48 protein-coding genes and 1 pseudogene are annotated in these 49,175 nt (G+C 46.3%); 24 read left to right on the forward strand and 25 right to left on the reverse strand.

The annotated features are described in order from the left end of the window. Nucleotides 1–99: 99 nt before the first annotated feature. Nucleotides 100–771, reverse strand: coding sequence for a transposase (locus K8S15_11065; protein MCD4776573.1), 672 nt, complete (start codon nucleotides 769–771; stop codon nucleotides 100–102). A gap of 200 nt (nucleotides 772–971) precedes the next feature. Between K8S15_11065 and K8S15_11070 the strand changes: the two genes are divergently transcribed. Further along, the gene (locus tag K8S15_11070) at nucleotides 972–1,739 is read left to right on the forward strand and encodes an ABC transporter ATP-binding protein (GenBank protein ID MCD4776574.1); all 768 of its coding nucleotides are present in this window, start codon (nucleotides 972–974) and stop codon (nucleotides 1,737–1,739) included. Further along, nucleotides 1,732–2,961: an ABC transporter permease subunit gene (locus K8S15_11075; protein ID MCD4776575.1), complete on the forward strand. Its 1,230-nt coding sequence runs from the start codon at nucleotides 1,732–1,734 to the stop codon at nucleotides 2,959–2,961. Before K8S15_11070 ends, K8S15_11075 begins: the two co-directional genes overlap by 8 nt. Before the next feature lie 59 nt (nucleotides 2,962–3,020). Here K8S15_11075 and K8S15_11080 read toward each other — a convergent pair whose 3' ends face one another. Continuing rightward, on the reverse strand, nucleotides 3,021–3,173 hold the full coding sequence (locus tag K8S15_11080; protein ID MCD4776576.1) for a hypothetical protein: 153 nt from the start codon (nucleotides 3,171–3,173) through the stop codon (nucleotides 3,021–3,023). A gap of 178 nt (nucleotides 3,174–3,351) precedes the next feature. Here K8S15_11080 and K8S15_11085 point away from each other — a divergent pair, with 178 nt between their 5' ends. Together K8S15_11085 and K8S15_11090 are read left to right on the forward strand one after the other, a co-directional pair. Then, nucleotides 3,352–5,346 carry a GHKL domain-containing protein gene (locus K8S15_11085; protein MCD4776577.1) on the forward strand — a complete coding sequence of 665 codons (1,995 nt, stop codon included), beginning with the start codon at nucleotides 3,352–3,354 and terminating at the stop codon, nucleotides 5,344–5,346. After that, nucleotides 5,343–6,698 (forward strand): sigma-54 dependent transcriptional regulator, encoded by a 1,356-nt coding sequence (locus K8S15_11090; protein ID MCD4776578.1) that lies wholly within the window; start codon nucleotides 5,343–5,345, stop codon nucleotides 6,696–6,698. Before K8S15_11085 ends, K8S15_11090 begins: the two co-directional genes overlap by 4 nt. 366 nt (nucleotides 6,699–7,064) lie before the next feature. On the opposite strand, the gene K8S15_11095 is transcribed toward K8S15_11090, so the two are convergent. Then, nucleotides 7,065–8,099 carry a hypothetical protein gene (locus tag K8S15_11095; protein ID MCD4776579.1) on the reverse strand — a complete coding sequence of 345 codons (1,035 nt, stop codon included), beginning with the start codon at nucleotides 8,097–8,099 and terminating at the stop codon, nucleotides 7,065–7,067. An 82-nt stretch (nucleotides 8,100–8,181) separates the two neighbouring features. Next, nucleotides 8,182–10,419 carry a T9SS type A sorting domain-containing protein gene (locus tag K8S15_11100; protein ID MCD4776580.1) on the reverse strand — a complete coding sequence of 746 codons (2,238 nt, stop codon included), beginning with the start codon at nucleotides 10,417–10,419 and terminating at the stop codon, nucleotides 8,182–8,184. A 179-nt stretch (nucleotides 10,420–10,598) separates the two neighbouring features. On the opposite strand from K8S15_11100, the gene K8S15_11105 reads away from it, so the two are divergent. Then, entirely contained in the window at nucleotides 10,599–12,251 is a 1,653-nt protein-coding gene (locus K8S15_11105) for a glycosyltransferase family 39 protein (protein ID MCD4776581.1), read from the forward strand. An 11-nt stretch (nucleotides 12,252–12,262) separates the two neighbouring features. Here the strand turns inward: K8S15_11105 and K8S15_11110 are convergent, their stop codons facing one another. After that, nucleotides 12,263–13,750, reverse strand: a complete 1,488-nt coding sequence (locus K8S15_11110; GenBank protein MCD4776582.1) for a C10 family peptidase — start codon at nucleotides 13,748–13,750, stop codon at nucleotides 12,263–12,265. 354 nt (nucleotides 13,751–14,104) lie between these two features. On the opposite strand from K8S15_11110, the gene K8S15_11115 reads away from it, so the two are divergent. The 4 genes from K8S15_11115 (at nucleotide 14,105) to K8S15_11130 (ending at nucleotide 18,419) form a co-directional block, all read left to right on the forward strand. Further along, nucleotides 14,105–15,439 carry a hypothetical protein gene (locus K8S15_11115; protein MCD4776583.1) on the forward strand — a complete coding sequence of 445 codons (1,335 nt, stop codon included), beginning with the start codon at nucleotides 14,105–14,107 and terminating at the stop codon, nucleotides 15,437–15,439. Between the two features lie 201 nt (nucleotides 15,440–15,640). Further along, nucleotides 15,641–16,219, forward strand: a complete 579-nt coding sequence (locus tag K8S15_11120; GenBank protein MCD4776584.1) for a CsgG/HfaB family protein — start codon at nucleotides 15,641–15,643, stop codon at nucleotides 16,217–16,219. 13 nt (nucleotides 16,220–16,232) lie between these two features. Beyond that, nucleotides 16,233–17,213, forward strand: coding sequence for a hypothetical protein (locus K8S15_11125; protein MCD4776585.1), 981 nt, complete (start codon nucleotides 16,233–16,235; stop codon nucleotides 17,211–17,213). A 12-nt stretch (nucleotides 17,214–17,225) separates the two neighbouring features. Continuing rightward, nucleotides 17,226–18,419 (forward strand): flagellar assembly protein T N-terminal domain-containing protein, encoded by a 1,194-nt coding sequence (locus K8S15_11130; protein ID MCD4776586.1) that lies wholly within the window; start codon nucleotides 17,226–17,228, stop codon nucleotides 18,417–18,419. A 210-nt stretch (nucleotides 18,420–18,629) separates the two neighbouring features. On the opposite strand, the gene K8S15_11135 is transcribed toward K8S15_11130, so the two are convergent. From K8S15_11135 to K8S15_11160, 6 genes are all read right to left on the reverse strand, one after another. Then, a complete protein-coding gene (locus K8S15_11135; protein ID MCD4776587.1) occupies nucleotides 18,630–19,040 on the reverse strand; it encodes a PIN domain-containing protein in 411 nt (136 codons plus the stop codon). Between the two features lie 368 nt (nucleotides 19,041–19,408). Then, on the reverse strand, nucleotides 19,409–20,377 hold the full coding sequence (locus K8S15_11140) for an esterase family protein (GenBank protein MCD4776588.1): 969 nt from the start codon (nucleotides 20,375–20,377) through the stop codon (nucleotides 19,409–19,411). Nucleotides 20,378–20,413: 36 nt separating this feature from the next. Continuing rightward, a complete protein-coding gene (locus K8S15_11145) occupies nucleotides 20,414–20,668 on the reverse strand; it encodes a type II toxin-antitoxin system RelE/ParE family toxin (protein MCD4776589.1) in 255 nt (84 codons plus the stop codon). Next, nucleotides 20,665–20,871 carry a hypothetical protein gene (locus tag K8S15_11150; protein MCD4776590.1) on the reverse strand — a complete coding sequence of 69 codons (207 nt, stop codon included), beginning with the start codon at nucleotides 20,869–20,871 and terminating at the stop codon, nucleotides 20,665–20,667. Before K8S15_11150 ends, K8S15_11145 begins: the two co-directional genes overlap by 4 nt. A gap of 311 nt (nucleotides 20,872–21,182) precedes the next feature. Continuing rightward, nucleotides 21,183–21,758, reverse strand: a complete 576-nt coding sequence (locus tag K8S15_11155) for a GNAT family N-acetyltransferase (GenBank protein MCD4776591.1) — start codon at nucleotides 21,756–21,758, stop codon at nucleotides 21,183–21,185. Between the two features lie 88 nt (nucleotides 21,759–21,846). After that, on the reverse strand, nucleotides 21,847–22,176 hold the full coding sequence (locus K8S15_11160; GenBank protein ID MCD4776592.1) for a type II toxin-antitoxin system HicB family antitoxin: 330 nt from the start codon (nucleotides 22,174–22,176) through the stop codon (nucleotides 21,847–21,849). A 495-nt stretch (nucleotides 22,177–22,671) separates the two neighbouring features. On the opposite strand from K8S15_11160, the gene K8S15_11165 reads away from it, so the two are divergent. Next, nucleotides 22,672–22,878: a phage integrase N-terminal SAM-like domain-containing protein gene (locus tag K8S15_11165; protein ID MCD4776593.1), complete on the forward strand. Its 207-nt coding sequence runs from the start codon at nucleotides 22,672–22,674 to the stop codon at nucleotides 22,876–22,878. On the opposite strand, the gene K8S15_11170 is transcribed toward K8S15_11165, so the two are convergent. The 6 genes from K8S15_11170 to K8S15_11195 all read right to left on the reverse strand — a co-directional run bounded on the left by K8S15_11170 (nucleotide 22,867) and on the right by K8S15_11195 (nucleotide 26,959). After that, nucleotides 22,867–23,049 (reverse strand): hypothetical protein, encoded by a 183-nt coding sequence (locus K8S15_11170; GenBank protein ID MCD4776594.1) that lies wholly within the window; start codon nucleotides 23,047–23,049, stop codon nucleotides 22,867–22,869. The two genes, K8S15_11165 and K8S15_11170, sit on opposite strands and share 12 nt — an antisense overlap. A 2-nt stretch (nucleotides 23,050–23,051) precedes the next feature. Continuing rightward, on the reverse strand, nucleotides 23,052–24,041 hold the full coding sequence (locus K8S15_11175) for a PQQ-binding-like beta-propeller repeat protein (GenBank protein MCD4776595.1): 990 nt from the start codon (nucleotides 24,039–24,041) through the stop codon (nucleotides 23,052–23,054). A 93-nt stretch (nucleotides 24,042–24,134) separates the two neighbouring features. Beyond that, the gene (locus K8S15_11180; protein ID MCD4776596.1) at nucleotides 24,135–24,299 is read right to left on the reverse strand and encodes a hypothetical protein; all 165 of its coding nucleotides are present in this window, start codon (nucleotides 24,297–24,299) and stop codon (nucleotides 24,135–24,137) included. 145 nt (nucleotides 24,300–24,444) lie between these two features. Beyond that, nucleotides 24,445–25,422, reverse strand: a complete 978-nt coding sequence (locus tag K8S15_11185) for an NAD(P)-dependent alcohol dehydrogenase (protein ID MCD4776597.1) — start codon at nucleotides 25,420–25,422, stop codon at nucleotides 24,445–24,447. 70 nt (nucleotides 25,423–25,492) lie between these two features. Then, entirely contained in the window at nucleotides 25,493–26,227 is a 735-nt protein-coding gene (locus tag K8S15_11190) for a hypothetical protein (GenBank protein MCD4776598.1), read from the reverse strand. 78 nt (nucleotides 26,228–26,305) lie between these two features. Continuing rightward, on the reverse strand, nucleotides 26,306–26,959 hold the full coding sequence (locus tag K8S15_11195) for a class I SAM-dependent methyltransferase (protein MCD4776599.1): 654 nt from the start codon (nucleotides 26,957–26,959) through the stop codon (nucleotides 26,306–26,308). A gap of 200 nt (nucleotides 26,960–27,159) precedes the next feature. Between K8S15_11195 and K8S15_11200 the strand changes: the two genes are divergently transcribed. Next, the gene (locus K8S15_11200; protein ID MCD4776600.1) at nucleotides 27,160–27,609 is read left to right on the forward strand and encodes a hypothetical protein; all 450 of its coding nucleotides are present in this window, start codon (nucleotides 27,160–27,162) and stop codon (nucleotides 27,607–27,609) included. A 175-nt stretch (nucleotides 27,610–27,784) separates the two neighbouring features. Further along, nucleotides 27,785–28,886 (forward strand): annotated as a pseudogene (gene ltrA, locus K8S15_11205) (group II intron reverse transcriptase/maturase). Nucleotides 28,887–29,065: 179 nt separating this feature from the next. Here the strand turns inward: ltrA and K8S15_11210 are convergent. From K8S15_11210 to K8S15_11230, 5 genes are all read right to left on the reverse strand, one after another. After that, nucleotides 29,066–29,617: a transposase zinc-binding domain-containing protein gene (locus K8S15_11210; GenBank protein MCD4776601.1), complete on the reverse strand. Its 552-nt coding sequence runs from the start codon at nucleotides 29,615–29,617 to the stop codon at nucleotides 29,066–29,068. A gap of 17 nt (nucleotides 29,618–29,634) precedes the next feature. Beyond that, nucleotides 29,635–31,332: an FG-GAP-like repeat-containing protein gene (locus K8S15_11215; GenBank protein MCD4776602.1), complete on the reverse strand. Its 1,698-nt coding sequence runs from the start codon at nucleotides 31,330–31,332 to the stop codon at nucleotides 29,635–29,637. A gap of 152 nt (nucleotides 31,333–31,484) precedes the next feature. Next, on the reverse strand, nucleotides 31,485–32,696 hold the full coding sequence (locus K8S15_11220) for a cation:proton antiporter (GenBank protein ID MCD4776603.1): 1,212 nt from the start codon (nucleotides 32,694–32,696) through the stop codon (nucleotides 31,485–31,487). Between the two features lie 2 nt (nucleotides 32,697–32,698). Beyond that, nucleotides 32,699–33,511 (reverse strand): PTS sugar transporter subunit IIA, encoded by an 813-nt coding sequence (locus K8S15_11225; GenBank protein ID MCD4776604.1) that lies wholly within the window; start codon nucleotides 33,509–33,511, stop codon nucleotides 32,699–32,701. Nucleotides 33,512–33,554: 43 nt separating this feature from the next. Further along, entirely contained in the window at nucleotides 33,555–34,262 is a 708-nt protein-coding gene (locus tag K8S15_11230; GenBank protein ID MCD4776605.1) for a hypothetical protein, read from the reverse strand. Between the two features lie 531 nt (nucleotides 34,263–34,793). Here K8S15_11230 and K8S15_11235 point away from each other — a divergent pair. From K8S15_11235 to K8S15_11245, 3 genes are read left to right on the forward strand one after another with little or no spacing between them, the layout of a single operon-like run. Further along, nucleotides 34,794–35,966, forward strand: a complete 1,173-nt coding sequence (locus tag K8S15_11235) for an ABC transporter substrate-binding protein (GenBank protein MCD4776606.1) — start codon at nucleotides 34,794–34,796, stop codon at nucleotides 35,964–35,966. A gap of 56 nt (nucleotides 35,967–36,022) precedes the next feature. After that, nucleotides 36,023–36,844: an ABC transporter permease gene (locus K8S15_11240; protein ID MCD4776607.1), complete on the forward strand. Its 822-nt coding sequence runs from the start codon at nucleotides 36,023–36,025 to the stop codon at nucleotides 36,842–36,844. A 1-nt stretch (nucleotide 36,845) separates the two neighbouring features. Further along, a complete protein-coding gene (locus K8S15_11245) occupies nucleotides 36,846–37,601 on the forward strand; it encodes an ABC transporter ATP-binding protein (protein MCD4776608.1) in 756 nt (251 codons plus the stop codon). A gap of 5 nt (nucleotides 37,602–37,606) precedes the next feature. On the opposite strand, the gene K8S15_11250 is transcribed toward K8S15_11245, so the two are convergent. Further along, nucleotides 37,607–38,260, reverse strand: a complete 654-nt coding sequence (locus K8S15_11250) for an energy transducer TonB (protein ID MCD4776609.1) — start codon at nucleotides 38,258–38,260, stop codon at nucleotides 37,607–37,609. 125 nt (nucleotides 38,261–38,385) lie between these two features. Beyond that, nucleotides 38,386–38,523, reverse strand: a complete 138-nt coding sequence (locus K8S15_11255; GenBank protein MCD4776610.1) for a hypothetical protein — start codon at nucleotides 38,521–38,523, stop codon at nucleotides 38,386–38,388. A gap of 139 nt (nucleotides 38,524–38,662) precedes the next feature. Between K8S15_11255 and K8S15_11260 the strand changes: the two genes are divergently transcribed. From K8S15_11260 to htpG, 6 genes are all read left to right on the forward strand, one after another. Continuing rightward, nucleotides 38,663–39,796: an ABC transporter permease gene (locus K8S15_11260; protein ID MCD4776611.1), complete on the forward strand. Its 1,134-nt coding sequence runs from the start codon at nucleotides 38,663–38,665 to the stop codon at nucleotides 39,794–39,796. Continuing rightward, nucleotides 39,793–40,566 (forward strand): ATP-binding cassette domain-containing protein, encoded by a 774-nt coding sequence (locus K8S15_11265; GenBank protein ID MCD4776612.1) that lies wholly within the window; start codon nucleotides 39,793–39,795, stop codon nucleotides 40,564–40,566. The genes K8S15_11260 and K8S15_11265 overlap by 4 nt, the downstream gene beginning before the upstream one ends. Continuing rightward, the gene (locus tag K8S15_11270; GenBank protein ID MCD4776613.1) at nucleotides 40,563–41,423 is read left to right on the forward strand and encodes an MlaD family protein; all 861 of its coding nucleotides are present in this window, start codon (nucleotides 40,563–40,565) and stop codon (nucleotides 41,421–41,423) included. Before K8S15_11265 ends, K8S15_11270 begins: the two co-directional genes overlap by 4 nt. After that, complete coding sequence (locus K8S15_11275; protein MCD4776614.1) at nucleotides 41,420–42,046, forward strand: PqiC family protein; 627 nt, start codon at nucleotides 41,420–41,422, stop codon at nucleotides 42,044–42,046. The genes K8S15_11270 and K8S15_11275 overlap by 4 nt, the downstream gene beginning before the upstream one ends. 115 nt (nucleotides 42,047–42,161) lie before the next feature. Next, entirely contained in the window at nucleotides 42,162–43,085 is a 924-nt protein-coding gene (locus K8S15_11280) for a sulfatase-like hydrolase/transferase (GenBank protein ID MCD4776615.1), read from the forward strand. A 38-nt stretch (nucleotides 43,086–43,123) separates the two neighbouring features. Further along, on the forward strand, nucleotides 43,124–44,986 hold the full coding sequence (gene htpG, locus K8S15_11285; GenBank protein ID MCD4776616.1) for a molecular chaperone HtpG: 1,863 nt from the start codon (nucleotides 43,124–43,126) through the stop codon (nucleotides 44,984–44,986). Nucleotides 44,987–45,052: 66 nt separating this feature from the next. Here the strand turns inward: htpG and K8S15_11290 are convergent, their stop codons facing one another. Beyond that, a complete protein-coding gene (locus tag K8S15_11290; GenBank protein MCD4776617.1) occupies nucleotides 45,053–45,937 on the reverse strand; it encodes a hypothetical protein in 885 nt (294 codons plus the stop codon). A 256-nt stretch (nucleotides 45,938–46,193) separates the two neighbouring features. Here K8S15_11290 and K8S15_11295 point away from each other — a divergent pair, with 256 nt between their 5' ends. From K8S15_11295 to K8S15_11305, 3 genes are all read left to right on the forward strand, one after another. Then, on the forward strand, nucleotides 46,194–48,230 hold the full coding sequence (locus K8S15_11295; GenBank protein MCD4776618.1) for a PAS domain S-box protein: 2,037 nt from the start codon (nucleotides 46,194–46,196) through the stop codon (nucleotides 48,228–48,230). Nucleotides 48,231–48,233: 3 nt separating this feature from the next. Then, nucleotides 48,234–48,671, forward strand: coding sequence for a response regulator (locus tag K8S15_11300; GenBank protein ID MCD4776619.1), 438 nt, complete (start codon nucleotides 48,234–48,236; stop codon nucleotides 48,669–48,671). Then, a partial coding sequence (locus tag K8S15_11305) for a response regulator (protein ID MCD4776620.1) occupies nucleotides 48,638–49,175 on the forward strand: 538 nt, incomplete at its 3' end. The genes K8S15_11300 and K8S15_11305, both read left to right, overlap by 34 nt.

Consider the following 49,175-nt stretch of genomic DNA (forward strand, 5'->3'; position numbering starts at 1 on the left):
ACAACAGCTCACCCACCAGTACAAACCAGTTTTGTTGCACTTACGAGTTGAATCCGGGAGCCTCCATCAGATCAAATACTTGATTCTTGATTAAGGATATTAATCGGGATATTTGCGAGGACGTCCTCTTTCTCGAGGTACTGCGCTTGTTCCGTGTGTTTTCTCCATTCTCTTCAGGAACCAGTATCTGCCCACAGGATTGTTTTTTTTCACCGCTTTACGGATTTTAAGTATCTGGGCTGTTTCCGGGTCAATGGATAGGTACTCCTGCCAGTCTTCAATATCAATTTGCACATCAGGTTTGTTGTTCGCGAGGAGATCATACTTTCTGTGGCCCGTGTGAAAACCGGCACTTGACCATCTGTAATCCCATGGATTCAAGGTTATTCCCGCACGGACTGGATTCTGTTCGACGTAACGTATGGCATTGTAGAGGTATGAAGGTCCAAGTGGGCTTGAGTGGAATCTACACTGCCATAGATGTCCCCTCCAGTCATATTGGCTGTTTACGTAATATGCATATTGAGAGTGAGCTTTCCTGAAACAGGAAGCGAAGGATTTCTCCATCTCCGGAATCGCGATCAAATGCACATGATTGCCCATCAGACACCAAGAGAGGAAAGACACGCCATATTCACCAGCAGCATTTCTCAACATTAAGGTATACATGTATCTGTCGGAATCGGAGAAGAAAACAGTCTGATTTCTGTTCCCACGCTGGACGATGTGATGAGGGATTCCCGGTACTACGACTCTTGCTAATCTTGCCATACTAAACATATGTATACTAATCTCAGGTTATCTGTCAACCCCATTACGAAATGGCATTAGATCGAATTATTTGTGGAAATTGAATAAAATCCCTCCGTCCCTATTTTTTGGTATATTTATTTATAAATTTGCATTAAAATCCCTCCGTCCCTATTATTCTTTATTCAGATTGGCTTTAGGAAGTAACGGAGGAGGATGAATTGTTAAGGGTTGAGAATCTCTGCAAAGTATTCAAGAACAAGAAAAAACACAAAGTAGAAACCGTTGAAGCGGTCAAAGATGTCTCTTTCGAATGCAGTCCTGGTGAGATATTCGGATTGCTCGGACCCAACGGAGCCGGGAAGACGACTACACTCAGATGCATATCCACATTGATAAAGCCTACCAGCGGTAACGTATACATAGACCGTTACAATGTGATGGAAAACGAGAAAGCCATCAGATCAAGAATAGGTTTTCTGACTTCGGATATGAAGCTCGATGGATTCTTCACTCCCGATTACATGGTGGATTATTTTGGCGCTCTCAACAAGATGAGCAGAGAGGATATTCAGCGGCGGAAGGAATACCTTTTCAACGAACTGCAAATGACGGATTTCATCCACAAGAAGATAGACAAGCTTTCCACCGGTATGAAACAGAAGACGGCGATTGCCATAAGCCTCATTCATGACCCCGAGGTTATCGTATTCGACGAGCCGACAAACGGGCTTGACGTTATCACATCCAAATCGGTTACGGATTTCCTCGAGAAGTACGCGGAGTCGGGAAAGACGATAGTTATATCCACCCATATAATGAATGTGGCGGAAAAACTCTGCGACAGATTCGGGATACTCGTTGATGGCGAGCTTAAAGAGCTTGGTACGCTTTCTGATATACTTGGGAAGAACTCCTCGGACAACCTTGAGGATGTATTCTTCAGCTACATTCTTCCAGGCACAGAGGAGGAGGTGAACCATGCTTAGCGACAGCCTTATCATTCTGAAAAAAGAACTGAAGCGAATATTTACCGACAGGCGGATGGTCGCCATGCTGGTGCTTCTGCCTCTTCTCATGCTTCCCGCGATGTACTCGGTAATGGCTAAGATGGGTCAGGCCAGGGATTCGGATATTGCGTCATTCACTTCATCTATCTGCATTTACGAAGGAGCCGGTAACGAAGACGTCATGGGGCAGTTCATAGAAGTGATCTCCGAAATAAACACAAGTCTGGAACTGGTGCAGTTTGAGGAGCTTGATGCCGTAAAGCAAGCCATAACCGACAAAGATAAAGAGCTTCTTCTTGTAATGCCCGACAATTTCCATGAGAGCCTTGCCGCATGCAGTACTTTCGATATCGCTATCTACTTCAATTCCACCGCGGATTACTCCGAGTACGCTTACAATGAAGTTAGCGAAGTTCTGACCGTACTCAGCGGAGATATAATCAGAGAGAGAATTCTGGAAAGGGATATGTCAGAGGAGATTCTGAGCGTATTCACCGTAAACGAGGCTTTGATAGGGTACGATCTCGCGAAAGAAGGCAGCGTGATGGGGAAGATAATCAGTATTCTTCTTCCATTCTTCATAATCATCTACCTCTTTGCAAATTCCATGAAAGTAGGGCTCGATACGGTTGCCGGGGAGAAGGAGAGAGGAACTCTTGCAGTGATCCTGGTTAACCAGGTCGACAGGCTTTCAATAGTTATAGGAAAAATGATGTCCGTGATGGTTGCCGCTATTGTCGGAGCGGCAAGTTCGGTGATCGGTCTTATCATCGCTTCAAGATATTTAATGGTAATGATCGGCGCATCCGGCGCTGCCATCTCAAGCTACAGTATGAGTTCGATTCATATCCTTCAGTTTACGATTGTTGTAATCCCTCTGGCTGTTCTTGTGGCAAGCATGGTTCTCATCGTATCAACTTTCGCGAGGAATACAAAAGAGGGTAATGGAATGATCATGCCCGTTTACTTCGTTGTGATGATAATGGGAATGGCGACCATGCAGACAGGAGATGTTCCTCCGAAGTGGATGATATCAGCACCTGTTTTCAACTCCCTGCTTGTTCTCAAGGATATACTCATGAAGGATGCGGCCTGGGGCACCATTTTAACGGCTTCACTTTCCAGTGTTGTTCTTTCCGCTATTCTTATTTACCTGACTCTGAAGATGTTCAGCAGCGAGAAGATCCTTTTCAGGATCTAACGTGTACCCCCTGGAATGTTCGGGCAGTGGTGAAAACACTGCCTGGAGATTCAAATAAATCAATTCAGGAGAATTAATTTGCCTGTCTCGATTGAGGAACCGCATTCAACACGGTACATATACATTCCTCTGGATACTGGTTTATCTCTTTCATCGGTACCATCCCAGATCACGGAATGCTGGTGCGCTGAGATATACCAGAGAATCTTCATTCTCAGAAACCCCTTTTCCGAGTCCTGTTAATTGTGTTCACTCATTCAGACATCAATATACATCCGCAACGGATATTCCGGGTATTGACGGTTCTTGACGACCATGCCTTGATTCTACATCTAATAAACTCAATGAAACGAATCTCAGATTATCCTGATTGAAGGGAAATACAGACGAATGATCCGCCTTGAAAGCCTGTACACACTTATTGAGAGCAGCTTCGATTTTCTTCTGGTTATTGACGCAAACGAGAGTATAATTTACGTAAGCCCGTTGCTTAAAAGAACCTGTTGTCCGGGAAACAGCGATGATTCCAGAAAACACCTGGATAGTATTCTTGATCAGGAATCCCTTCAATCCTTCCGAAATGCCATGGAACAGATGCATGAAGGATCAAGGGGTGTCATAGCGCTGTTTACCGCACAAATGGATAAAGCATCCCCTTTACCCATGAAGGTTGGTTATATAGAAAGTGTTCATGGAGGTATCTATCTTTTCTTCGGATCCAGGATTGATAGCCTGCACAGGATCAGGGATTGGGAAAAGGAGGAACGGGTAAAGGAACTCTCCTGCCTTTATTCGGTTGCCGAATGGATAGATGTTTCAGTCTCTATAAAGGAATTTTTCACAAAACTGCCCGAATACCTCTCAAGGGGCATGCGCTCGCCGGATGAAGCTGTCGTATTCTCTATTTATCAGGGGGAAGAGTATGGCCAGAAGCCCTCGGAAAATGATTATATCAATGTTGATCTCATAGTAGACGATGAACATAAAGGTGAAATCATGGTGGGATACATCAGTGGAACCAACGAACTTCTTCCTGAAGAGCAGCAAATGCTCAACGAAATTGGGAGAATGTTGAGTATTGCCCTGGAGCGTAAGGAGCTTTCTGAAAAGATGGCTCTTAATGAGGAGGAAGAGGAAGATCTGAATAACCGTCTGAGCAAACTGGAAGCGGAAATCAATGAACGGGCAAAGGAACTGGAGGAACAGAAACAGAAACTCAGCACAGCCGACTCCTACCTGAACAGGGTCAACAGAAGCTGGGAGGAAACCAGAAGCCGTCTTGAAACCATGTTTCAGGCTATTCCTGGTGAGGTCATGCTCATAGACCTCAACAGGAATGTTGTCATGAGTAATAAAGATGAAATTGAACCCGGTGATAAGTGCTACAGAACATATTTCAACCGTGATACACCATGCAGGGATTGCAGGCTGGGAAAGATCAGGCGTGATAAAACACCCATAACGATTACGATGAGGAACGGGGAAAGGTTCCTGGAAGTTAATACGCTCCCTGTGTACAACCAGGAGGAGGAAGTTGAAGGGATACTGGAGTTTTACAGGGATGTTACCCTTGAGAAAACGTACGAACAGCAGCTCCAGCAGGCGGACAAGTTGGCTTCGCTTGGGCAGCTGGTCAGTGGCATCGGTCATGAAATAAATAATCCAAACCAGTTCATAAGAGGAAATATCAAGATAATCAGACAGGCGATAACGGACATGCTGCCAATAATTGATGATTTCAAGAAGGATCATCCCGATCTTAAAATTGCCCGTCTCAAGTACGATTTCTTCCGGGAACATGTCATGACACTCATCGATGATATGTCTCACGGTTCCGAGCGGATAAAGGGAATCGTAGAGGGTCTTCGTGGTTTCGCCAGGAAGGACGAGGGTCTCCTGGTGGATACAGTCGATGTCAATACTCTTATTGAAGCCACTACGAGGCTGGTGAAGAATGAAGTACACAAGCATGCTGAGATTGTGCTTGAACTTGGAAACGATGTGAAAAAATTCACCGGGAATTCGCAGAAAATAGAGCAGATATTCGTTAATCTAATTGTAAACGCCGCGCAGGCAATTCCCGATGATAAAAAAGGTCTTATCACGGTTCGGACGTACATGGATAACAGTGATAGCATAGTAATAGAGATAGAGGATAACGGAAAGGGAATGGATGAAAAGACTCAGAAGCAAATTTTCGACCCGTTCTTCACCACAAAAAGGGCAAAAGGGGGCACCGGCCTGGGTCTTGCTATTGCCTTCCGGATAGTGGAGGAACATAAAGGAACGGTTTCAGTAAGCAGCACACCCGGTGTTGGCACGAAATTCATGATCAAGATTCCCGTAAAGGAAGATAAATCGAAGGACGGGAAGGTGAATAAATGAAGAAAGTACTCATTGTAGACGATGATGTTGCCGTAACCAATTATTTCATGGTCTTCCTGATGCAGACAGAGATATTTGAACCCACCGTTATTAACGATTCAAGACAGGTTGAAGAATTACTCGAGAAAGAACATTTCGATGTGATCATGCTGGACCTCGATATGCCCAATGTCACCGGTATGGATATACTGGGAATGATGAACACGAAAGGAATAAAAATCCCGGTACTTATACTCACCGGAGTTAATGATGTCGAATTGGCGGTGAAGAGCATGAAGAGGGGAGCATTTGACTATCTGACAAAACCTGTGGATGATGAATACCTTCTGGAAGTCCTGAATAATGCCATGGAACACGGAGCCGTCCACAGTACGATTAATAGTTTGCCTCAGACTCTATCCAGGGATGACCTGGATAATAAGGCGGCTTTCGAACATCTGCCTACGCAGGACCCTGCGGTCATCCACCTTTTTCACCAGGCGGAGCAGATGGCGGAAGGAGACCTGAGTGTATTCATCTGGGGTGAAAGGGGTACAGGTAAGGAATCGCTGGCCAGAGCGATTCATAATGCGTCCCCAAGGGTTGATAGACCTTTCGTTGCCGTAGACAGCGCTTCGCATTCCCCGGAAGAGTTCTCATCAGAGCTATTCGGCAGGGTCAGGGACTGGAGCGGGAAGAGCAAAGAGATGTCTGGTTTTCTGGAAACCGCTTCGGGAGGAACTCTCTTTATCGATAATATCGAGAATATGAGCCTTCCAGTTCAGGTCAGGCTGAAAAGAGTTATACAGACAAACGAGTACTACAGAGACAATTCCACTGAGATCATGAGAAGTGATGTAAGGTTCATAGTCGCTTCCACACAAGATCTTACAAGCTCCAGATACCGTGAATCCTTCTCAAGGGATCTTCTTTATCACCTTATGGTAAATTCTATCCGTATTCTTCCACTGAGGGACAGGGCTGATGATATCCCTCTTCTTGCCGAGTATTTCCTGAAGGAGGAAGTGGAAAGGACAGGAAAGCAAATCACCGGATTTTCCGATGAACTCCTTGAGCTTTTAAGGCAGTACAATTATCCCGATAATGTTCAGGAACTGAAGAACATCATAGCCTATGCAGTTGTGAACACTGACAGCGATATGTTAAGCATAGAATCACTATCACCGTATGTCCGTGAGAGAATAATTCCTGGTGAAATGTCAGGGGATTTCATCTCCATGAAGCTTCAAAACAAGATTGCCGATTATGTAAAGGAAACCGTGGAGTACTGCGGAGGGGACAGAAAGAATGCCGCTAGACTGCTTGATATTGATATTGATAGACTGGATAAGCTGATGGAAGACAACCTTTGACGAACATGATTGGAAACATATTTCCATGTTAAGGGTTGTTGGCTTACATCCCGTGACTCCGGTATTTTTCTTCCATGTATAAAATATCCGCTGATTCAATTAGAAAAAGAGCGCTTGGAAAAGCGTTCTTCATACACATTCCTGAATTCTTCATAATGGGAATCCAGCAACCTGAATAAAGGACCCGGATTCAAGTTCTAAGTGCAACAGTTAACCTTTCAATTGTGTTGAAGAATACTTCATTGGGTGTTTTGAAGGCAAGTTTCTTTAGGCTTTCAATAGTTATAGGAAAAATGATGTCCGTGATGATTGCCGCTATTCTCATTTACCTGACTCTGAAGATGTTCAGCAGCGAGAAGATCCTTTTCAGGATATAAGGTATCCTCCTGAAACGATGAAATCGGCTCCATTTCCATCAACCTGTGATGGAACGGGGTCTTTTGAAACATTCATTACCGCTTCAGGCAGCAGGTGCAGATCCGCTTGATCCAGGATTTCTGTTGCAATTCTTCCATACATAGGTTCAAGGAGATAGGGTTCCTCGGGGAAGGATCCTCTCCTCATAAGAACGCATGGTTTCCCAAGGGCCAGTATCTGAGATACTATTCCGTAACCTGACTTCGAAATTACAACGTCAGCTGCGGCCATCAGATCGGAAAATGTAATCCCCATGGATGACAGTCTTTCCGGGGAGATATTCAGTATCCCTTCAGATATTGGTTCAGGGGCTGAAGATATCAGAATGAAATCATCAGGTTTTTTTATTGTTTCGGTTGAAGGCAGTTCCCTTAGAGCTACCAGACAGATTTTTCCCTCCGGCAGAACGCTTCGTGCCTTTTCTGAATTACCGTCAGATCCACTCCTCAGAAGCGGAATATCAACGGTCTCATGAAATGGGCTGGTTCGGGGGCCCATTGGAAGCCTGAGGTAAGTACCCCAACTGTACATTTCGCCTATTCTCAGGATATCTTCCCGGATATCCGGAAACAGTTCAGCCATGATCCAGTCCCATGTGAAATTGCCTATTCCCAGAGCGGGAATTGATCTTTCAGAAGCAGCGGCAACCGGCAATGGATCAATATCTGTGATAACGATATCCGGTTTAATTTCGTCCTGGAAAGCAATCTCTTCACTCAACAAAGGAGAATACGAAACAAGAAAACCTGAGAGATTTGCCAGCGTTGCTTCGTTGTCGATATTACCGTGAGTTTCAATTGCTACCGGTGAAGGGGAGCCACGGCGGATATCATCGATCCCTGAATCTTTCCAGAACCATCGGGGGACATTTGAAGCTACGGTTATGCTGGTATCAGGATGCTTCTGTCTGTAGACACTTATCAGCTCACGCTGTCTTGCGGCGTGACCCCATCCGTGTGATGAGATATGCCAGAGAATCTTCATATTCAGAAAATTTGCTCCTCTACGATGATTCCATGGATTTCTCCGGGCAGAAGCAGAAACACTGCCCGGAGATTCAAATCAATCAGTTCAGAAGAATGAGTTTGCCTGTCGCGATTGAGGAACCGCATTCAACTCGGTACATGTACATTCCCCTGGATACAGGCACGCCTCTTTCATCGGTACCATCCCAGATCACGGAATGCTGTTGCGCTGAATGATTACCGTCTGCGAGAGTTCTTACGATGCGGCCTGACATATCAAAGACATTGATGTTGACATTTGCCTCTGCCGGTACGCTATACTGTATCACTACTGAGCCGAAGAATGGATTCGGCGAGATCGCGCACTGAAGAACATTTCCGATATCTGAAGAATGCGACGAGGATATTCCGGTTGTTCCGGGATCGAAAGAGGATAATCCGCTGTCATCCGTTCCGAACCAGACAACTTCCCCTTCTCCCATGCCGGCCGCGTTTACTTCGTTGTCCGCGAGGCCTTCCGTCTGTGAGTAGGAGGTCCATCCTGCTCCATTCTCATAACTGGCAGCGCCATCCAGAGTTGAAATCCATACGATCCCCGAATCGGAGACACAAATATCGGTTACGTAGTTATCCGGCAGACCGTCGGCTGTTGTATAATTCGTCCACGTTCCGCTGGAGAAATGACTTACGCCGCCCATTGTCGCTATCCACTTGCCATCGAATTCATCAAATGCTATGGCCTGGACATGATCTTCAATAAGGCCGCTGTTGCCAGTATGATAGTCTGTCCAGTTTGAGGGATAATGGAACTTGCTTATACCCTCTTCGGTTCCTATCCAGAGAGTATCCGCGTTATCAACATAGACCTGCAGGCCGTCATCGTCGATTAGACCACTGTTCTGAAGATAGTAATTGGTCCATGAAGATCCGTCGAATCTGGAAAGGGCTCCGTCCTGGCCACCCGGACCACTCCAGCCTGAGGTTCCGAACCAGAGGTTTCCGTAGCTGTCGGATGCTGCTGACAGCACAATATCTCCCAGAAGATCGGAGTTACCGGTATTGTAGTTAGTCCAGGTTGTTCCGTCGTACTTCCATACCCCCATAAACTGAGAACCTGCCCAAAGTACGTTATCTGCAATATGAACGTCGTTGATGTTGTTATCTACTAGACCGCAGTTATCTGACGTGTAGCATGACCATGCGCTTCCATCGTACAATGCGATACCGCTGTGATCTGTTCCGAAATATAGAGAGACATCTGAAGTTCCGACATCTCCGTACTCTATTGAAGTAAAATAGTTGGTATGCGGTTCGTTAGATGTTTCAAGGTATTGCCATGTGGATGTTCCATCGTAACCTGCGGTTCCGTAATACGCTGTACCGAACCATGTCACTCCGCCAGCGTTGGCAATCGAATAAACGTAGGGATCGGGAAGTCCGGAGTTCGCCGGGGTCAGAATGTCCCATGAACCATTATCGTATCTGGCAACACCGGCGGTTGTGGGTGTTGGAGACGCCGGATGGTTAGAAATCCATACTGTGGAATCAGGCTCGACCTCGAATGCCTCGATATTGTTTCCCAGAAGGGAGCTGTTGCCGTTATCGTAATGAGTCCAGGAAGTGCCGTTGTAAAGGAACACATAATTCGTCCAGCTTCCTGCCCAGACACTATCCCTGCCATCTACCGTAAGTGAAAGAAAATACTGCCCGATACTGCTGCCCGGGTCCGGATTATGGTATGTCCAGGAAGTGCCGTCGTACATCGATACTCCGCCCGGGTCGCCGTAGTTGTCGGGATTGTTTGCGGTCCAGATATGGTTCTGCGAGTCGACTCCCATTCCGCGGACAGCAATGTTTGTTGCTCCTCCGCCGAGATCGGTGAAAACTTCCATTGTTGTTCCGGTTAATTTAGCGCAGCCGTGTCCGGTTCCAAACCACATGGACGTGCCCTGATCCTGTACGATGCAGTAGACTCTGTTATCGGGCAGAAGGGAATTATCAGTGTTGTATACTGTCCATGTGCTGCCATCGTAACACTGTACACCCTCGGTTGTTCCGAACCAGATGTTTCCCGAATTGTCAATAAAGACTTCTTTAACATTCTGATCCGCAAGCCCTTCTGTGGTAGTGAACTTCTGATATGTCTGTGCAGAAATGTTCCAGAGGAGAGCTCCGCCTCTGGTCCCGGCCCAGAGATCGTTGCCGTCGACTGCCAGCCCGCTTACAAAGCCGGCTTCCGTATATGTTGTCCAGGTTCCCGCAAAACATGTGCCTGAAAGCAATGTCGCCGCAAACAGGATAAGTGAAAAGCCTATGATGTTTTTTCTGCAATTCTCCATATGTATCCTTTCTTGATATACTCAATAGAACATTACTAAAAATTGTACCATTCATTTCAATTCGCAAGTATACTGCGAGACACACAAACTATCCAATATTGAAACTCATCTGTTTCATCAATAGAGTCTTTTCTTACCTGTTGTTGCCTGCCGTAGATTGATTCTTGTATTTTTCTCTCATGTATAAAATATCCGCTGATTCAATTAGAAAAATAGAACCTCTGATTCTACTGGCCATTATGCTGCTTGCTTTAATGGTGCGCCTTCCTGTGCTTATCAGGAATCCTGTTCCGGCGGGAGACGGTATAGCATCCAATCTGGAAGTTGCAGTTAACCTCCGGGAGGAATGTGGCTTCTCCACTATGCGGAAATGGACCCTTTACAACGATTCCATGGATAATGTAAGGCCCGAGGGCAACAGGCAGCCTGCTATGGCGGTTTTTCTATATGTCCTTTTTATGATAACCGGTCCGGGGTTCACTGCGGCACAGGTACTGTCCCTCTTCATTGGAACCGTATGTCTGCTGACGTGCTGGTTATGGATAAGAAGGAATTTTGGAATTATTCCGGCATTGTTCTCAGTACTGGTACTGTCAATAACCCCATTGTTCGTCTGGTATTCAACCCAGCCGGATAGTCTTCTTCTGTTTACCACACTGTTTTTTGTGACACTTGTTGTGGCGGATACGGAAACACTCAGCTTCAGAAGGATAATTGTTCTGGGAATTCTATCCGGACTGGCCTACCTGACCAGAACGCAGGGCATGCTTCTTGCGTTTTCAATTGGAGTCTGGGTGCTTGTCAGGGGAAGAGAAAAAAGGATATTGAAAATTCTTCTGTTCGTTCTTGTATTTATCCTTACATGCATGCCCTGGTTTATTCGTAATTATGAAGCCTTTGGTTCTCCCACATTTACCCAGAACGGCCAGTTCCTGCTGAATGAGAATCACGGTGCTGCCTACGAAGTCAGGGAAAACGCTCCCGGCCCCACTGATATGTTTCGCAATCAGGGGCCTGCAGCTGTTCTTGTCTATATAATCAAGGGGACATTGAGGGTGATGGAACCTGTGACAACCGGTTCACTGCACAGAGGAGAGAATTTCGGACAACCCTCTATGGTTGGTTTTGCTGTTCTTGCACTGCTGGCTCTCTCATCCTCATCAATTCGCAGAAAGATGCTTCTGCCCCTGATTGCGGCCCTTCCTGTCATGGCAGTTCTTACTCTTCATGAACACAGCGGGAGATACCTGGCTTTTTTCATAGTTATCGTTACCGGATTGGGCTCGGCGGGACTCATGAGGCTGCTGAAGCTTGCCGGAAAGAAAGCAACGGTTATCGCCGGAATCCTCCTTCTGCTGCCCTTTGTACTGCCACTGGGACGCCTTCTTGCTGTGGATTCTACTGAAAGAGCAGCAGAAGCTCAGGAAATATCACAATGGTTAACAACAATCTCTTCCGAGGATGACTGGGTTGTTACGTATCCCAGCGTGGAGTTGTTCATCTGGCAGTATCGACGCCCCACGCTTACGATGCCCAACGATTACCAGATGCTTCTCTGGCCCTGCCTGGAAAAACATGAGGTAAGGTATATTGTTGTGGACAGTTACCTTCCGGTTATGAGACCTCACCTTTCGGAGAGATGGGTACGATCACCGGGCGGTGGCTGGGCAATCACCGATCCTCCCGCATTCCTCACGGAGGTTTACAGAAGCGCTTCGGGAGAATCCATTGTGTACGAAATGACAGGACAGGTTCCCGAAGGGTTCATGCATGTGGATACGCTGCCCAGGGATAATATGCGGGCATTGTCTTCGGGTGGCATACCTCGCTGATTAATCCTGTGTTATTCAAGCAGAGTGAACTTAACGGTTTCCGTTCCGTGGAGACCTGAAGCCCTTACAATGTAAACCCCGCTTACCGCATTTCCCGGAACCCAGCTTATGCGGTGGGATCCCTGATTGAATTCCTCATCAGCGATTGTCTCAAGTAGACGTCCTGATATACCGTAAACGGATACATTTACCCTGCATTCCCGCATGACCGTTATGTTAACATCAAGACAATCCGAAACCGGATTTACCGGGCATGAAAGGATCAGAAAGGAAGTATTTTCATCAGATGATGATTCACCTTCAACTGACAGCAATCCTTCACCGATGTCAAGTATAATTCCCTCAATGATATTCAAGCTGTAAGGCATTCCTGACAGAGGGAACTGATACCAGCCGTTGTAACTTCCACCCCAGCCGAAATTCAGGTGATAGAATTCATCGGTGTTGTAGCCATCGATGATAAGATTATGGCCGCAGGTCGGTGGCTCCGCGTCCACAACGGCAAGATGAGCCGGCATGGCGCCTATCATATTTTCCGATAGCCTCTCGTAAAGGCTGTCTGAAGATGCTTCGAGAAGACTGCAGCTGGTGAAGTTGAACTTCAGGTAGGCATCGTAGGCCTGGCCAACCCCGTAAGTACCGGAGCCGGATGCGGAATAAACCTGTTTGCACGCCGCGCCGCAGGCGTATACAAGAGCAGCTTTATCTGAAGAAGTAATTGTTTCATGGTTTATATAGTGGTTTTCCAGTGTATCCAGATATACGTTCAACTCGGGCCAGGAAGGGAAATCGTGGGCTATGTGATCATCGTCTATCCAGTAATTCTCATAGTAATTATGTTGATAATCGTCAGCGTCACTGAACTGTGTACCTTTTGTTGTTTCCTCAAAATTCAGAATTGATGCCATAGCAACTGCGGGACAACCGGCAAGACTTCTGGAACTTGAAGTCAGATCCATGGGGCAATAGTTATTATAGGGCGCACTCTGAGTCCAGTTTTCCATGAGCCATCCTTCTGTGGGGGTAGTTCCCGCAGGAGGCCACTGTTCTCTAAGATGGTCGGACAACAGCACATATTTACCAGAGGAATACTCTTCCCACCATGTACGATGCAGCTGAAGCAGTTCCGAAGGAGCATCATGCAGGGATGATAGCCTCAGTTCCATATCCGTTTTTATCATGTCAAGAAGAACACTGTTCTCCTCACCTTCAACCCTGCAGTTGTTAGAATAGGAAAAAGCTATCACGGGAGGCAGCTCGTTATCGGCAGATGTTACTATATATCCCGCAGGGCTCAGTTCGAAGGCGAACGCCAGAGTCTCGTTTCCCTGACCTCCTTCAAGAACGATGCAGTCAGCAATTGAGAAATCAGCATCCTGTCCGTCACGGATCAGTTTCGATTTGATAACGTTCAGGGCTTCGTACCGGTCAACCGGTATTGCGTTCAGAACACCGAAGAGAAACAGGGGAATGGACATGAATACGATGGTAAACCTCATTTAAGCCTCCTGTGTTGATTCGGTTCCAGATTATTTCGGATGGAATATAGACGAAAATGTGTTTCAGCCAAAATCTGAAGCTGCAGTGATTCCTCATAAGGATTCTGGCAGGTACTGAGTATGTAGTATATATTTCCATTAAGCGCCTCGTTACAGCCAGTTGTTGAACTAAAAGGATTTATGGCTGCTTTACGGATATTTCAAGGAGTGATGATGTTGAGTACACATTGTAAAAAGTATAGCACAATATGGATGTACATTCTGCCGCTGTTCGTGTGTTCTCAATTAGCGCGAACTAATACAGTTATTGGCACCAGTACGCAATCAACAGCCACTGAAAGATGCAATGCGAGATTGATCGTAGAAGACCTTACAGGTACTTTCCATGTGGTTTATTACGACAATGGAGTATATCATACATATTTGAACGATGGCGCTGATACCTGGTCAGATCCATATTTGATCGAGAGCATAGCCAGAAATCCATCAATTGCAATAGACTCCGAAAATCAGCTGCACCTTGTTTACAAAAAAGGAGGTGTCTCAGCTTACGATATCGTTCAACGGATCTACAGCGGTGGAGCATGGAGCGGCGAAACCCTTGTTCATCATTCAGCTTTTGAGGTATCCCGCCCTGTTCTGGCTGTTGATACAGGGGATAACCTGCATTGTGTCTGGCAAAGAGCGGGAGGCGGATCAACGCCGAATTCAGAAATCTATTACAGTAAGTGCACGTCAGGAAGCGGCTGGGGCAGCGCTTACTGTGTAAGTCAGTCTTACGGCGCTTCGGAGTATCCAACATTGACGATGGATTGGAATAATAACGTTTACGTTTTCTGGAAAGACTCGGGCGAGGATATCAGCAGTCCGAAAAAGGTGCTGATGAGGAAGTATACGGTTGGATCTGGCTGGGACACGGATTATACGATTGTTGCAATGACCAGTGCCGGAGATAATTGGGCTACAATGGATCCCTGCGCTGTTTGCGATTCCGATAATAACATCCATCTTGTATGGGCCGATTCGCACAGTGGTAACAAGGAGGTTTATTACAAGCAGTTACCGAGCGGAAGCACAACGAATATCAGCAACACATCGTACAGATCTTCGCGTCCCACAATAAGCATTGATACTCAGGACAACCTGTATGTGGCCTGGGAAGATAAAATCGATAATATCAGTCATGAAATATTGCTTAGATGGTACGATAACATGTCTTCTGTCTGGTCAGTTTCCATAAATATCAGTAATACTCCCGGTTCCGATTCAAGGCATCCCAATTGCGCGTTGGAAAAGAAGAGTAGCCTGATTTCGATATGGACTGAAGGTAGTAGTCCAAACTACCAGATCATGTTCAACGAAACCGAATATGTTTCAATAGAAACTGAATACGGACATTCTCTTGTTACCGGAAACCGCCTTGCGCAGAACTGTCCAAATCCATTCAATTCCGTAACCACAATAGGATACAATCTGCCCGTTGTAAGTGAGAACATCAATCTGCGAATTTTTGACACTTCCGGCAGACTCGTAAGAACTATTATTGATGAGCCTCTTGATGCAGGATATCATTCAGCGATCTGGGACGGAAAAGATGAAAACAGCCAGGATGTTCCTTACGGGCTGTACATATATATGTTCAAAAGCGCGGGTTACATCGAAACAAGGCAGTGTATTGTATTAAGATAAAGTATCGTTGTAGCATGCCACCTCCAACAGGATCATTTACGGGATCATTTTTTATATTACTTCACTCGGTTTATCAGTATTTGAAAGGGTGGATCTCGTATTCTCTTTGCAAATATTGGAACATAGATCGAAATTGAACGTATATAGCAATAGCAATTCTGTTCCGTGTGACAGATGTGAAATCTGAAAGGGGAGTTTGTATTGAGAAATGTTAAAACTTTAGCAGCTGTTCTTATCACTATAGGACTGCTTCTGTCCGGTTGCATGACTACTACCCAGCTGGCTACTCTCGGAGTGCCTTTGAATTATGCCAGGTCTCCTGTTCTTGATTCCAGGGCTCAATGGAGGACTGTAATACTGCCTCCATCGGCAACTCCTACATGCAGGCTTACCGATGTGAGCGGATTGAGTGATTACGCCGGGATGGCTCTGCTGAGAACGGGTCAATTCTCACTGGTGGACAGATCGGTTATCGATCAGCTTCTACAGGAGCAGGAATTCTCCTATTCCGGTGTGGTTGATCAGGCTACCGCTGTTCAGCTGGGCAAGCTTCTTGGAGCTGAGGCGGTAATGACGATAAATATCGGCCCCATCACGCATGACAGCTTCTGGGACGATGAACCTGCGCAGCGTGATGCAAGCCTTCATGTTAAAATTGTCTCAGTTGAGACTTCAGAGGTGCTCTACACATCCACCGGCGAAGGCACATGCTTTGAAGGAGCCGAAGGGGCTTTGAAAATGGCCCTCGAGGTTTCCCTGATGGGTCTTACACAGCAATAACAAAGGAATGAAAATGAAAAATGCTTATTTGTTTTTACTATCGGTGCTGATTGTTCTTACCGCCTGCGGAACTACAGCAACCAGGCCGACTGGAAATCAGGCTGTTTTGGCGGCATCAGAGACCCTTTTGGAAGAATCAGCTGACCGTACTGCGGTATCTGTCCTGAGCGTGGAACCGGAGCTTCCAACACCGATCCTGCAATGTGCTGTCCCTGGTGATGTTGAGGAAACAGTCATGAGTGGAGAAATTGACTGGTCAGGTAACACTGTCCGGGCAACGGGAACAGGTGTCCTTGATCCGGATAATTCCAATATAGCCCAGGCCAGGCTGATGGCTGAACGGGCTGCTGTGGTTGTCGCTCAGCGCAATCTCCTGGAAACTGTACAAGGGGTTAGAGTTGATTCTGAAACCCGGGTTGTGAATTTCATGACGGACTACGATGTGATCTATACGCGTGTTGAGGGTATTGTCAGGAATTCCCGTCAGGTCGGGCCAGCCAGATACGATTCCCTTGCCGGGATTATTGAAGTTGAACTCGAAATGGAGATACACAGTCCCCAGGGTCTTTCGGGTGCTCTCAGTTCAGTACTTGGCGGCTCCGAAATAACCGACACGCCGATGTCTCCTCAGACGAGAGAATTCCTTGAACAGTACTCCGCACTTGTATTCGATGGCAGTCAGGCGGGGCTTCAGCCTTCGATGTATCCTAAAATCTATGACGCAAACGGCAACCTTCTGTTGGACACCATGGACTACACATCGTACCTCGGTTCCGCGGGTCAGACGGCGATGCAGTTCATTTCAGATCTTGATCATATACTTGCACAGCCGGTTTTCTCACAATCCCCATTGGTGGTTAATGTCCGTCAGGTGACCGGGCAGTTCGGCTCGGATATTGTGCTGGGACAGGAGGAATCTGATACACTTGGCTGGCTGAGAACGGGGCTTCCTTTCCTTATGACCGCAGGTCGTTTTCTTTTGAATGTTCTGTAGCGGGTGACCGGAATGAAATACACAGCACTCATACTCATATGTCTTGCAGCAGCTTGTACACAACAGATGATTGTGCCGAATACAGCTTCCACCTCCGTTTCGCAATCCTCAGATGTTTCTGAAATCACTCCTGTTTTGCCGAATGAAACCGAAATCCTCGCGGAGGGTATAGCGGCACTGGAGTACCAGGGCGGAATTGATATTGCTCGAGACCACGCAATCGATGATGCGCTTAGAAAAGCAGTGGAGCAAGGAGTAGGAGCGTATATCAACTCCGAAACACAGGTAAACAACTTCCAGTTGATCTCCGACGAAATCTACTCCAGAACGAGGGGCTACGTTTCAAGCTACAGGATAATTAATGAGGAGCAGGATGGAGACCTTTATAGAGTTGTTATCCGGGCAGTGGTAAATACGGATGGCATTGAGAACGACCTTGCCGCTATAGGTATACTGCTGGGAGAACAGGGACGACCAAGAATTATGGTTGTAGTGAAAGAGTTCTCTGAAATGTCCGATCTGTCCGATGGCAGTTCGATGGGCAGCATAATGTTCGAAACAATGCTGCTTGATCACTTCAGGGAGCAGGGATTCCCGGTGGTGGACGCGGCTACAGTTGCGGGCATACTGGAAAAGGATCAGATCAGGCTCATACTGGAGGGAGATGACCGGACAGCGGCGCTTATAGGTCTTGAGGCCGGTGCTGAGATTATTATCACGGGAACGGTTCTGCACAGGGCCACTTCACAGATGATCGCCGGATCTCCCAGGGAAATATTCGAGTTTCAGGTCAGCAACCGTGCGATTAACACAAGAACAGGCAGCGTGCTAGCGGGTTCAGCCATGACCGTAGCGCTTCCATTCAGTGAGAGCCAGGCACGGATTCGGGCAGCGGACAGCACAGCAAGCCAGCTTGCTTCCGGCATTCTGGACGGCTGGATCCGGGGGGAGAATATCACAGTCATTGTGGCGGCAAACGCTGATTTTAATGATGTCCAGGCTCTTCGTTCTGAACTTCGCCTCAAACTGAGGGGGGTTTTGGATGTGATAACAAGGGACTTCATCGGTTCAAGAGCAACTCTGGAGGTGATATCGGAAACCTCTACCGAAGAGGTTATCGATGAAATATCCAGCGGAGAACTCGATGTTGAATTTCAGATTACCGGCATGTCCGGAAACCGCGTTGAGATTATATTCACCGAGTGATTGTATTATCGCACGAAGTATGATCCAACAAAAGAGAACCGGGATCGCAGGACCCCGGTTCCTCTAGCCCGCATCATGGTTCCGCAGGTCTAATGAATTTGTTTGCGATCAGTGGGCTCGTATTCCTTATTGTACACAAATACAACTATGTTCTATCGTCGGTGGGTACATTGAAGCGTGAGCCGCGCCGTTCTTACTCGTCAACAATGATTAGTGCTTTAGGGTCTTGTGCAATACCACTGGGATATGTTCTGCAAACATATCAAAGTCACCATCCGTGGTGAACACTGCATACTTCCTGTGGATAGCGACCGCACAAATTAAGAAGTCTTTGTTGGAGCCCTGAATTCCTTTCCCGCGGCAAAGGTTAAAGTACTTTGCGGCCATCACATAGTCTTCGGTCAGTATCTGCAGGTCCGGGAAACTCTCCATGTGTTGTGACAAACGTTGAAACTGTGACGCATCCCGGATTCCCGAAAGAACCTCTTGCCTTATAGGACCGATCATCTGGACGCGGTGGTCGGTAATAAGACATCGCAGTTCCTCTACAGCCACCGATTGGACCTGTTTGGTCCTCCGGAGTGCTGCAGACCAGATGCATGTGTCAACAATGATCTTCATCTGCGTGATCGCTGTCTTTTGTAGTCGTACTTCGGGTTGTCTGTTGGATTTGTCTCACGCAGGAGTGCATACATCCCTATAGCCACGAAAAGTCAGAGCCTGCGATGCTACTGGCAAATACACCCAGATCGAACTGAAACGCTCCTTTGACTCCTTCAAACCACGTAAAGTCGGAGGCAGATACCAATGAGACTGATGCGATCAAAGGGGCCACAGAATAAACGTCCATTGTTCAAGTTACGAATAGCGGATATGACAATCTCAGCCAGACGTGTTTCCATTTCACGCATCACGGGCGTTGTGTCATCAACTATGCCGATATCCGTTTTATGTCGGGTGTAGCGCCCTTGTTGGCAGTGTATTCATCGTCATAGGCCGTCGGCAGGAACTTCGGGACCGAATACATTGCGGTAGAATTCCCAGTTGCTATCACCCAGCGCATTGAAAAGCGCCATGGTATTGTGACCGATGTCAGGTAGTACTTCAAAGGTGTGGGGAATACCAAGGTTTGTCAGATGCGAATCAAAGTCGCGATTGAAGTCCAGGGTTTCATCACGGTCGCCGATCGCTATGCGCAAGTGAGAATTGCTACTTAAAGCAAATGCATTCTGTTCCGCCAGTACCCATGGGCTCTGTGTCCTGAAATACTCCTGGTCGCTCCCGTAAACATCGCGTAGCACTCTCTCGCGGGAGAGGGCCATCCCTGAAGGACCGATTGATGGGTAAAACTCACGTTGCAGCGGTCCAGCTCCCAATGTCGAAACTGCGCCGAATATGTCATGATACCTGAAGCCTAATCGTGCCGCGCCGTAACCGCCCATGCTGAAACCTTCAATAAGCCGAGCCTCCGGTGAAGCAATGGTGCGAAAGACTGAATCAATGTGCGGAACCAGTTCTTCCACAACTATCGTCTCCATTGGCACCCTTCCATCCTTCGAGTTGCACCACATGCTTTCGAATAGCCCATTGGGGAAAACGATAAGTACAGGGGGCATTTCCCCTGCGCGGATGGCGAGATCGAAGCTTTTCACGAGATATGGAATTCCATTCAAACCTCCACCATGACCATGCAGCCAGAACAACACCGGAAAACGGCGTGTTCCTTCCGTATCGTAAAGCTCCGGTGTGTAAATGTGGTAGCTGACTTCTGACTCTGCCGCTGCACTGTAGAATATGCAGTGCTGGAGACGAGGTGCGCTAACTATGGGTGTTACCCACTGAAGCGTTGTTTCATGTCTTGAAGCTATCTCTTGAGCAGTGGTTTGTGCTTGATGGCAACCAATGAGGATTAAACCTGTAACGATCGCTAAAACCTTGTTCGCATATTGCCGAATCACCTTGCCGCCTTCCAGTTCAAAGAATTCTGACGTTCACTACCTGTAGATCTCTCTACGGTGGCCAATCCTAACAATAAGTACAATCAGTATCTCATCCTGGATTTCATAAATCACTCTGTATGATCCTATTCTTATTCGCCAGGCAGGACGCCCGGATAGCATTTTGCATCCATCTGGGCGTGGGTTGTTTGCGAGAGATTCAATTGAGGAAATAATACGATCCTGATCTTGACGATTAATCTTGCTTAGCTGCTTTTGGGCAGAGCGAAGGATTTCTATGCAGTAAGTCACTCGTCGTAATTATCGCGGATTTCGCGAACTACCTGATTGAAAGGGATACTCTCCTCTTCGGAAGATTTTGCTGCGTCGAACTCACGGATATCATCGAGCTCCTCAAGCTCATCCAAGACCTTCTCCCATTCAGGGAAAGGTAAAAGCACAGCTTTTTTACGTTTGTCTTTACCAATCACAAATTCTGGATGTAACGTTACCATAGTAACCTCCTGTAAGTATTATGCAAAAGGTAGGATAAAGATTCAACCTCTTCCTTAAAGTGACCAAGTAGGCTGAGCAACTACTCTAAAAGAACTGATGTCCGCGTTCTGTTTTTTATGTTCTTTTCTACGGCGACGGCTTTTTTGTTCTATGGGCTCGATTTGCGTTTTGTTCTTTGTGCTCCAGCCGGCACCTTTCATACTCGTCAACGTTTGAGCTCACTGGTTTTTCATAAGCAGTAGCGAATGAAAAATCCGGTGCAGTGATTTGTTTAGCCGGACATGATCGCAAACAAGATCGTTGGTGAGCATCAGATTTGATTCAACTCGACAGTAGTCAAGTCTTTGATCAGACTCACTCGAATTACTTCGTCCCAGATAGGGCCTCTGCGAACCTCCCGGTAACCGAGTTTCAGGTTTAGGTCGATCACGTGCGAATTTGCTTCCTCTGTGTGCGTGTAGATCATGTTTACAGAACGATGTAGTGACTCGATTTCAATATGTCGCTTCAGATTTGTAGCAAGCCCTTGCCTTCGAAATTCCGGATCTACCCAGAGTTGATAGAGCTCAGTGAACCGTCCATTTTCTGGGAAAATACTCCTATCAAGGTGCTTTAAGAGAAACAAATTGGCATCTGTAGATGGCTCAATCAGCAAATCTCGAAATCGACAAATGATTAAGCCAACCATACGTAATGAGGCTCGGTCTTCATACACCCATACACCAGCCCTGAAACCATTAATGTAGGATATCAGTTTTTGCCGACACCGAGCAAAATCCGATTTCGTGTGGTGCTGTGGATATTCGTGTGTGATTCCTTCATCCGCCAAATCAATGCGCACCATGAAGTCGAGATCTGCTTCAGTTGCAGCGCGAAGTGTAAGCAATTCGAGTCTCCTAAAATGGGTGTGTGATAATCCGGCTAACGTCTCGTATAATCGGCTGGCACAAACCTTGATGCGATTGTTAGCACTTTTATTTTGCTAATCTTGCGCTTACCAATCGGTTGATACTCACTCCCTCTTCTGCTGCAATTTCAGCAAGTTTGCGATGAACTTCGGGAGGAATCCGCACCATGAACTTGCCGCTATATTTCCTGATTGAAATCGGAACTGGTATTTTTTCTTTATTTTTCTTCATATCAGAGATAACATTAGCCACAAGCTGCCTTATTCCCTCAAGAGCTGATTCCTGAGTTTCAGTAAGCCAGCTCAAGCTAGGGAATTCCGTGCATGAACCAACATACTCCTGATCTTCATCGGACCATGTTACTCTGTATGTATAAAGATCATTTTTCAGTGGCATCTTCTTCACCTAGCCTCTCTATAGCACGAAGAACTTATCTAACCTGGTATGCTTTTGCTTTGCCTTTCATATTCTGGATGTTCACTCTCGGATCCCCTTGCCATGGTGTCTTGTAAACGTGATGACTTGATCCTGATTGTCTCGGTTCACCAAAATAGTATTTACATATCTTGCATAAATCCGAGGATCGAACATCCTTCGGGTTATCCTTTATTCCCTTTATCAACTTTTCTAGTTTTGTCATAGAGTATAGTATCAATATTGATACTATTTGTCAATCCCTTCCTGTGAACGCTTGCATAACCAGCACAAGTGTTACCAAAGCCCATCCCAATGCGTTTGTGGCAGGTTCATGCAGTTGTTGAACTAAGCGCCGCTTCGCAGCGCAGATTCAAAACCAGTTAACTCCCGGTTTGAAGCATACTTCCTATAGGGAGTACAATCAAGTACTGCCGTAAAAATAGGGAGAATGTCATAAAAGCATTCAAAAAGAGGATGATTGAGGATATGCAGCTTGCGGGCTTCAATGAGAGAACGCAAGTTTCATACAGCAGCGCAGTTCGAAAGCTTGTAGACTTTTGCATGAAACCGGCTGATAAAATCACCGAGAAAGATATTCGCAGTTACTTTCTCTATGTGAAGAATGAGAAGAAGTGGGCGTGTGCTATCAACCCTTTACTCGTCATGGTTCTATCTCAATAGGCACAAGCCCGTTGTCTCTGAAATTCCTCCCGACTGAATCCTGCAGATGTAAAGACCAGCCGAAACAACCTCACCATTCTCTTTCCTTCCATCACAGACGATGGAGTGCTGACCAGTTCCAAGCTCTGAATTCTCAAATGTTCTTACGATTCTTCCGGACAGATCGTACACTGTTACTGACGTCCATCCCGGCTCGGAAAGCTCGAAAGATATTGCTGCCTCAGAGTAGAATGGATTCGGACTGGCACATAGAGCAAGTCTGCTGGAAGGTTCCAGTCCGTTCCCGCTATATAGACAACTCCGTCTGTGATGGCTGGACTGGATTGAATGAACATACCACCTGTCTGGTAAGACCACAGCTCTGATCCAGTTTCGCAATCCAATGCATATACTTTTGCTCCGTCTGGAAAATAGGATTCACCATAGAAGACTACTCCATCTGTAATGCCGGAGGAGCCATGTTGGTAACCTGGCAAAGACCATATGGTGCTGCCGGTTGGTGCTTCAAGACAGTGATAGGAACCTCCCCAGTTCTGATCAGCAAAGAAAAGTTTACCGTCATGCCCGTTTATATAGACCGCACTGTCAACAACAATTGGAGAAGAGTCCCAGTAGCCCGCGAAGGCATCCGTATTCTCCCAGATGATCGCTCCAGTAATAGCATCCACGGCATACAAAGGTGTCTCCTGACCAGGTGCGTATGTTGGAATAAAGACCATGTCGTTCCAGACTGCCATGCAGCTGGATATGCCACCGGATAGAGTATCCCTCCATATTTCTGCACCTGTGTATGCATCAAGACAGTAAATGTCAGAACAGTTTGAAGTATGACTCCCACAGTATACTCTTCCATCAGTTACCACAGGCGTGTTTCCATAAACATTCGCACTGAATGTAGCCCAGATCCTTTCACCTGTCAGAGCATCCAGGCAGTAGAGGGAATCGCTGGGGCTGTAGAGAAGTCCATCCATTACAGTTACAGCATCATCATTTCCTCCAGCCCTGTATTTCCAGATCAAGTCTCCTGTAGCGGCATTAAGGGCATATAGGGAATCACCACCCATGTTCTGGGGATAGTAAACGATTCCGTTTACGACAACAGGAGTGGGGAATTCATGCACATCTCCAGTAACGGGCGCAGTCCAGAGAACAGTGTTGTCCACTGGAGCTGGAGACTTCGAATAACCTGTATTGCAGTTGTTACCCATGTATGTATACCAGTCCGTATTCAGTCGGGGAATCAGGACTGCTGATTGTCAATTAAGTTCATAATTGACTGAATCAGGAAGATCATTCTCATTTTCAACAATGGCTCTTAATGCCAGCCAGTCGCCGTCGTAGGTTTCACCATCAACAGGTTCAGTGATTGTTAGATCAATGATGGATATCAGGATTGCTGTGAGGATCGTTCCGAAAGCCATAATGTCCTCCTAAACTCATATATCCATAACGGTCGGCTTCAGCGGTAGCGGCGGAACAGGCAGATGACAATTGCAGGCTGATACACATTCTACTTGTCGCGCAATTGGCTGAGCGGTGAAGCCGATGTCCGCCTGAAAGCCGTTGCTAGGTTTTGTCGCCATTTCCCAAAGTTATTACGATTTTCCCTCGGGCATGTCCTTCTCCAAGATACCGAAGCGCTTCAGCAGCCTCACTTAACGGATACCGTCGATCAATAACGGATTTTACTTTGCCTGCTTCAAAAAGTTCTTTTATAGAAACCAGATCGTTTTGGCTTTGTTTTGCTCTTACGCCTACCATTTTCCTGCCGCCGGTTTCTGACATTATTGAACCCATGAGCATGGACTGGAAGATTTGAGCCATGGTACCTCCGGCCATCACATAAATGCCCTTGGGAGTCAATGCGCGCTTATAATCTGAGAGTGAATGATACCCGTTTGCCGCAAAAACAAGATCGTACTGCTGACCATTATTGGTGAAATCCTCTTTAGTGTAATCAATAACATGATCTGCCCCAATCGAGCGTGCCTGCTCCAAATTCCTCGTGCTGCACACGGCTGTGACCTCGGTGTCAAACGATTTGGCAATCTGAACCGCAAAAGTCCCTACCCCACCTGATGCCCCATTGATCAAAACCTTTTGCCCCGCCTGGATATGCCCCTCATCGCGCAGGCCCTGCAGGGCAGTGATCGCCGCCATAGGTATCGCTGCTGCTTCATCGAACGAAGTATTGACCGGCTTCAACCACAATGCGCTTTCAGGCGCACTTGCATACTCAGCAAAACCACCCTTTACCATCCCAAACACTTCATCTCCCGGCTGAAACTGCTTGACGTTTCTGCCAACCGTTTCAATCCGCCCCGCCACATCCGCACCGAGTCTCGAGTCTTTAGGTTTGAGCAGCCCCCCGCCCATCAAGCGAATCAAGAATATGTCAGCGGTCAGGAAATGCCAGTCATATGCATTTACGGATGCCGCACTAATTTTTATCAAAACTTCAGCATCTTTAGGCGTTGGTTGTTCTACATCCTTAAGCTGAAGAACATCCGGTGATCCGTATTTTGTGTACACAATTGCTTTCATAGTATTCCTCCTGGGTCACAAAAAACCTAACTCCCTGAATAACCTGCACAAATATCAGTGAAGCCTCCTCTCAAGCGTTTGTGGCAGGTTCATTCAGTTGTTCAGTGCTCTTTTTGTGTCCCTTAAAAACAATCCGCAAGACATCATTATTATTTTCTGTAACTAAAAAGGATGCAAGCTTCCCTTTTTCAATTTTATAATTTCGGGATTCCGTTCTTAATACTCCATCGCTTTTGCAGGCGGAATCAAGATTTTGCCATATTGATTTGTAAACAAGGGAATGAGTTAGCTGTTTGACTTGGATAACTTCAGTGGATACGAAGTATTTATAGAGAAAAGATTCACCAACCTGCTCTAATTCAACAACAGTAGCATTTTCGGTTTTGGCTTTGGATATGAGCTTGAGAAATTCTCGCTCAAAACATCCTTTGCAGATTATTGATGGTGACATTTGCTCATATTTTTCAGCAAGCGAGATGAGCTCTTCATCAATATATTTTAGCTGGCGTGTATCAGCCAAAATGTGATAAGTATCTTCAAGTGCATAATCCATAACGCTATTCAGGTAGCTTGCTATGATTATTTTTGTTAATGTATCCGGAAGACGTGGGTTAGCATTCTGAAAGGATGTTTGCAGATCATTGCCCTCAAAAATGCTTTTGTAGATTGACCTGGCACACAGGTTTTCAGAATTAGAACCCGCTTCACCAAATGTTTCCAAAGCTTTCAGAAGTCCGGTTGTGATTACTCCGTATTTCAGAGCATGAATCAGGTGAATCGATTCCTTGTAAGATAAAGCTTTCATCTAACTCCCATAGCAGTTTCATAATACACTGAACGTCTGCCATGAGGCGCGCTGTAAAGCGTCAACTCGATGGCTTTGTTAGCCATCGTGTTTCTTCTTTGCCAAAATCTGAAAGATGCGTACTGCGCTTCCATTCATAGAAGAAGCATCAATGTTGTCTTCGTTTATAATTTCAAATTGCGATAAAAGCTCATATATCCACAGCATATCGTGATGCCTAACCACTGCTCCTTCAGGGAGGCGAAAAGTACCAAACAAACCAAATTCTTTTTCGAATTGACGGTATCTCTCCTGGTTTTTTGCGTTTTGCTGAAAGGGATAATCGCTGACGATTAACACCCCGTCGGGAATCAGTACTCTATTTATCTCACTTATTATTTGTCTTTGACCGGCGTTGGTAGGTACGCAAGTTAGAACAGCCAATAGAGTGCAGGCAACGAAAGAATTATCAGGAAAGGGAATTGTTGCTCCATCAAAATGTTGAATATTCAGGCCGGGATTTGAAGATTGACCACGAGAAATCATTTGTGATGAGATATCAATTCCAACAACATTGTTAAAGCCACCATTTTTCAGTTCTATGCAAGTACGCCCATATCCGCATCCATAATCCAATATTTTACCGTCAGCAGGTATTGACTCCCTAATCTTTTCCATATCAATTGGGTGAGTAAAAGTTTTTTGAGTGGCAACACTATCCCAATATTTTTCTTGCATATCAATTTTTTTCATTTTATTCCTGTGGCTAACATTTGCTTAACTTGCAACGCGTTTTGGCGCGGTTTGTGCGTACACGAGCGAAGCGAGTAGCACATAACCGTGACATAGCGTTGTCAAGTTGAAGCAGTTGATACTCATTGAGGCCTCCCCCTCGGCATGCCATCCTGGTATGCTGTGGGTGCAAACTATTTCCCTAACAAGGAGGAGACCCAATGAGGTTTTATACCAATACACACCAATATTACTGCGGAATAGATCTTCACACCAGGGTGATGTATCTCTGCATCATCAGTTCGGATGGAGAAATTGTTCTTCACCGGAATATGAAAGCTGATCCGGAATCCCTTCTCAAAGCTATCGAACCTTACAGACCGGATGTCGTTGTTGGAGTGGAGTGCATCTTCACCTGGTACTGGATCGCGGATCTTCTTTCCCATATCCAGAATACAAACAGCCAGTACAACCAGCCCGGATTCGGAAGGTGCAATATAGCTCACAAGTGTCGGCGGGAAGAAGTTCTGAGTCATTTCAAGAACTCTGATGTGCTTGCGAGTATAAAGGCAGACAGCGCAGTTGATTGGATGGTCGCTCCGCTCCCGCAGAGAAGAGAAATGTTCGGTAACGTGTTCTGCTCCTCCCCCGACCCTGGAGCTAACTGGTGAATGCTACGGCATTCAACCCGACAATTGATTGGACGGCATGAGGGAACGTATGTGTTTCTAGGACGAGAAGGAAATATCCTTCCCGGTTCATCAAGGATGAATCGCTGATCCTCGATAAGTGTTTGGTGCAGGTGTGCCACGAAAGGAAGTGCTAAGGAAAAAAATATCAGCATAACTGTGCTGCACAAAAGATGAGGGAAGACCCGGCAGTTACTTCCCAAAGCCTGTGCTTCGGGTAGAGATACCCAAAGCCGACGGCGGCAAGAGGCCGCTTGGAATACCGACAGTTGCAGACAGAGTTGCTCAGCAGGTTGTAAAACAGCGACTGGAGCCGGAATTGGAGAAACATTTCCATCCTGACTCTTATGGCTATCGACCTGGCAAGTCTGCTCTGGATGCAGTCGGCAAGGCGCGTAAGAACTGCTGGAAGTACAACTGGGTACTGGACATTGATATCAAGGGATTTTTCGATAATATCGATCATGATCTCCTGATGAAAGCAGTACGCTTGCACACGGATGTGAAATGGGTGGTTCTGTATATAGAGCGGTGGCTGAAAGCCCCGATCTCTATGCCTGATGGATCACTTATTCATCCGCAGAAAGGGACTCCCCAGGGCGGAGTTGGCCAGTCCGCTGCTGGCTAATCTCTTTCTTCATTACGCATTTGACAAATGGATGGAGCGGGAAAACCCGACCATACCCTTTGAAAGGTACGCAGATGATGGTGCATGCCACTGTAGAAGCCAGGCTCAGGCGGAAGAGCTGAAGGAGAAACTGAAGGAACGGATGAATGAAGTTGGGCTGGAACTGCATTCGGATAAGACAAAGATTGTCTACTGTAAGGATGCTGACCGGCGAGGAGATTTTCCCTGCACCAGTTTTGATTTTCTGGGTTATACTTTTAGACCAAGAAAATCAAAGAACAGGTGGGGAAAGCACTTTATCAACTTCACACCGGCAATCAGTAACAAAGCAGCCAAAGCAATTCGGCGAACTTCACGAGGTTGGCATTGGCCCAAACGCAGTAATCTTGATTTGGAGGATTTGGCCAGGCTATCTAATCCTGCTATTCGTGGATGGATAAACTATTACGGGCGGTTCTACAAATCGGAGTTATTCCCAACGCTACGTTGTCTTGATCGCCGGTTGGTGATGTGGGCAACGAGGAAGTACAAGCGTTTTAGAGGACATCGCAGGAAAGCAAAGCATTGGCTGGATCGCATAGCGCGACGAGAACCAGAGTTGTTTGCCCACTGGAGAGTACTCTACGCATAAGGCTGAACGATAAGAGCCGGATGAAGGGAGACTTTCACGTCCGGTTCGGAGAGAGCCTGAGGGGGAGGTTCCCTTGGGCTACTCGACTCAAGGGTATTTCAGAGCATTAATATCCCAGACCTTCTTCAGAAGCACAGCCCACATCTGTTTTCTGCGGCGGGAGCATGCGGGATGATCTTTCATGGAAGAGGCGTAATTCTCTTCGCCTGGTGCTTGCTGCGATAAACATTGAACCCGCTGTGCTTCCAGGAGTTCATATTCTCCACCAGCTGCTCTGAGATCATGCCCTCTTCAAGAAGCATCTTGCAGACAAGATCGGCGAAGAGCTTTTCAATACCCTTGATATCTGTGGTGTCTATTTCAGGCATGGGGTAGCAATTACCTTCCCGATCCCAGCATGTGTCAGTAATCAGGGCGTGAACATGGGGGTTCCAATTGGCCATACCACCGAAGGTCTGCGGTACAAGGATGCCCCCTGGAAAAACATCCCTGCGATCAAGAGCTTCATGAAGAAATATCGAGAGAGAGTCCCAGGCACACCTGCAGAGCATTGGTAAGAGTTTCCTGTGATGCAGAAAGTGCAGCCTCAGCATCTTCGGGATGTTCCATACCCAGTGCCTGTGTGGAACAGGCCTAAAGAGTTCCTCCTCAAGGAAGGCTGAAAGATCCAGCGACTTCCTTTTTGAACAGGAAGGACAAAACCTGCGACACTTGCAGGAGAGGGCTCTCAACCCGGCACGGAGGGTAGCTACCTGATAAGTATCATTTCCCTTGTTGAAACGGAATATCCGGTTTCAAGCCGGTAAAGGTAAACGCCCGGCGAAACGGCAACACCGGAGGAATTCCTGCCATCCCATATCACTGAATGATCTCCGGAACATTGAACCTTATCGACTAGTGTTGCTACAAGTTTTCCGGAAACATCGTACACTTTCAGTGTTACATTTTCCGTTTCCTGAACCTGGTAACAGATAGCAGATGACCTGCTGAACGGGTTTGGTCTGTTCTGGAAGAGAATGGCTGTATCCGTATTGAATATTAGATGTTCCTCGGAGATTCCTACACCGCCGGGTTCGTAGCAACCTGTATTCAGAAGACCATTCCTGAATGAACCCCATTCAATCAGGTCTTCATTGTAAATCTCCGGAATATCCCAGCAGTAAAGATAATCGTCCATTGAACCGATAAGGATTTCTATATCTCCGTCCTGATCCAGGTCGGTCAGTGTTGCCGAGCACCTTGACCATCCGGTGGATAGAGGAAACCAGGGCAGAAGAGATCCATCATGATGCCAGATGAAAAGTCCGGCATACGTTCCAACAGCTATTTCCATATCGCCGTCACCGTCAATATCTCCCAGAGCAGGTGTTCCCTGCGCAAAGGCTCCGGTCGACTGGGGCCAGCCGGTTACAGGTGTACCATCATGATGCCATACATATACTTTCCTATGTACTGAACCGCAGACTATTTCCAGGTCACCATCACCGTCGATATCTCCAATTGAAGGTGAGCTGTGCTGTATACCGCCGCCACCCATGTTTCGGGGCCAACCGGTCACCGATGTACCGTCGTGGTGTACACCGTAGACCCGTTCTGATCCAGTCGCGATAAAAATTTCCAGGTCGCCGTCGTTATCAATATCGGCCATTGTCGGAGATGCCTCGATGAGCCCGGACAGCTGAGCAGGGAACCCGTTAACGGGTGTACCGTCTGTATGCCATGCAAGCAGAGCCTGACTATTTCTTCCAGCAGTGATGATTTCCAGGTCACCATCGTTATCTATGTCACCCACCGCCGGAGTGGAATTGATAGCATACGGGTCCACATCAAGCACAGGCCATCCGCTGAAAAGTGTTCCGTCATGATGGAAAACATACATCCGGGCTTCTATATACCCATTGTTGCCATTCAGATCTTTGAATGTACCAATGATCAGTTCAAGGTCTCCGTCACCATCCAGATCCGCCATCGTGGGTGAACAGGCTGCGCCGTCATCATCTCCAAGATATTGAGGCCATCCTGTTTCAAGTGAGCCATCCGCTCTGTAAACGTAAAGATCGGAACGCTGACCTGTTATGGCTATCTCCAATTCCCCGTCGTTGTCTATGTCGCCAACAGCAGCTGTATAGTTGGCATGACCACCGGTTGTGACGGGAAAACCACTTACCATGGAACCGTCATGATGATAAACGTGGAGACTCGATCCGGAACCGATTAGAACTTCCAGATCACCATCACCGTCGATATCAACGATTTGTGGGCACGATTCGCTGGTTGAGCCACCCGTATTTATCGGGAATCCTGTCTGGTTTGGAGGAGTGTCGAATCTGTCATCCGTTGATTGTGTGATCGGGATGAGATCCGTTGAAATACGGCTGATTCTAGATTCTGAGGCATTAACTGATGAAACTGCCAGTACAATGAATAGTAACACTTGCTTCTGCATATTTCCTCCATGTTAACATCGCCTTTGTATACTCCTGTTACGAATGTTATTAAGTATTTCTGTTCAGTTTAACCGTTCTTTCTAATTCAGAAATTACTGAATAAGGATAACGAGTGTGTTCGTTCCTGTCAAGTAGTCAGGAGGAATCAAGTTCAGTCGTTCGGAATTTCTCCCGCTTTTTTCAGCGCGATTTTAGCCATTATTGGTCCAATGATCTCGAATACGACGCATGTAGCCGTAACCGTTGTTAAAACCGCGGCTCCGATCTCTGCGCCATGTTCTCCTAGATGTGAGAACTGCTGAGCCACCACTATCGATAGGCCGATTGCCACTCCGGCCTGGGACAGCAATCCAATACCAAGATATTTTTTTATAGAGGGACTTGCTTTGCCTATTGTTGCCCCGAGTCTTGAACCGAAGATCTTTCCTGCCGATCTTGCCAGGATGTAGATAAGTCCAACCAGTCCAAGGGAGGGTAATGATCCGATCTTGAGATGCGCTCCTGCGATAAAAAAGAAAAGGATGAAAATAAGCGGCATCAGTGGTCGCAATCTGGTTGCCACCGAACTTGTCATGCTTCTTGAAGTGTTTGAAAGAACGAAACCCATTGCCATCGGTGTGAGAATGGGGGAGAAGCCGTAAGTTTTCGCCAGCCCGACAGCCAGACATACGAATCCAAAGGTTAGAGCGGGGATGTTGTCATGAGAACGTATCAGCGAAATAAGCTTTGAATAGATAAATCCAAGTAGAAGACCAACTGCAATACTCAAGAGTATTTCCAGGGCAGGTTCCCCTGCAGTTGCCAGCAGATTGGTTGAGCCTCCCGTCTCGGATGCAAGCAGTGCTTTGCTTGAAGCGGATGCAAATCCGAAGATAAGTACGGCAATACCGTCATCAAATCCAACCACCGCGTAGAGAGCCTGAGTTAGATTTCCCTTTGCTTTGTATTCCTGGATAACCGCAATAGTACCTGCAGGAGCAGTTGCAGGAGCCATGGCGCCGAAGATCAGAGCGAATGGCCAGTCTCCACCTGTGACGAGTAGAACCGCGCCTGTAACAAGTAAAAAAGCCAGCAGAGTTTCGCATAACAGTATGGTTGTGATACTTTTTCCAAGCCGTTTCAAGACTTTAAGATTCAGCTCGGAACCTATGCTGAAGGCGACAAAACCAAGAGCAATATCGGGTATGAAGGAAAGATGTCTGAGAATTTGTTCATCAAACACTTTAAATACAGATACACCAAGCATCGCACCGGCTATCATAAAACCTATAAGAGAGGGGAGTCCGGTTTTTCTAGCCAGTTTTCCGGCGTAAAGCCCCGCTACAATCGCAAATCCTGCAAGTGCGATGATAGATACTGTCATCTTCAGCTTTCCAGGGAGCCATAGACCGATTGTAGGTCGGTAATCGTGACCATTAGGTCACTTCTGTTCGAAAGCGGACCGCAAATGAACTCGATATTTCTCACAATGGCATTTACAAGTTCGTTCCTGACTACCGATACGATGATTCTGTTGAAATGCTGTATATCTGTATTCCAGAACCCGGCGTAGAACGGGATGTTCATGAGGAATCTTGTGGATTCGTCAGCATCCATTACCATAGACGAGGAAGTATCAACGGCTGCGAATACCTGGAGAAGCTCATCAAAAACCCCTTCATCCTGAATAAATACATGTATCAGTTTTTTACCGGATCCCTTATCTACAGTTGTGTCGGGAGATATGCTACTCAGAAGGATCTCTGTTGCATTATCAGATGAAGAAGCATGCTTCAACGATTCTCTTAATTCGCTGTCTCTGAAAACCTGTGCCAATGATGAAAGCAGTTTCAGGTGTACTCGTGGTTCGTTCTCCGGCCCGATTACAAAGGGGAAAAGGAATGATTTCTCTCCGTTTGCGGCATTGAAGTCTAGGCCATCGGGCAGTATGACCACGCCAACTGTAAACTCCGATATATCTGCAATTCGACAATGGGGAATTGCGACACCATGACCACAGGCTGTAGAGGAGAGTTTCTCTCTGTCAGACAATGCTTTGTAAATTGATTCTTCTGAAGTTCCGGTTGTTGAATCCGCTCCAGAAGCTATTTTCGCGATACAACGTAGAAGCTGTTCATCCGATTCGGGAGAACAGTCAAGAGTAACTGTATCGGATTTCAGTAAATCAGACAATTTCATAATGGCCTCCATAGATGCTGAATGAACCAATATTCTAATAGTTCTATTTAATCACAATATTTCTGACAATTTCAAGCAGCTCTTCGAAACTCTCAATTGTCATGACCATACCCGGATCAATGAAATCTTCTCTTTCAGCAGCCCATGTTTGATCCTTCAAGATATGCACTGCAAATGCGCCCAGAGACAAAGCAGGATTGATATCCGATCTCGGGCTGTTGCCCACGACTATACAGTTCTCTGGTTTAACATCAGCGTAAACAAGGGTATCACGCAATGCGTTAATGCTTTTAACCGGTACAATTCTTAGTTCGTCAACCTGGTTGATAAGCCCGGATCTCATAAATTTGTCGGTCTGGTGATCTTCTTCACCCATTGTATATACAATTGTTCTCAAAGGAAAGTTTCTCATTTCCCTCAATGTGTTGTTTACACCAGGCAGCAGGATTACGGGATGACTGAGAAGATTCATCTCGATATCATCCATGGCCTTCAGAGCCCACAAGGGTGATTCCGGCACAAGTTCCTGCAGTATTACACGAAGGGTATCCATATAAGGCTTTGCCCCATAGCCAGTTACTGACAATCTTTCAACGTCTCTTTTATGGACTATCCGGCGGACAGTTTCCTCCGTTGAACCAAGAGCCGTCATAAGAGCTAGAAAATCATGCTCAGTTCTTTCGAAGAACAGTGCGCTTTCCCAGAGGGTATCATCAGCATCGAGGAGAAGAAGATAATTGTTCTGTTTCAAACTGCCTTCCTTTCTGTCAGAAGTACAAATATACAAAAAAATATGAGAATATGCGGATAGCTCTTCCAAGGAGTATCCGCTAAATTTGCGCAAGCTGAGAAACGCCCTTGTCGCTATTGATTGACGTTGATCATACAGATTCTATTAAATGAGTCCAACGGGTTAACATTTATCAGTTAACAAAATTGTATATAATAGAATTTACGAAATCGCATGACAACCAGGAAATTAAACAAGGGTTGATAGCTATAACAGTGAATGTTACTTAAATATCAGTACTATTTCAGATAGCAGCGAATGAGTTGATAAGAATAGAGTCGGTCAGGAGGTTAACGCAGGAAAGAACGTATGCGTAAACAAAATATCATTGACTTATGCATACTTTATGAAAATGCATCATATTGACCATAATAGAATGTTTGTACAGGTTATGTAAATCTGAAAAAGCTGATAAAGGAAAGGAGATCCTCATGTGAAGAGCAATCGAGTGACTGCAGGATGTAGTGTAAACCCCACCCAAAGGAGAAAACAGTGAAAAGACTATTTCGGTCTGCTGTAATAATTATTGTTCTTTTAATAACAGCGATAAGTACAGGTTGCGGTGAGCAAACAGAACAGAACCAGCAAGAAGAAGCCGTACAACAGGAAGAAGTTGATATAACGGTAGAAGTACCTCTTCTTAAGGTTGGACATTGTAACCACGATCATCACTCAGCGGTATTCATATCAGCGCTAAGAGGCGATGAAATGAAGGAGCTTTTCGGCATATATCTCGTTCATCTAGGAGAGAGTTATTATGCACTGGTAGAAGATGGTAAGAAAATTCTCGAAATTGAATTCGTTCAATCACAGGGCGCTATAAACGTGCCGAACAATATGGTTGCGGGGCTTTTCGATATAGGTTTCGGAGGAGTTATACCATTTGCGGCGAGTGCGGATCAGGGAAGCGAAGTCGTAATTATCAGTCCACTTCACAGCAGGGGCGATATGCTTGTGGTAGCTGATGACAATACTGAAGTGACTGACTGGGCAAGTTTTAAAAACTGGGTAAAAACAAGCGAAGAGCCTCTTGTTATAGGATTCAAAAGCCCCAAAGCGGTAGCGTTGTTGATATTCGAGTCAGCAATTACGGAAGAGGGAATAGCCTGGAGTTTGCAGGGTAACCCCGAACCAGGTTCGGATATTCTTCTTTTCAATGCTCAGGGGGAACCCAACCTTAATCCAGCATTGCAGAATGGAACCATTGATGGATACGTTTCCAACAATCCAGCGTGTGCTCTTGCGGAGTATAACGGAATAGGTAAATGTGTGGCTGAGTTATCAGATCTTCCCCCGGGAGACTTCAGGAATCACCCATGCTGTGCTATTGCCGCAACAGAGACAGTTATTTCTGAAAGACCTTTAGATATAGCCGCGGTTTTACGTCTTTTTAGCGCGGCAACTGATTATATCAACAGAAATCCCGAAGATGCGGCTGTGGTAGCCGCGGAGTGGATTGGAAATCCTGTTCAGGTAGAAGAAATATCAATGGCTACCAGCGGTTACGATATGGAAGCATCGGAGGACTGGCTGGACAACATGGTTCTGATTCTTGACAACATGAGGAATCTCGGAGCCTTCACCGGGCCACTTGCCGAGAAAGATGATGATGCCAATGCCGCATTCCTTTACGATTTTTCTCTCATGCCTGAGAATCTGAGGTAGCTCCGATTCCAACCGGAGAGACGGGTAACGGCGCAGGCCTTTTTTTGCGCAGTATCATGAAATACCTGCCGGGGTTTTTAATCCCGTGCTTGCTTATTATCTGGTGGTTTGTTGCTACATGGGGCGGGAGGGATACCCTCCTGCCCTCACCCGGAGAAGTTGCATCGGTGCTACTTCATCCCTTTCAGGACCAGATTTCCTCAGGATCACTGGCATGGAGCGCTTTTGTGAGCTTCGTGAGGGTCGCGCTTGGTTTTTCTCTTGCAGCACTCATTGGCATTCCCGCAGGACTGCTTATGGGTGCATCCAGACGGGTGAGAAAATATCTGTCACTGATGGTAGAAATGGCGAGACCGCTGTCCGCGATTGCTCTTCTCCCCCTCTCGATCATCATCTTCAAGGCAACAACATTTGCGCAACTGCTGGGTCTTGAACACCTCAGATATCAGAAACACCTTCTTAACGAAATGCAGCTCGGTATGATTTTCATCCTTTTATGGGGGGGAGTATTCCCTATAATACTTGGAACCATTCAGGGGGTGCGCAGCGTTCGGAAGATGCATTTGGAAGCAGCTTCTATCCTGGGTGCGGGCAGGTTCTTTACTTTCAGGAGTGTCATCATACCATCCGCTCTTCCGGATATCTTTCACGGGCTGAAGCTGGGTATCGGAAGATGCTGGATGGTTATTATCGCTGCTGAGATGCTGCCCGGCACTAATTCCGGGATAGGATATATGATAAGATACTCCTACCAACTGTCACGATACGATATCATGCTTGCCAGTATAGTTATTGTGGCGTTCGTAGGAGCATTATTCTCAAAAGGTCTTGAATTCCTGGGGGAAAAATCCCTGGTTCTCAGAAGCAGGGAGAGATGATATGACTGTGTTGAGGGTAACCAGCCTGTCGAAAACCTACAGAGAATCCTCAGGGGACGTACATGCACTGGGTCCGGTAAGTTTTGAATCAGAGAAAGGTGAATTTCTCTGTTTTCTCGGTCCCACCGGATGCGGTAAAACAACACTGTTGCGAACGATTGCCGGCCTGGAAAAACCTGACACCGGCGAGGTTGAACTACCATTACACTCTGAGGGAATGAAACCTGTTATTGGCTACGTCTTTCAGCAGGGAGCGCTTTTCCCGTGGATGAGCGTTTATGCTAATATTGAGTTTCCACTCAGGGCGAAGAAGATCGATAAGGATATCCGTCGGGAGAAAGTTGAAACGATTCTTGAAATGGTAGAACTTTCGTCTTTCAGTTTCTCCTATCCCCATCAGTTGTCAGGGGGGATGCAGCAGCGGGCTGCTCTTGCTCGTTCACTTATTATGGAGCCTGATATCCTTCTTATGGACGAACCGTTCAGTTCCCTCGATACAAGAACCAGCCAGCAATTACAGGAAAATCTGAAGTCCCTCTTGAAAAAAACGTCAACCACAGTGCTTTTCGTCACACACAATATTGAAGAAGCGGTTTACCTGGCAGGAGAAGTAATAGTCCTCGGACACCGGCCCGGAAGAATTGTGCGAAGGGAAACCATTGATCTGCGGGAACCCAGGTCACGTCTGTCCGATTCTTTTACAGAGTACCTGGTCTCTCTTCGAAAAACCTTCGAATTACTTGTTTCAGATCAGTAAGAAAACTAATTAAGCACGAAATTGTAGACAACCGAAGTCCATACTCCCACGGGTACTCCATCATCTCTTCTGGCCGGTGACCAGCTGCTTTCCATTACCGAAGCCATTGCCGCGCTGTCCATGCTTCCAAGGCCGGAACTTTCGGCAATAATCGCTTCTACCGGAATGCCCTGGGGGGATATGAAAACCTGCAGTATCACTCTGCCTTCAACACCTGCCTGTCTGGCCATGTCCGGATACTCCGGAACAGGCCTGAAAGTGCACACCGGATGAACGCTGTGCGGGACGAAAGTTCCCGGATCAGGAATTATGTTATCCGGATTATCGTCAGGTGCGAGATTGTTGGTACTGACTGTAAAAGCGCTACCCAGACCCTCAGTATCCTCAGTTGTACTGATAATAAGAATTGGCTCTACTACATCCGGGATTTCGTTGTCAATGATGTTTTGCACATCGATTTGGTCTTCCTCCGGCATTTCGGGAGGGATCTCGTAAAGCTCACCCGGGTCGAAACCCTGCATTTCATCGGTTACCGTTCTTGACGCAAGCCTTCCTATCGATGATCCGGGAACAACCTCGAATACCAGAATCAGAAATACGAATCCCCATAATACTCCATAGTCAATTGCACCTGCTTCTGCTGTGTTCTTCCTTATCATTTTAAACCTCCTTCAACCGTTATACAGCGCAGGGAGGTTCTCTATTCCAAAAATGCGCGCGAAGTAGTTATGCTGCAGAATACGATGGTTCAGATGTTATGCGGATTCCGGTTGCACGGATGCAGTCAGGTTTTGTTTTTAAGTTTCAGGAAAAGCACAAGTGCAATCGTATCAAGAGAAATAAGAGTTGCGAGGGTTTGGCCGTCACCTTCGCAATTGTATCCGAAAACAAGCCTGAGAATCAAAAATACCAATGTACCCATAATACCTCCAAATTATTCATTAAATAAAATATAGCCAAAAACATTTAAAGGCAACCTGTGATTGTAGCGGAAGTATTTATATTGAATTACATTATTGGTTACGAATTGGCGGGATCTCAGCATCACAGAAGGGAATCAGTTGGCAAATTCAGAGAAACTGACTTTTAGCGGTTTCACCTTCAGTGTTCACGGAGTGCTTGAGGATGATGAAGTCGATTCTATCCGTGCTTTTATCAGTGAACACAAGCATTCGATATTCGACGCTGGTAAATTTGTCCTTGATTTTTCGGACAGTCCGGGGCTTGATACCGTTCCAGCTGTTGTACTTTACGAATTCTGCATGGAACTTTCCCGTGCTGGTGTAAAAGTCAACAGGATCGGGGCATCAAGTGTTATTGAGAACTTGTTTGAAACACTTGCTGAATTTGGATCACTATCGGAACCTCGTAAAAGAAAAAAGTCCTTTCATGAATATTTCGAGAATATCGGTGAAAACGTTTATGAGCTTGGAAAGACTTTGTACATGCTGGGACATTTTGTTGGAGAAACGATATATGCTTTTATAGGACTGGTTTTACGCCCATTGAAGATTCGCTGGCCGATGGTGCTTTATTACATGGAAGAGTCCGGGGTAAAGGCAATTCCCATCATAGTAACTCTCACATGGCTTTTGGGTGTTGTCCTTGGATATCAGGCCGGATATCAGATGAGGGAGTTTGGCGCTGAGACATTCATGCCGGCGATGATAGGATACAGTATAACCTGGGAGATCGGACCTATGCTCGCAGCCGTTCTTGTTGCCGGACGGTCGGGCTCAGCTTACGCCGCGGAGATCGGAACAATGCAGGTCAGGGAAGAAGTTGATGCCCTGAGAGTAATGGGTTTCGATGTATTCAGCTACCTTGTTACACCCAAGATGATCGCTCTTCTGTGTGTAATGCCTTTTCTTGTACTCATTGCGAACCTATCAGGTATTTTCGGAGGGATGCTTGCCGGTTTGCTGTTTCTCGACCTTCCGGCGAGCACATTCGTATCGGAACTGGGCAAGGCACTGATACCGCTTGATATCCTCTGGGGAATGCTGAAAAGCGTCATATATGCAATAGTAATCGCGAATGTTGGCAGTTTCATGGGCATGAGGGTCAGGGGTGGAGCATCAGCTGTTGGAAAAGCGACTACATCAGCCGTTGTTCTCAGTATTTTCCTGGTAATAATCGCTGATGCGCTGCTTTCGCTGTTGTTTGTACATATAAGACCCGGATTGACCGTATGAAACCTGTATTGAGAGTTGAAAACCTTCAGGGAGGATGGGATGATCAACTTGTCCTGAATGATATCAATCTTCAGGTTATCAAAAGTGAAGTACTTGCAATCGTTGGTAAAAGCGGATGCGGAAAAAGCACACTCATGCATTACCTTCTTGGGCTGGTAAAGCCATGGAAGGGAAGAGTTCTTTTCAGGGGAGAAGACATCTGGTCAAGTCCGAAAGCGCTTCAGAGAGCGAGAAGAAGATGGGGTGTTACATTCCAGTCCGGAGCGCTACTGGGCAACCTGACACTTCTTGAGAATGTGATACTCCCGCTTAAGGAGTATACTGATTTGTCCGATCGTGATATTAGAATTGTCGCGTATAGCAAACTGGATACGGTTGGCCTTGCTGATTTTGCCAATTCGTACCCTTTGGAGGTTTCAGGTGGAATGCAGAAACGGGCCGGCCTTGCCCGAGCCATGGCTCTTGATCCGGAAGTGCTTTTCTTCGATGAGCCTTCGGCCGGCCTGGACCCGGTCACCTCCGGAAGCCTTGATGAATTGATAATCACAATCAATAGTACTCTTGGCGCAACAGTTGTTATTGTTACTCATGAGCTGGCCAGTATATTTGCTATCTCAGACAGAGTAGTAATGCTGGATCCTGAAGTACATGGCATAATTGCCACGGGAACTGCGGCTGAACTCAGAGACAGCTCTACAGATGAAAGAGTCAGAATGTTCTTTGGAAGGAACATGGCTGCTAAAAAGAGGAGTGATAGAAAATGTCAATGACCGGGAGTAAATTCAAACTGGGATTATTCTTCTCCATTGGAATTGTTTTCACTATTTTTCTGATATTCTGGCTCAGCGGTGGATTAAGAGAGAAAAGCACCATTACTTACGTTTCCTACTATCCATGGTCCGTCCAGGGTTTGAGCGAGGGCAGCAATGTAATGTACAACGGTGTCTCCATTGGTCGCGTCGCAAGCATCGATATAGCTCCCGATGGAAGACTCGTAGAAGTCATAATGAAGATCCGGTCGGACTTTTCCGTTGATTCATCAATTGTGGCAGTTATGCAGCTAACCGGAATAACCGGTTTGAGAGTGATTAACCTTAGCGCGGACACAAGCATTCATTATCCGGTTCATTACAGTTTCGAAATTGAATACCAGATCATCCCTGTGGGGGAAGGGGCAATGCAGAGCATAACTACAACACTGACAAGAATCACCCAGATTATTCATGAAATTGATTTCAAGAATATCAGCGATCAGTTCACACTTCTGCTCGAGAACACCAATGCCATTCTGGCAAGCGACAAGATCGAAAGGATAGAGAATTCCATCCTTAGCAACTCGGAAAACCTTGATTCACTTCTTGTTACATATACCAGACTTGGGCAGAATCTTAACCGGCTGGTTCTTAATATCGATGCAATGGCGCCGGACCTGGCTGTAAGCGTAGATTCGCTTATTAGAAAAACACAGGCTCTTTCGGAACATATGGATCGTTTTGTGATTAAAATCGATGAGGTACTCATTAACAGCTCGGAAGTGATGAACAACCTGTCAACCCTTCTGGAGACACTGGGCAGAGATCCTTCGGAGCTACTCATTCGGACTTCAGGAGAGGGGGTCTGGCAGTGATGCTAAGGCCAGTAATAATTCTTGTATTGACAGCGATTCTTATCCCTTCAGCGTGCATTACAGTCAACGTGCCTATAGGAGGCGACCCGCAATCAACAGCGACGGTGTGGACAGTTGATCCGGACAGGCCGGACCCATGGATGGTTTCAACCAGTTATATCGTTCAGATAAAGGATTTTTCTTCATCCCAGTCCGTCCAGGGAGTACAGATGATCGTTCTGAATGAAGATGGCACTATCAACAAAACCGCTTCCGATATCTGGGGCAGCCGGCCAGTAGAACTTCTTCCCGATATTCTACTCAGGGATATGATTTCTATCGGTGCCTGGGGCGCTGTGCTCCGCAAATCCACAATGCTTCCTGAAGACCTAATAGTTGAAGGTTACGTAAGAGAATTCGGCGGAAGGGTAGCGCCTGATGGTTGGGAAGCTGTGCTTGATGTTGACGTTACCGTGCTTGATGGAGATAGTTTTGATCTTGTTTTTCAGGAGAACTACCGTTTCCACTGGGAACTCTCCGAACCGAGTTATTCCCAGCTTGCCGGGGCCATGGATATCCTTGTCAAGATATGGAGCGAAGAAGTAATTGGAGACATCTGGTCTGCGATGCTTCCAATTCGCTAAACCGGGTGAATGAATTATGCCCGTACGATGCTGCTAATTGCATATATCGCTGACTATAATTGATCTACTATTACAGGACTATGAAAATCCGAATTAGCAGATTCACGGAGGAACAATGGGACTCTTCGGCAGGAAGAAGAAGAACAGAGGCCTGGATTGTAAAGCCGTTTCGACTCCTCAACCCGCAACGGATGATCTACTGAATTACATAATTGTAATTCTCGACAGCTGCAGATACGATACTTTTATGGAAGCGCAACCAAAGGTTATTATGAAACTGGGTGAAACGGAGCAGCGCTATTCATACGCTTCATGGACAGCTCCGTCCCATTACAACCTGCTTATGGGACTCATGCCGCATACAAGTCCAAAGAATGTCTTCGCGTCGGAATACTACAAGAAGGATTTTGTAAAATTCAACGACAGGCTTGGCGCGAAAGGGATTGGGTTTAAAAGCCTCGTTCCGCGGCTTTATCTTCCGGACTATTTGCGCAGCTCCCTTGGATACATAACGAAGGCTATGGTATCTCTGCCTGTGCTTAACAGCCATACCCCGATCAACAATGGATTTGATTCATGGAAGCTCATGCCAGAACATAATGATATGTCGGCGATGCTCGATGAAATGACCTTCAGTCCGAATAGACCTTCATTCTATTTACTGAATGTGGGAGAGACACATTACCCTTACGCGCTTCCCTCCGAGCCAAAGAACAAGTGGCCAAAAATAAGCGGAGTGCACGGTGTTTTCAAGCATCTGGACGATCATCTGGTTGGTGGCAAACTTGTGACTGACGATGAATCACCGAAATTCTTCGACCAGGAACAGCTTGACCGCCTCCGCGCGCGGCAGGTTGAAACGGTACGATACCTTGACACCGTCTTTGAAAAACTTTTCGATATTGTACCGATGAATACATACATCACAGTGACATCCGACCACGGGGAACTTTTTGGTGAGAATGGTTATTTTGGACACGGGCCTGTCTTTCACGAGAAAGTATTTCAGGTTCCGTTTTTGGAAGGCAAAATCCGCTAAAATTTACTAACAGTACTGAATAAAGAAGGAGAAGGAGAATGTCCAGCCATTCGCGAAAACTTAAATTCAAAGCAGAGACCAGAAAAGTTCTTGATATCGTAATAAACAGCCTTTACTCACATCCCGACATTTTTCTCAGGGAACTCATTTCAAATTCATCAGACGCGCTTGATAAACTCCGTTTTGAAATGCTTACATCTCCCGATCTGGGTTCGGAACGGGAACCGAGAATCGATATACTTCCGGATAAGGAAAACCGCACATTGACCGTTCGCGATAACGGCATAGGCATGACCGGTGACGAAATGGCGAAGGAACTTGGTACTATAGCCAGCTCTGGAACCAGAGGATTTTTGGAGGAATTGAGCAAATCGGACGCAGAGAAAACCCCTGAATTAATCGGTCAGTTCGGAGTTGGTTTCTATTCCACATTCATGGTTGCCGATAAGGTTGAGGTTCGATCAAGAAGAACCGGAAGCGACGAACCGGGCCAGAAATGGACTTCAACAGGCCATGATACATTCACACTCATGGAGGAAGATGACATCCCCAACGGGACAAGCGTGATTCTTTATCTCAAGGATGATATGGATGAGTACCTTGAAAGTTTCAAGCTCAGAGAACTCGTCAGGAAATACTCCGATTTCATCTCATATCCCGTTTATCTGAAATCTGACGATGGAAGCGATTGGGAGAAGGAGCCTGTAAATACACAGAAACCAATATGGACCAGGTCCGAGGACGATGTTTCCGATAAGGAGTACAACGAGTTTTACAGACACCTGAGTTTCGATCCGCAGGACCCTATCTCAAGGCTTGTATTCCATGCGGAAGGCACCACCGAGTTTTATTCGCTTCTTTTCATACCGTCCATGCGGACAATGGAAATGCTCATGCCCGATTATAAGACCGGCATAAAGCTCTTCATAAAGAAGGTCATGATAGAGGAGGAAGCTGAAGAACTCCTCCCCAGATATCTTCGGTTCTTAAAGGGTGTGGTGGAATCGAGCGATCTTCCCCTGAATATTTCAAGAGAGACACTTCAGGAGAACAGGACCATCAGAACAATAAGGAAAGCTCTGACAGGAAAAGTCCTGGGATGGCTAAAGGATACGCTTGAGAACGATATCGATAAGTACCGCAAGTTCTTCACCAATTTTGGAGATCTTATAAAAGAAGGTATTTATTCAGATGTTCAGAACAGGGAAGAGCTGGCGGATCTGCTGCTCGTATGGACTTCCCGAAGCGGAGATGAACGGAAGAGCCTTAAGAAACTGGTTGAGGAACTTCCTGAGGATACCGATCGCCTCTACTACATCACGGGAACCGACAGGAAGGAACTCGCGTCATCACCTTACCTTGAATCCGTTGGTAAATCGGACACTGAAGTACTTCTTTTCGATAGTCCCGTTGATGAATTCATGCTTCAGAACCTTGGCGAATACAGGGGAAAGAAGCTGGTATCTCTTCTGAAGGAAGTGGACGAAGAAGATCTCAGCGATGCTGAAAAAGCTGAGAAGAAAAACGCTGAAGAGACCTTTGCAGGCCTTCTTGAGTACATAAAGGATCAGCTGGGCGACAGAGTAGAAGATGTCAGGTTCTCGCCAAGGCTCAAGGAGAGCCCCTGCATTCTGGTCAGCGACAGGAACGACCCCGGGGAAATGCTGAGGCAGATGATGAGATCCATGAACCAGGAACTGCCGGATGCGAAGAAAATACTGGAATTGAATCCTGTTCACACCGTAATTGAGACGCTTCAGAATCTCTACGAGAAGGATAGATCAGGTGACAAACTGAAGGATTACGTACAGATCCTCTTTGACCTTGGCACGGTAATGGCCGGCGCCAGGCCTGATAATCCCGCTGATTTCGGCAAAAGGGTAACCAGCCTTCTAAACTAAACAGGGACGGAGGTGATTGGAAATACTAATTACCTCCGTCCCCATTCTACTCAGGCTGGGTGGTATCTATTCGGAGAATACAGATTTGATGTAACACCATGAGTTTCTATCGAGTCTTACCAGTGTGTGATCATAGAAATCCAGCCTATTGGCGTCTTGGTTGCCGATAAAGAAACCAGGGCCATCGAAGTTCACTCCGTACTTATAGGCAATATCGGTAGGTTTTGAAGTAATAGTGTAATTTAGCCCGGTTATTCCTCCAAGTTCGGTATGCTCCATAATTTTTCTGCCGCCATACCAATCACTTATCCAGATTCTCAGATCACTCGAATCCCAGACACACGCGATGCCCACCGCACCCATTTCGCTGTAATACCAATTACTCATTACTGAATGCGTGCTCACATCGTATTTGTAAACTATGGGGTTATCGTCAACCACAAAATTCTGATCTACTATCCAAAGGTAATCTCCATCCCATTCGCATCCGCCCATTGATCCTGTAAATGGAGCGCCAAGTTCATATACACTCGGAGGAAGCATAGGTATTCCGGAAGCATCAAGATTCCAGGTATAGAGGTAAAATGGTCCTGGATTCATGGGGTCGCTCTGGGTCAGAGCGAAAAGCAGATCATCCTGATAGCATCCTAAGCCGCAAACAGCTTCGGCATTGTCAAATACCGTCCATGTTACCATATCGCCTCCCGAATAAGCCCCGTAAGCTACCTCATTATTGGGACAACCGGCAACGTAAAGCATGTCATGATTATCATGGTAAGCAACTCCCCACAGGTTCGACCAGCCTGAGGGTCCGGCTATTTGAGCAATCAGTGTACCGCCATCCGTTTCAGTGGCTTCATTCCCGAGCGTTGAACAGTTTGCAGATGCGAAAACTTCTACCGGCATTAAAACCATTAGCGAAATTGAAATAAAGGTGCTGAAACCTTTCATTATATGCTCCCTTTCAATATTTGATAAATGCTCCAAATTTCATCAATAATTATTGATACTTTTATTCTGTATGTATCTATAATAGTGTAAAACCTAATTTTCAGCACAGCTCAGTACTGTCCGGATTTTCCAGAAAACTATTTCGATAGCAACCGGTTCAGCATTATATTGACATGAGCAGCACTATTGACAATTAGATTAAATTGTGATTTTATGTAGTGAATTAGTCCACTCTCAGACAGGTTGTGGAAAAATCATGAAGACGCAGGACAACATCGGTATGGAATTCGTATTGGAAAAACCGTATCTCGTTAAAAGCACTTCCTATAAAATCATGGTTTCAATTACCTTTGGGCTTCTGGGATTCGCTCTTAACTTTTTCCCGGTTGATTTTATCTTCTACAGCTCATATCGCATGAGTTTTCTATTCGGTCTCGTTTTTCCGATGCTGATAACACTTGCCTGGGGCTGGAAGTACGGTCTTCTTTCCGCGCTTTGCGGCGGTTGCCAGACGATGTGGATATTATGGCTTCCCGGGAGCGGTTACGGGCCGCTTGTTTCAGTTCCTCCATTTACTCTGTGGATTGTCTGGCTTGGATGGTTTTCACGCAAAGGGCGGAACGTATATCTGGGCGAGGTTATCTTTCGCGTGTTTAATACACTATTACTGTATACGGTGTTCAGGTTGGTCTTCACTTTCAATTCACCACCGGAAAATATTGAAATGCCTTTCACCGTAGTAAATTCAATTGTTTTCAAGGAGATCGTGAATGGATTCCTTATTCTTTCTCTTGCAAGGGGGCTTCTGTATTCAAAAACGATAAGGAAATTCTTCGGGCTACGGGATACACGAACCGATCCGAGAGTGTACTATGTGTTTCTGAATATTCTCATTCTGGCGGTAATGCTGACTCTTATTCTACTGGGCGAGAGATTTCTATGGAACAACTGGCCGGATGAGTTCAGAAACATGGCCCGTTTAGTCGGTTCTCTTTTTCTGCTTGTCGCGGGAGCTTTTAGCCTGTACGGAGCCGCCGGTGAGTTCTTAAGAAGGAAGATCGAAGGGGTAGTCGAACGTGAGCGAGATCAGCTTGAGGAAACAGTCAAAGAACGAACGAGTGAACTACGGGAGAACCAGAAAAGGCTTGCTCAGATGGTAAATGGATGTTCCACGCCGATAATCGTCATAGACAAAGATCATACCGTAACCCATTGGAACAGAGCCTGCGAAAGCCTGACTGGTATTCCTGCAAATGAAATGATTGGAACCGGCAAGCAGTGGTCCGCCTTTTATTCGGAAGAGAGGCCAATTCTGGCGGACATAATGATTGAAGACTCGACTGAACTTGAAATTTTAAAGTATTACGGTAACAGCTGCCGGAAATCAGTCCTTATTGACGGCGCGTATGACGCCGAGAGCTTTTTTCATGATCTGGGCGAGAATGGCAAATGGCTGCATTTCAGCGCGGCGGTGCTTCGCGATTCGCAGGGGAATATTACCGGAGCAATTGAAACGTTCCAGGATGTCACAGGGAGAAAACAGGCAGAGGAAGAACTGAGGAAAGCGCACGATGAACTTGAGATTCGTGTAGAGGAAAGAACAGCTGATCTTCATGCCAGCAAAAAGGAACTGGAAGCTTTTTCATATTCAATTTCACACGATCTCAGAGCTCCGCTTAGATCAATTGACGGTTTTTCAAAGCTTCTTCTCGAAGAGCACATTCAGGATTTCGATGAAAAGGGAACTCATTACCTGGAGAGGGTGCGGGCCGGAGCCCAGAATATGGGCGCTCTGATTGATGATATGCAGACTCTTTCCCGTTTGCGGCGCAAACCGCTTTCAACAGAAACAGTCGTGATGACGACCATTGCGGAAGAAGCTATTGAACTGCTGAGAGATGAATGGAAAGACCGAAAGGTGGATTTCACCTTTCATGATTGTCCGATGGTTAGCGCCGATAGAAATCTTATGCTGATAGTTCTTGTTAATCTGATATCGAACGCGTTGAAGTTTTCCAGAAACACTGATTCTACTATAATAGAATTAGGTCACAGAATTATGGATAATCAAACGGTATTCTTCCTGAAAGATAACGGTATCGGTTTCGATATGAAATACGCTGACAGGATTTTCGCTCCATTTCAAAGGTTGCACCGGTCTGAAGAGTACGAAGGTTCGGGAATCGGTCTGGCCAGCGTTAAAAGGATAATCGACAGGCATGGCGGTCGAACATGGGTTGAATCAGGTTCCGATTTGGGAACAACAGTATTTTTTACCCTGGGAGGGAAGTAGAATATGAACCGGAGAGAAGTGCTGATACTTCTGGTTGAGGACAACCCGGACGATGTGGAACTTACTCTGAAGGCTTTCGAAAAACACAAACTTACCAACGATATTATAGTCGCGAGGGATGGAGAGGAAGCTCTCAGCCTCCTGTTTCCGGAAGATGATAGTATCTCTGAACCATGTACTCCCGATCTGATTCTTCTGGACCTGAAACTGCCTAAAGTAGATGGTCTGGAAGTACTCAGCCGGATAAAAAGCGACCCTGTAACGAAACTGATTCCCGTAGTTGTTCTTACCTCATCAAATGAGGAGAAGGATCTTACTGAAAGCTATCGTCTCGGCGTGAACAGCTATATCAGGAAACCCGTTGATTTCGAGAAGTTCACTCAGGCCATAATTCAGCTTGGTATGTACTGGCTTCTGCTGAACGAATCTCCGGTAAAATAGGGGGTAGCATCATTGATGAGAAAACGTTAAGACTGCTGATTCTGGAGGATAAAAGAGACGATGCCGAACTGGCTATCAAACATCTTGAACGGGAAGGGTTTGATATTGAGCACAGCATTGTTGATACAGAGAACTCTTTCAGAGAGGCTTTAAAAACCGATCCCGATCTTATCCTTGCCGATTACAGCCTGCCGGGTTTCAGCTGTATAGATGCTCTTCTTATTCATCAGGATGTCTCACCTGACATACCGCTGATACTCTTCTCCGGAACCATCGGTGAGGAAAAGGCAGTTGAGTGTATAAAACTCGGCGCTGTCGACTACGTTCTGAAAGACAATCTTGTCAGGCTTGGCTCTGCTGTGAAAAGAGCGCTGGATGAAGCTGAATTACGCAAGGAAAAAAAACACACCGAGATGAAGCTACGGAAGAGCGAGGCCCAGAAACAGGCCCTTCTCGACGGTTCCCCCGATATGATAATCCTGCTGGATACGGATCTTAAAGTAC

Origin of the sequence: Candidatus Aegiribacteria sp. (assembly GCA_021108005.1) — a bacterium.
GTDB lineage: Bacteria > Fermentibacterota > Fermentibacteria > Fermentibacterales > JCC-6 > Aegiribacteria.

Excerpts from the sequence above, each read along its gene's own strand:
- htpG (MCD4776616.1), top strand. The coding sequence starts at position 43,124 with ATGTCCAGCCATTCGCGAAAACTTAAATTCAAAGCAGAGACCAGAAAA.
- K8S15_11190 (MCD4776598.1), bottom strand. The coding sequence starts at position 26,227 with ATGAAAGCTTTATCTTACAAGGAATCGATTCACCTGATTCATGCTCTG.
- K8S15_11125 (MCD4776585.1), top strand. The coding sequence starts at position 16,233 with ATGAAAAATGCTTATTTGTTTTTACTATCGGTGCTGATTGTTCTTACC.
- K8S15_11160 (MCD4776592.1), bottom strand. The coding sequence starts at position 22,176 with ATGCCACTGAAAAATGATCTTTATACATACAGAGTAACATGGTCCGAT.
- K8S15_11165 (MCD4776593.1), top strand. The coding sequence starts at position 22,672 with ATGATTGAGGATATGCAGCTTGCGGGCTTCAATGAGAGAACGCAAGTT.
- K8S15_11255 (MCD4776610.1), bottom strand. The coding sequence starts at position 38,523 with ATGGGTACATTGGTATTTTTGATTCTCAGGCTTGTTTTCGGATACAAT.
- K8S15_11265 (MCD4776612.1), top strand. The coding sequence starts at position 39,793 with ATGAAACCTGTATTGAGAGTTGAAAACCTTCAGGGAGGATGGGATGAT.
- K8S15_11095 (MCD4776579.1), bottom strand. The coding sequence starts at position 8,099 with ATGAAGATTCTCTGGCATATCTCATCACACGGATGGGGTCACGCCGCA.
- K8S15_11180 (MCD4776596.1), bottom strand. The coding sequence starts at position 24,299 with ATGGCTTTCGGAACGATCCTCACAGCAATCCTGATATCCATCATTGAT.
- K8S15_11085 (MCD4776577.1), top strand. The coding sequence starts at position 3,352 with ATGATCCGCCTTGAAAGCCTGTACACACTTATTGAGAGCAGCTTCGAT.
- K8S15_11250 (MCD4776609.1), bottom strand. The coding sequence starts at position 38,260 with ATGATAAGGAAGAACACAGCAGAAGCAGGTGCAATTGACTATGGAGTA.
- K8S15_11100 (MCD4776580.1), bottom strand. The coding sequence starts at position 10,419 with ATGGAGAATTGCAGAAAAAACATCATAGGCTTTTCACTTATCCTGTTT.
- K8S15_11215 (MCD4776602.1), bottom strand. The coding sequence starts at position 31,332 with ATGCAGAAGCAAGTGTTACTATTCATTGTACTGGCAGTTTCATCAGTT.
- K8S15_11290 (MCD4776617.1), bottom strand. The coding sequence starts at position 45,937 with ATGAAAGGTTTCAGCACCTTTATTTCAATTTCGCTAATGGTTTTAATG.
- K8S15_11270 (MCD4776613.1), top strand. The coding sequence starts at position 40,563 with ATGACCGGGAGTAAATTCAAACTGGGATTATTCTTCTCCATTGGAATT.
- K8S15_11245 (MCD4776608.1), top strand. The coding sequence starts at position 36,846 with ATGACTGTGTTGAGGGTAACCAGCCTGTCGAAAACCTACAGAGAATCC.
- K8S15_11090 (MCD4776578.1), top strand. The coding sequence starts at position 5,343 with ATGAAGAAAGTACTCATTGTAGACGATGATGTTGCCGTAACCAATTAT.
- K8S15_11300 (MCD4776619.1), top strand. The coding sequence starts at position 48,234 with ATGAACCGGAGAGAAGTGCTGATACTTCTGGTTGAGGACAACCCGGAC.
- K8S15_11075 (MCD4776575.1), top strand. The coding sequence starts at position 1,732 with ATGCTTAGCGACAGCCTTATCATTCTGAAAAAAGAACTGAAGCGAATA.
- K8S15_11200 (MCD4776600.1), top strand. The coding sequence starts at position 27,160 with ATGAGGTTTTATACCAATACACACCAATATTACTGCGGAATAGATCTT.
- K8S15_11220 (MCD4776603.1), bottom strand. The coding sequence starts at position 32,696 with ATGACAGTATCTATCATCGCACTTGCAGGATTTGCGATTGTAGCGGGG.
- K8S15_11110 (MCD4776582.1), bottom strand. The coding sequence starts at position 13,750 with ATGAGGTTTACCATCGTATTCATGTCCATTCCCCTGTTTCTCTTCGGT.
- K8S15_11195 (MCD4776599.1), bottom strand. The coding sequence starts at position 26,959 with ATGAAAAAAATTGATATGCAAGAAAAATATTGGGATAGTGTTGCCACT.
- K8S15_11135 (MCD4776587.1), bottom strand. The coding sequence starts at position 19,040 with ATGAAGATCATTGTTGACACATGCATCTGGTCTGCAGCACTCCGGAGG.
- K8S15_11105 (MCD4776581.1), top strand. The coding sequence starts at position 10,599 with ATGTATAAAATATCCGCTGATTCAATTAGAAAAATAGAACCTCTGATT.
- K8S15_11130 (MCD4776586.1), top strand. The coding sequence starts at position 17,226 with ATGAAATACACAGCACTCATACTCATATGTCTTGCAGCAGCTTGTACA.
- K8S15_11280 (MCD4776615.1), top strand. The coding sequence starts at position 42,162 with ATGGGACTCTTCGGCAGGAAGAAGAAGAACAGAGGCCTGGATTGTAAA.
- K8S15_11240 (MCD4776607.1), top strand. The coding sequence starts at position 36,023 with ATGAAATACCTGCCGGGGTTTTTAATCCCGTGCTTGCTTATTATCTGG.
- K8S15_11225 (MCD4776604.1), bottom strand. The coding sequence starts at position 33,511 with ATGAAATTGTCTGATTTACTGAAATCCGATACAGTTACTCTTGACTGT.
- K8S15_11080 (MCD4776576.1), bottom strand. The coding sequence starts at position 3,173 with ATGAAGATTCTCTGGTATATCTCAGCGCACCAGCATTCCGTGATCTGG.
- K8S15_11185 (MCD4776597.1), bottom strand. The coding sequence starts at position 25,422 with ATGAAAGCAATTGTGTACACAAAATACGGATCACCGGATGTTCTTCAG.
- K8S15_11150 (MCD4776590.1), bottom strand. The coding sequence starts at position 20,871 with ATGGTAACGTTACATCCAGAATTTGTGATTGGTAAAGACAAACGTAAA.
- K8S15_11295 (MCD4776618.1), top strand. The coding sequence starts at position 46,194 with ATGAAGACGCAGGACAACATCGGTATGGAATTCGTATTGGAAAAACCG.
- K8S15_11065 (MCD4776573.1), bottom strand. The coding sequence starts at position 771 with ATGGCAAGATTAGCAAGAGTCGTAGTACCGGGAATCCCTCATCACATC.